Annotated in this window: 53 protein-coding genes and 1 pseudogene (1 of these 54 only partly in view); 30 read left to right on the top strand and 24 right to left on the bottom strand. The window is 46.0% G+C overall.

Annotated features, from left to right (window positions below):
* Together ACQ4MX_RS01990 and ACQ4MX_RS01985 are read left to right on the top strand one after the other, a co-directional pair.
* Positions 1 to 1,027, top strand: partial view of a serine hydrolase domain-containing protein gene (locus ACQ4MX_RS01990; protein WP_431089041.1) — the 3' portion only. The gene continues 875 nt to the left of window position 1, outside the view; the window shows 1,027 of its 1,902 coding nt (coding positions 876-1,902); its start codon lies off the left edge, out of view; it ends in the stop codon at positions 1,025 to 1,027.
* A 100-nt stretch (positions 1,028 to 1,127) separates the two neighbouring features.
* Positions 1,128 to 4,163, top strand: coding sequence for a chitinase N-terminal domain-containing protein (locus ACQ4MX_RS01985; protein ID WP_431089040.1), 3,036 nt, complete (start codon positions 1,128 to 1,130; stop codon positions 4,161 to 4,163).
* Positions 4,164 to 4,310: 147 nt separating this feature from the next.
* On the opposite strand, the gene ACQ4MX_RS01980 is transcribed toward ACQ4MX_RS01985, so the two are convergent.
* Both ACQ4MX_RS01980 and ACQ4MX_RS01975 read right to left on the bottom strand, forming a co-directional pair.
* The gene (locus tag ACQ4MX_RS01980; protein WP_431089038.1) at positions 4,311 to 4,445 is read right to left on the bottom strand and encodes a hypothetical protein; all 135 of its coding nucleotides are present in this window, start codon (positions 4,443 to 4,445) and stop codon (positions 4,311 to 4,313) included.
* A 29-nt stretch (positions 4,446 to 4,474) separates the two neighbouring features.
* Positions 4,475 to 4,828 carry a hypothetical protein gene (locus tag ACQ4MX_RS01975; RefSeq protein ID WP_431089036.1) on the bottom strand — a complete coding sequence of 118 codons (354 nt, stop codon included), beginning with the start codon at positions 4,826 to 4,828 and terminating at the stop codon, positions 4,475 to 4,477.
* Between the two features lie 254 nt (positions 4,829 to 5,082).
* Between ACQ4MX_RS01975 and greA the strand changes: the two genes are divergently transcribed.
* Positions 5,083 to 5,562: a transcription elongation factor GreA gene (gene greA, locus ACQ4MX_RS01970; protein ID WP_044649529.1), complete on the top strand. Its 480-nt coding sequence runs from the start codon at positions 5,083 to 5,085 to the stop codon at positions 5,560 to 5,562.
* 157 nt (positions 5,563 to 5,719) lie between these two features.
* Here greA and ACQ4MX_RS01965 read toward each other — a convergent pair whose 3' ends face one another.
* Positions 5,720 to 6,259 (bottom strand): transcription repressor NadR, encoded by a 540-nt coding sequence (locus ACQ4MX_RS01965; protein WP_431089035.1) that lies wholly within the window; start codon positions 6,257 to 6,259, stop codon positions 5,720 to 5,722.
* Positions 6,256 to 7,410 (bottom strand): IscS subfamily cysteine desulfurase, encoded by a 1,155-nt coding sequence (locus tag ACQ4MX_RS01960; RefSeq protein ID WP_431089033.1) that lies wholly within the window; start codon positions 7,408 to 7,410, stop codon positions 6,256 to 6,258. The genes ACQ4MX_RS01965 and ACQ4MX_RS01960 overlap by 4 nt, the downstream gene beginning before the upstream one ends.
* Before the next feature lie 168 nt (positions 7,411 to 7,578).
* Between ACQ4MX_RS01960 and nadA the strand changes: the two genes are divergently transcribed.
* Positions 7,579 to 8,685, top strand: a complete 1,107-nt coding sequence (nadA, locus tag ACQ4MX_RS01955) for a quinolinate synthase NadA (protein WP_431089031.1) — start codon at positions 7,579 to 7,581, stop codon at positions 8,683 to 8,685.
* 9 nt (positions 8,686 to 8,694) lie between these two features.
* Here the strand turns inward: nadA and ACQ4MX_RS01950 are convergent, their stop codons facing one another.
* On the bottom strand, positions 8,695 to 10,053 hold the full coding sequence (locus tag ACQ4MX_RS01950) for a PQQ-binding-like beta-propeller repeat protein (protein WP_431089029.1): 1,359 nt from the start codon (positions 10,051 to 10,053) through the stop codon (positions 8,695 to 8,697).
* A 235-nt stretch (positions 10,054 to 10,288) separates the two neighbouring features.
* On the opposite strand from ACQ4MX_RS01950, the gene ACQ4MX_RS01945 reads away from it, so the two are divergent.
* From ACQ4MX_RS01945 to ACQ4MX_RS01930, 4 genes are all read left to right on the top strand, one after another.
* Complete coding sequence (locus ACQ4MX_RS01945; protein WP_431089028.1) at positions 10,289 to 10,609, top strand: hypothetical protein; 321 nt, start codon at positions 10,289 to 10,291, stop codon at positions 10,607 to 10,609.
* Complete coding sequence (gene yidC, locus ACQ4MX_RS01940) at positions 10,575 to 11,411, top strand: membrane protein insertase YidC (RefSeq protein ID WP_431089026.1); 837 nt, start codon at positions 10,575 to 10,577, stop codon at positions 11,409 to 11,411. The genes ACQ4MX_RS01945 and yidC overlap by 35 nt, the downstream gene beginning before the upstream one ends.
* Positions 11,412 to 11,667: 256 nt before the next feature.
* Positions 11,668 to 12,438 carry a GNAT family N-acetyltransferase gene (locus tag ACQ4MX_RS01935; RefSeq protein WP_431089024.1) on the top strand — a complete coding sequence of 257 codons (771 nt, stop codon included), beginning with the start codon at positions 11,668 to 11,670 and terminating at the stop codon, positions 12,436 to 12,438.
* A 172-nt stretch (positions 12,439 to 12,610) separates the two neighbouring features.
* The gene (locus tag ACQ4MX_RS01930) at positions 12,611 to 13,282 is read left to right on the top strand and encodes a phosphatase PAP2 family protein (protein ID WP_431089022.1); all 672 of its coding nucleotides are present in this window, start codon (positions 12,611 to 12,613) and stop codon (positions 13,280 to 13,282) included.
* Positions 13,283 to 13,435: 153 nt separating this feature from the next.
* Here ACQ4MX_RS01930 and ACQ4MX_RS01925 read toward each other — a convergent pair whose 3' ends face one another.
* On the bottom strand, positions 13,436 to 14,041 hold the full coding sequence (locus ACQ4MX_RS01925; protein WP_431089020.1) for an undecaprenyl-diphosphatase: 606 nt from the start codon (positions 14,039 to 14,041) through the stop codon (positions 13,436 to 13,438).
* Between the two features lie 146 nt (positions 14,042 to 14,187).
* Here ACQ4MX_RS01925 and ACQ4MX_RS01920 point away from each other — a divergent pair, with 146 nt between their 5' ends.
* Together ACQ4MX_RS01920 and ACQ4MX_RS01915 are read left to right on the top strand one after the other, a co-directional pair.
* Complete coding sequence (locus ACQ4MX_RS01920) at positions 14,188 to 14,901, top strand: response regulator transcription factor (protein ID WP_431089019.1); 714 nt, start codon at positions 14,188 to 14,190, stop codon at positions 14,899 to 14,901.
* Positions 14,898 to 16,274, top strand: a complete 1,377-nt coding sequence (locus tag ACQ4MX_RS01915; protein WP_431089018.1) for a sensor histidine kinase — start codon at positions 14,898 to 14,900, stop codon at positions 16,272 to 16,274. Before ACQ4MX_RS01920 ends, ACQ4MX_RS01915 begins: the two co-directional genes overlap by 4 nt.
* Before the next feature lie 82 nt (positions 16,275 to 16,356).
* On the opposite strand, the gene ACQ4MX_RS01910 is transcribed toward ACQ4MX_RS01915, so the two are convergent.
* Positions 16,357 to 16,833 carry a C40 family peptidase gene (locus ACQ4MX_RS01910; RefSeq protein WP_431089017.1) on the bottom strand — a complete coding sequence of 159 codons (477 nt, stop codon included), beginning with the start codon at positions 16,831 to 16,833 and terminating at the stop codon, positions 16,357 to 16,359.
* Between the two features lie 349 nt (positions 16,834 to 17,182).
* On the opposite strand from ACQ4MX_RS01910, the gene ACQ4MX_RS01905 reads away from it, so the two are divergent.
* Both ACQ4MX_RS01905 and ACQ4MX_RS01900 read left to right on the top strand, forming a co-directional pair.
* On the top strand, positions 17,183 to 18,208 hold the full coding sequence (locus ACQ4MX_RS01905) for a glycosyltransferase (RefSeq protein WP_431089016.1): 1,026 nt from the start codon (positions 17,183 to 17,185) through the stop codon (positions 18,206 to 18,208).
* A 15-nt stretch (positions 18,209 to 18,223) separates the two neighbouring features.
* Positions 18,224 to 18,940 carry a succinylglutamate desuccinylase/aspartoacylase family protein gene (locus tag ACQ4MX_RS01900; protein WP_431089014.1) on the top strand — a complete coding sequence of 239 codons (717 nt, stop codon included), beginning with the start codon at positions 18,224 to 18,226 and terminating at the stop codon, positions 18,938 to 18,940.
* A gap of 142 nt (positions 18,941 to 19,082) precedes the next feature.
* On the opposite strand, the gene ACQ4MX_RS01895 is transcribed toward ACQ4MX_RS01900, so the two are convergent.
* On the bottom strand, positions 19,083 to 20,426 hold the full coding sequence (locus ACQ4MX_RS01895; protein ID WP_431089012.1) for a sugar phosphate nucleotidyltransferase: 1,344 nt from the start codon (positions 20,424 to 20,426) through the stop codon (positions 19,083 to 19,085).
* 20 nt (positions 20,427 to 20,446) lie between these two features.
* Entirely contained in the window at positions 20,447 to 21,328 is an 882-nt protein-coding gene (locus ACQ4MX_RS01890; RefSeq protein WP_431089011.1) for a DUF6492 family protein, read from the bottom strand.
* 211 nt (positions 21,329 to 21,539) lie between these two features.
* Here ACQ4MX_RS01890 and ACQ4MX_RS01885 point away from each other — a divergent pair, with 211 nt between their 5' ends.
* The 5 genes from ACQ4MX_RS01885 (at position 21,540) to ytfJ (ending at position 25,884) form a co-directional block, all read left to right on the top strand.
* A complete protein-coding gene (locus ACQ4MX_RS01885) occupies positions 21,540 to 22,385 on the top strand; it encodes a YheC/YheD family protein (protein ID WP_431089009.1) in 846 nt (281 codons plus the stop codon).
* A gap of 171 nt (positions 22,386 to 22,556) precedes the next feature.
* Positions 22,557 to 23,264 carry a DUF421 domain-containing protein gene (locus ACQ4MX_RS01880; protein ID WP_431089008.1) on the top strand — a complete coding sequence of 236 codons (708 nt, stop codon included), beginning with the start codon at positions 22,557 to 22,559 and terminating at the stop codon, positions 23,262 to 23,264.
* 94 nt (positions 23,265 to 23,358) lie between these two features.
* Positions 23,359 to 24,384 carry a cupin domain-containing protein gene (locus ACQ4MX_RS01875; RefSeq protein WP_431089007.1) on the top strand — a complete coding sequence of 342 codons (1,026 nt, stop codon included), beginning with the start codon at positions 23,359 to 23,361 and terminating at the stop codon, positions 24,382 to 24,384.
* Between the two features lie 217 nt (positions 24,385 to 24,601).
* Complete coding sequence (locus ACQ4MX_RS01870) at positions 24,602 to 25,381, top strand: ABC transporter ATP-binding protein (protein WP_431089005.1); 780 nt, start codon at positions 24,602 to 24,604, stop codon at positions 25,379 to 25,381.
* 98 nt (positions 25,382 to 25,479) lie between these two features.
* Positions 25,480 to 25,884, top strand: a complete 405-nt coding sequence (ytfJ, locus tag ACQ4MX_RS01865; protein ID WP_431089003.1) for a GerW family sporulation protein — start codon at positions 25,480 to 25,482, stop codon at positions 25,882 to 25,884.
* Here the strand turns inward: ytfJ and ppk1 are convergent.
* The 3 genes from ppk1 to ACQ4MX_RS01850 all read right to left on the bottom strand — a co-directional run bounded on the left by ppk1 (position 25,878) and on the right by ACQ4MX_RS01850 (position 28,904).
* Complete coding sequence (gene ppk1 / locus ACQ4MX_RS01860; RefSeq protein ID WP_431089002.1) at positions 25,878 to 28,016, bottom strand: polyphosphate kinase 1; 2,139 nt, start codon at positions 28,014 to 28,016, stop codon at positions 25,878 to 25,880. The genes ytfJ and ppk1 overlap by 7 nt on opposite strands.
* A gap of 194 nt (positions 28,017 to 28,210) precedes the next feature.
* A complete protein-coding gene (locus ACQ4MX_RS01855; protein ID WP_431089000.1) occupies positions 28,211 to 28,603 on the bottom strand; it encodes a hypothetical protein in 393 nt (130 codons plus the stop codon).
* An 85-nt stretch (positions 28,604 to 28,688) separates the two neighbouring features.
* Positions 28,689 to 28,904 (bottom strand): hypothetical protein, encoded by a 216-nt coding sequence (locus ACQ4MX_RS01850; protein WP_431088998.1) that lies wholly within the window; start codon positions 28,902 to 28,904, stop codon positions 28,689 to 28,691.
* Between the two features lie 153 nt (positions 28,905 to 29,057).
* Between ACQ4MX_RS01850 and ACQ4MX_RS01845 the strand changes: the two genes are divergently transcribed.
* Genes ACQ4MX_RS01845 through ACQ4MX_RS01835 form a run of 3 tightly spaced genes read left to right on the top strand, consistent with a single transcriptional unit; the run spans position 29,058 to position 34,273 of the window.
* A complete protein-coding gene (locus ACQ4MX_RS01845; RefSeq protein ID WP_431088996.1) occupies positions 29,058 to 33,734 on the top strand; it encodes an HAD-IC family P-type ATPase in 4,677 nt (1,558 codons plus the stop codon).
* Between the two features lie 37 nt (positions 33,735 to 33,771).
* Positions 33,772 to 34,035 carry a DUF5132 domain-containing protein gene (locus ACQ4MX_RS01840; RefSeq protein WP_431088994.1) on the top strand — a complete coding sequence of 88 codons (264 nt, stop codon included), beginning with the start codon at positions 33,772 to 33,774 and terminating at the stop codon, positions 34,033 to 34,035.
* 13 nt (positions 34,036 to 34,048) lie between these two features.
* Positions 34,049 to 34,273, top strand: a complete 225-nt coding sequence (locus ACQ4MX_RS01835; protein WP_025686429.1) for a hypothetical protein — start codon at positions 34,049 to 34,051, stop codon at positions 34,271 to 34,273.
* Positions 34,274 to 34,351: 78 nt separating this feature from the next.
* On the opposite strand, the gene ACQ4MX_RS01830 is transcribed toward ACQ4MX_RS01835, so the two are convergent.
* Both ACQ4MX_RS01830 and ACQ4MX_RS01825 read right to left on the bottom strand, forming a co-directional pair.
* On the bottom strand, positions 34,352 to 35,278 hold the full coding sequence (locus ACQ4MX_RS01830; RefSeq protein ID WP_431088992.1) for an AEC family transporter: 927 nt from the start codon (positions 35,276 to 35,278) through the stop codon (positions 34,352 to 34,354).
* Positions 35,279 to 35,496: 218 nt separating this feature from the next.
* Positions 35,497 to 36,391: pseudogene (locus tag ACQ4MX_RS01825) on the bottom strand (rhodanese-related sulfurtransferase).
* A 222-nt stretch (positions 36,392 to 36,613) separates the two neighbouring features.
* Between ACQ4MX_RS01825 and ACQ4MX_RS01820 the strand changes: the two are divergent.
* The 3 genes from ACQ4MX_RS01820 (at position 36,614) to ACQ4MX_RS01810 (ending at position 41,558) form a co-directional block, all read left to right on the top strand.
* Complete coding sequence (locus ACQ4MX_RS01820; RefSeq protein ID WP_431088991.1) at positions 36,614 to 37,903, top strand: glycoside hydrolase family 27 protein; 1,290 nt, start codon at positions 36,614 to 36,616, stop codon at positions 37,901 to 37,903.
* 409 nt (positions 37,904 to 38,312) lie between these two features.
* On the top strand, positions 38,313 to 39,356 hold the full coding sequence (locus ACQ4MX_RS01815; protein ID WP_431088989.1) for a carbohydrate kinase family protein: 1,044 nt from the start codon (positions 38,313 to 38,315) through the stop codon (positions 39,354 to 39,356).
* 495 nt (positions 39,357 to 39,851) lie between these two features.
* Positions 39,852 to 41,558 carry a proline--tRNA ligase gene (locus tag ACQ4MX_RS01810; protein ID WP_431088987.1) on the top strand — a complete coding sequence of 569 codons (1,707 nt, stop codon included), beginning with the start codon at positions 39,852 to 39,854 and terminating at the stop codon, positions 41,556 to 41,558.
* Between the two features lie 109 nt (positions 41,559 to 41,667).
* Here ACQ4MX_RS01810 and ACQ4MX_RS01805 read toward each other — a convergent pair whose 3' ends face one another.
* Entirely contained in the window at positions 41,668 to 42,432 is a 765-nt protein-coding gene (locus tag ACQ4MX_RS01805; RefSeq protein WP_431091239.1) for a spermidine synthase, read from the bottom strand.
* Between the two features lie 27 nt (positions 42,433 to 42,459).
* Positions 42,460 to 43,383: an alkaline phosphatase family protein gene (locus ACQ4MX_RS01800; protein ID WP_431091238.1), complete on the bottom strand. Its 924-nt coding sequence runs from the start codon at positions 43,381 to 43,383 to the stop codon at positions 42,460 to 42,462.
* A 202-nt stretch (positions 43,384 to 43,585) separates the two neighbouring features.
* Between ACQ4MX_RS01800 and ACQ4MX_RS01795 the strand changes: the two genes are divergently transcribed.
* Positions 43,586 to 44,257, top strand: coding sequence for a response regulator transcription factor (locus tag ACQ4MX_RS01795; protein ID WP_431088985.1), 672 nt, complete (start codon positions 43,586 to 43,588; stop codon positions 44,255 to 44,257).
* Positions 44,254 to 45,660 carry a HAMP domain-containing sensor histidine kinase gene (locus tag ACQ4MX_RS01790; RefSeq protein WP_431088984.1) on the top strand — a complete coding sequence of 469 codons (1,407 nt, stop codon included), beginning with the start codon at positions 44,254 to 44,256 and terminating at the stop codon, positions 45,658 to 45,660. Before ACQ4MX_RS01795 ends, ACQ4MX_RS01790 begins: the two co-directional genes overlap by 4 nt.
* A gap of 64 nt (positions 45,661 to 45,724) precedes the next feature.
* Here the strand turns inward: ACQ4MX_RS01790 and ACQ4MX_RS01785 are convergent, their stop codons facing one another.
* Positions 45,725 to 46,336 (bottom strand): undecaprenyl-diphosphatase, encoded by a 612-nt coding sequence (locus ACQ4MX_RS01785; protein WP_431088982.1) that lies wholly within the window; start codon positions 46,334 to 46,336, stop codon positions 45,725 to 45,727.
* Between the two features lie 226 nt (positions 46,337 to 46,562).
* Here ACQ4MX_RS01785 and ACQ4MX_RS01780 point away from each other — a divergent pair, with 226 nt between their 5' ends.
* The 3 genes from ACQ4MX_RS01780 to ACQ4MX_RS01770 all read left to right on the top strand — a co-directional run bounded on the left by ACQ4MX_RS01780 (position 46,563) and on the right by ACQ4MX_RS01770 (position 49,039).
* Entirely contained in the window at positions 46,563 to 47,282 is a 720-nt protein-coding gene (locus ACQ4MX_RS01780) for a YebC/PmpR family DNA-binding transcriptional regulator (RefSeq protein WP_025686422.1), read from the top strand.
* 194 nt (positions 47,283 to 47,476) lie between these two features.
* Positions 47,477 to 48,061, top strand: coding sequence for a TetR/AcrR family transcriptional regulator (locus tag ACQ4MX_RS01775; RefSeq protein WP_431088980.1), 585 nt, complete (start codon positions 47,477 to 47,479; stop codon positions 48,059 to 48,061).
* Positions 48,062 to 48,184: 123 nt separating this feature from the next.
* Complete coding sequence (locus tag ACQ4MX_RS01770; protein ID WP_431088978.1) at positions 48,185 to 49,039, top strand: ergot alkaloid biosynthesis protein; 855 nt, start codon at positions 48,185 to 48,187, stop codon at positions 49,037 to 49,039.
* A 68-nt stretch (positions 49,040 to 49,107) separates the two neighbouring features.
* Here ACQ4MX_RS01770 and ACQ4MX_RS01765 read toward each other — a convergent pair whose 3' ends face one another.
* Both ACQ4MX_RS01765 and ACQ4MX_RS01760 read right to left on the bottom strand, forming a co-directional pair.
* The gene (locus ACQ4MX_RS01765; RefSeq protein WP_431088977.1) at positions 49,108 to 50,829 is read right to left on the bottom strand and encodes a hypothetical protein; all 1,722 of its coding nucleotides are present in this window, start codon (positions 50,827 to 50,829) and stop codon (positions 49,108 to 49,110) included.
* Between the two features lie 279 nt (positions 50,830 to 51,108).
* A complete protein-coding gene (locus tag ACQ4MX_RS01760; protein WP_431088975.1) occupies positions 51,109 to 51,945 on the bottom strand; it encodes a COG4705 family protein in 837 nt (278 codons plus the stop codon).
* Positions 51,946 to 52,180: 235 nt separating this feature from the next.
* Here ACQ4MX_RS01760 and ACQ4MX_RS01755 point away from each other — a divergent pair, with 235 nt between their 5' ends.
* Together ACQ4MX_RS01755 and ACQ4MX_RS01750 are read left to right on the top strand one after the other, a co-directional pair.
* Entirely contained in the window at positions 52,181 to 52,477 is a 297-nt protein-coding gene (locus ACQ4MX_RS01755; protein WP_431091237.1) for a sensor histidine kinase, read from the top strand.
* Positions 52,474 to 53,073, top strand: a complete 600-nt coding sequence (locus ACQ4MX_RS01750) for a response regulator transcription factor (protein WP_431088973.1) — start codon at positions 52,474 to 52,476, stop codon at positions 53,071 to 53,073. The genes ACQ4MX_RS01755 and ACQ4MX_RS01750 overlap by 4 nt, the downstream gene beginning before the upstream one ends.
* Positions 53,074 to 53,210: 137 nt before the next feature.
* On the opposite strand, the gene ACQ4MX_RS01745 is transcribed toward ACQ4MX_RS01750, so the two are convergent.
* The 5 genes from ACQ4MX_RS01745 to ACQ4MX_RS01725 form a co-directional block, all read right to left on the bottom strand.
* Positions 53,211 to 54,179, bottom strand: coding sequence for an NlpC/P60 family protein (locus tag ACQ4MX_RS01745; RefSeq protein ID WP_431088971.1), 969 nt, complete (start codon positions 54,177 to 54,179; stop codon positions 53,211 to 53,213).
* Between the two features lie 206 nt (positions 54,180 to 54,385).
* Positions 54,386 to 55,141 carry a COG4705 family protein gene (locus ACQ4MX_RS01740; RefSeq protein ID WP_431088969.1) on the bottom strand — a complete coding sequence of 252 codons (756 nt, stop codon included), beginning with the start codon at positions 55,139 to 55,141 and terminating at the stop codon, positions 54,386 to 54,388.
* A 166-nt stretch (positions 55,142 to 55,307) separates the two neighbouring features.
* Positions 55,308 to 56,501, bottom strand: coding sequence for an oxalate decarboxylase family bicupin (locus ACQ4MX_RS01735; RefSeq protein ID WP_431091236.1), 1,194 nt, complete (start codon positions 56,499 to 56,501; stop codon positions 55,308 to 55,310).
* 88 nt (positions 56,502 to 56,589) lie between these two features.
* The gene (gene ybaK / locus ACQ4MX_RS01730) at positions 56,590 to 57,069 is read right to left on the bottom strand and encodes a Cys-tRNA(Pro) deacylase (protein WP_431088967.1); all 480 of its coding nucleotides are present in this window, start codon (positions 57,067 to 57,069) and stop codon (positions 56,590 to 56,592) included.
* Positions 57,070 to 57,150: 81 nt separating this feature from the next.
* On the bottom strand, positions 57,151 to 57,477 hold the full coding sequence (locus ACQ4MX_RS01725; protein ID WP_431091235.1) for a ribosomal protein L7/L12: 327 nt from the start codon (positions 57,475 to 57,477) through the stop codon (positions 57,151 to 57,153).
* Positions 57,478 to 57,671 lie beyond the last annotated feature (194 nt).

The following is a 57,671-nucleotide window of genomic DNA, read 5'->3' as shown; positions in this document are numbered from 1 at the left end:
GCCCCAAACGGTAAAAGCCATGCATACACAGCAATTTGCAGCAGATCCACGTCTGGATGGCGTGGGCTACGGATTTTTCCGTGGCCAACTGGAGACGGGCGTACCCATGCTGTGGGCTACTGGGGAAATTGATGATTTTATTTCCGAAATGATACTGATTCCGTCTCAAAAGATTGGAATTTTTATGACCATTAATACGGCTGACACGGACACCCTGCTTCATGGAGAAGTCATAAATGCGATAGCCCAAATGCTGCCCGCAGAGCCGCAGGCCGATTCTCAGTCACTGTCTCCTTCTGCTACCCAAGTGAAGCTTCGCCCAGAGATCGAGGGCGTATATCAGGTGAATGTGAACCCCGTTCATGGGTGGGGGAAATGGATTCGGATGCTGGGAAGCATTAAATACACCGTTCAGATTCAAGATGATCATACGTTAATTGTTAACGGTGTGTACCCGAATGAAAATGAAGCAACGAACAAAGTTTTTCAAGCAGCAGGCGATGGGCTGTTTGTGGAAAAGGGGGGACAGCTTAAAATTTTGCTGTATCCGCAAAACGGTACATGGATGATGGTCGCCCCGGATAGTAAGACCATGAAGCAGACGACACTTTGGCACCGTACCTGGACGCTGCTTGTCAACTACGCTGCTGCCTCCTTGTTTTTCATCACAACCCTGCTGATTTGGGTCGTAAGGTATGCAATAAGATCTATCCGCAAAAATAAAGTTCACATTTCTTCCAATCTTGCATTCATCGCGTTGCTAAATACGATTTTTCTCGGCGTGCAGTTTATTTATGGTAACAGTCAGATTGTATATGGCTATCCGACTTGGTATATCTGGGGGATTTGCACGCTCCCGCTGATTTCAGCCCTAATTGCCGTATGGGTATTGATCGTGAATGGCGCGAAGCTGATTACAGGGGAAAGTAAAACTAGGGCTATAGGGAAAATCGTGTTTGCGGTACTCACGTTATTGCACACGGTATATCTGTTTTATTGGAACTTCCTTCCTGTTCATTACTCCTGAATATTTACAAAACATCGCATGTCCGAACATAAATGAGTGCTAGAATTTGTATTTGTTCCCCCTCATCGGGGGCCTTAAACCAACAAACAGGAGGAATAGAATGGGAATCTTTCGCAGTTTTACATCCCGTGGCTTCAAATATGCAACCGCTATGGTGTTCACTTTGTCATTGTACGCTGGTGTTGCGAGCAGCATACAACCGGTATGGGCAGAAGGCCCGGCAGATCCAGCGCCTTTTATTGCAGCCAAAGTGGTCAATGAGAATGCGGGTAAAAAAATATTATTCGATAATACACACGGACAGACGGCTGGTGCGGCAGACTGGGTGATTAACGGCGGATTTTCAGACTTTGGCCAAGCCCTCGCAAGCAACGGCTATGATGTGCATGAGCTTCGCAAATCTACGCCGATTACTTACAATGATTTGAAAGATTATGATGTTTTTGTAACGGCAGAGCCGAATATTCCTTTCAAACAAAGCGAACAGGCTGCGATGGAGCAGTATGTAAAAGCAGGCAACAGCATTTTCTTCATTGGAGATCATTATAATGCGGACCGCAACAAGAACCGTTGGGACGGATCAGAGAGTATTAACGGCTACCGTCGCGGAGCATGGGAGGATCCTGCCAAGGGAATGAGCGCGGAAGAAAGAAGCTCGGCAGCGATGCAGGGCGTAGTCAGCTCGGATTGGCTGGGGAGCCAGTTTGGCGTGCGTTTTCGCTACAATGCATTAGGCGATATTACCGCCAATCAGATTGTCCAGCCTGCGCAGGCGTTCGGCATTACAGCGGGCGTAAGCAATGTAGCCATGCATGCGGGATCAACGCTGGCGATTATCGACCCGTCAAAAGCCAAGGGCATCGTATACCTGCCCGAAACAAACCAGGCTTGGGGTAACGCTGTAGATCAGGGCGTCTATAACGGAGGCGGCATACCGGAAGGACCCTATGCAGCCGTATCCAAAGTAGGACTCGGCAAAGCAGCCTTCTTGGGAGATTCATCGCCTGTTGAAGATGCGACGCCGAAATATCTGCGCGAAGAGACAGGAACCAAGAAGACGACGTATGACGGCTTTAAGGAGCAGGATGATGCCGTGTTGCTGGTTAATATCGTTGATTGGTTATCCAAGAAGGAGAACTACACCAGTCTGACGGATGTGAAAAGCTTGCAGCTTGATCAGCCGACAGCACTGCTGCCTTTTGAGGAGCCGCAGGCTTCAACGGAGCCACAAGCCGAGCCTTGGTCCGCTCCCGCAGCCGGTTACAAGTGGTGGGATCAGCAAACTTTCAAAGCTGGCTCCTATGGCGGACCTACTGCCAGTGCGCAGCCTGTGTACAGCATCGTTCGTCAGGATCAGTTGCCGAATGCAGAGCCTTTTCAAATTCGAATTACTGCCGATCAACTTGCGCCAAATGCCACGGTTAGCGGATTCAGTACAGGTATTTATGTAGCGGGCGGCAATCAGGTAGCCCAGATTCAAAGCCAGGATGGCACCTGGCCGACCTCGTACGGCTATAGTGGAGCATTCAGTCTGGAGTCCGACAGCAAGGGACATGCCTACAAAGACCTCACCGTACGGATTAAGCCGGGAACCAGCGGTTCGGCCAGTCTCAGGCTGAGACAAAACGGCAGCAACCTGTTGACGCAATCGGTTGTACTGGCGGATGTTCCGGCCCAGCCGTTGCCCGAGGAAGGAAATACCGTCCCGGCTCGTATCAGTGTTGCAGAAGCGCGGAGTCTCCCGGCTGGCAAAGTGGTTACACTGGAAGGTACGGTGACGACCGAACCGGGTGCATTTGGCGGACAAGCCTTTTATGTGCAGGATGAAAGCGGCGGTATCTATGTATACCAAAACCAAAGCGGTTTTCACCCAGGCGATCAGGTGAAGGTTACGGCAACCCTGGCGCTGTATAACAGCGAATTGGAGCTGACCGATCCGGTAGCCATTGAAAAAACAGGAGAAGGACAGCTTCCGAAAGCTCTACAGATTACCGAACTTAGCGATACGAACCAAGGACAGTTGGTCGAACTTCCACATGCCATCATTCGTAATGTAGTAGACGCGACTCCCGTTGGTTCGTTCGAATTTGATGCGGTGTCCGGCGAGGTAAGCCAACATGTACGCGTGGATGCACGTACAGGCGTAACACGGACCTCTTTTCCGTATCAAGAAGGACAGCAAGTGAAGATCAAGGGAATTTCAGCGATTTTCAAAGGGAATTACCAGTTAAAACCGCGTAGTCTTGATGATTTTACAGCTCAGGCAGGGGCGGTATTGCAAGAAGTGAAGCTTTCGCTGGATCAAACAACCCTCAACGTTGGGGATACAGCAGTAACACATCTCAGCGGTACGCTCACGGATGGCAGCGAAGCGGATTTAAGTCATGCTTCCGTTCAGTATGCCAGCAGTCATGAGTCTGTTACCCTTGATACGTATGGACAAATTAAGGCAGAAAAAGAGGGGAGCGCCGAAATTACGGCCAGCGTAACCTTGGACGGTAAAACGGTCGTATCCAATCCTGTAACCGTTACAGTACAGAAAGCTGTTGCAGGCGAAGTGCCGGGCAAGCCTGTATTGTCTCATGACAATGGGCATGATAACGGTTTGAAGGACGGCGATTATAAGATCACCATGAATCTGTGGTGGGGTACGAACGGTGATGAACTCAAGCTGTATGAAAACGGCGAGCTGATCGGAACTCAACCGTTGAAATCCGCCTCCCCCGGGGCACAGAACGCAGTCATCCCGGTAACGGGCAAGGCAAATGGCACTTATACGTACACCGCCGAGCTGATCAACGCTTCCGGTAAAACGGTTAGTGATCCGTTAACCGTCGAAGTGACCGATGCTTCGCCCGGCATTCCAGTGCTGTCGCACAACAACTGGGATGGTGACGGCAATTACACCGTTGCTATGAACATGTGGTGGGGCACGAATGCGACCACATACCATTTATATGAAAATGGAGAACTGGTCGATACGCAAGAGCTGCGGAACCAAACGCCGCAGGCCCAAACCGCCTTCACAGATATCCAAGGCCGCAAACCGGGCACATATGAATATCGGGCTGAACTCGTCAATGCTTCAGGAGAAACATCTAGCAAAACGATGATCGTCGAAGTGAAAGAACGCTAAATGTAAGAGCATCTACTGACTTTTTGAGAGTCGCTAGATGCTCTTTTTACTTATTCGGGCTGTCGTTTCATATGTCTGTCTATCGGTTCTCATCCCGAATATCGGTATTATTACAAAAAAAGCCCCCGGGAACGGGGGCCTGCCCATTTAAGGTTGAGTTGGTTGAGTCGAGAGATTATCTATATTGGTGGAGCCAAAGAAGAATAAAACAATCAGAATCGTGATAATGATAAACTCTGCAAAATGCTCTCCGTCAAACTCACTTGGCGCAAGCTCACTCACCGCAAATAACCCCTTTCGTAATCGGCATATTACTTTCCCATTTTCTTTTGAAAGGCTTGTATCACTTGATCCAGCGTCATATTCCCGTTATCATTTAAAAATTTCACCATGTTATCAACGTTGGAAGGGTCTGCTGCTAATGTTTTGTATTTTCCCGTTAATCCCACAAGCAGCGTTGCTTGTCTGTATAAAGTAACGGAATCGACATGCAGCTTTCCTGTTAATAACAGGGCTGCTACGATGACCTCCACATTTTTTCCATGCAGGGCGGAGAAGATAGACGAGTTACTATTTAACCCATTTTTCTTTTGTCCGTTGGGGTTAGGGGATGATTTAGATTTCTGATTACGATTACGGTTTCCATTCTTTCCTAAGGAAGTCATTGAATCTTCCTCCCGCCATATGCTGTCCATGCCCGTTTTTATGCCATAGCGGGACAAGGACAACGGAACTGCGCGTGCTCATTCAAAATGCCGTTATATTCATATGATATGCGAACCAGAAAGCGTTGGTTACTGTAAGAATAACCCTATCTGGGTGAACCCGACTCCTATCACCCTGTAATTTCTTTTCGCATGTTGCTCCAATATAGGTTAAACTACAATAAAGCAAGCCAAATAGGAGTTGTAGATAAAATATGTCGAATGAAGAAGTATTGTTGACTAAAGAGGGATTGACCAAGCTGGAGGATGAGCTTAAGGAACTAAAGACTGTCAAACGCAAGGAACTCGCCGAACGGCTTAAGCTGGCTATCAGCTACGGCGATTTGAAAGAAAATAGTGAGTATCACTCAGCGAAGGACGACCAAGCGTTTATGGAAACCCGGATTATCATATTGGAGAAAATGCTGACCAAAGCTCGGGTCGTGGATGAGAGCAGTTTGGATCTTAGAACCGTTAGTATCGGATCGACAGTTATTCTGAATGATATTGAATTTTCCGAAAAGATGGAATACAAGATTGTAAGTCCTGCGGAGGCGGACGTGCTGGATAACAAAATTTCCTATGAAAGCCCTCTAGGCAAGGAGCTCTTGGGTAAAGAAGTGGGCAGTATCGTTCATGTGAATGCACCTATGGCTGTCATCAAATACGAATTGCTCGAAATTAAGTTAACGTAATCCGTTCCCGATTCCCTTGTATGAGGGGGCCGGGATTTTTACCTTTTAAGGAGACTGTTTTTCATCCTGTAAGCCCCTTTATCGGAGCGCAGAGTGCGCTCCACATGCGAGACAGGGACTACATAGTATTTACTATCTACTGCTATAACACTGCAAGCTAGTCCGCTATTAGAAAGCCTGCTTTCTCCAATGCAGCACAGGCTTCATCAATTTTGGTTTCATCCGGGGCGTGCAAGGTATGAAGGTGAATACCTCCGGTCAGTTGTGACAGATAAATCGCTTGGGTGGAGCTGATTTTACGGATAAAATCGTCTACTTCCTTGCGGGTTCCAACCCGAATCGGAGCAGTCAGATCACCATATACGGGATGCTCCACAATAACGTCCTGTACACTTACGCCATAGTCGACGATCAGCTTTAGTTCCTCTTCTGTCTGTTCAGGTCGGTGCTTGCACACGATAATACGTGAGGCTGGAGGGGCCGCCTGACCCGAGGGCTCCATATAAATGTATCCTTGACTTGTTGCAAGAATAGGCTCTTGGCTTGCTTTTAACAGCGAAATATCCTGTACGATTACTTGTCTGGAGACGGAAGCCCTGCGTGCGAGTTCGCTCCCGGTCAGCGGGGATTCGCTCTTAAGCCACAGTAATAGCTGTTCGCGGCGTTCCGTGCCCATCCGTTTTAAAGATTCAGTCAACGGGATAAGCTCCTTTCTTGTCTGCTTGTCAGGTCTGTTAAAATATCCACCAACACATCCAGATCTCCGGTGGTTGTTGTTCTTCCGAAGGAAATACGGATAAATTGCAATGCCTCCCGACCGGATGCTCCAAGCGCCTGTAAAGCAGGTGAAGGCTCGTGATGTCCGGCGGCGCAGGCGCTTCCGGTGGATATACAGACACCGCTACGGTTACATTCCAGCATAACATATTGTCCCTCATAACCGTGAAAAAAACATCCCAGAATATGACTGAGCCTGGCAATCCTATTGTTCTCCTGTATGGCCAAACGCAATGGGATTGATCTTTCCCGAATTTTGGTAAAAAAATACTGTCTCAGCGCGGCATATTGTTCCTGATGCAGTTCCATTTGTTCTGTCATCATTTCCGCTGCCGCAACAAACGCCGCAATCCCGGGAACGTTGACCGTTCCGGGGCGAAATCCGTTTTCATGCAGCGTATCAGGATACACAGGGCGCCACGGCGTTCCCGGTCTGAGATATACCGCCCCCACACCCTTGGGACCATACACTTTATGGCTCGATATGGAGAGAGCGTCCACCCCTAGCAGATCTACATGAACTGGAATGTTGCCAAAGGTTTGTACCGCGTCGCTGTGCAGCAAAATCCCCCGTTCGCGTAGCAGGGGAGACAAGGCAGCAATATCCTGAATAAGTCCGGTCTCTGAATTGGCGTGTTGTATGGATACAAGCCCAGTGTCTTCTCTGAGATGAGGTAAGAGGACATCCCGGGTGATTCGTCCTTCCTTGTCCGGCTGCACAATGGTCAGCTCATAGCCCTGCCGCTCCAGTAAAGCAGCAAGATTGTACATCGAATGGTGTTCCAGGGCGCTCATGATCCAGTGTTTTTTATGCTGTGGCAATCCTTTTAGGATGGACTGTACAGCCAGCATATTAGACTCTGTTCCTCCTGTTGTAAAATAAACTCCTTCCTTTTGACCTCCAATCATGTCTGCGATCCGTTGTCTGCTATAATCCAGTGCATAAGCTGCCTGACCTCCTGCATCATGGAGGCTGCTGGCATTTCCGAACATTTCCTTATTTAATGTGTTATACATATTCAAAGCTTCGTCACACATCGGTGTAGAAGCGGCATAGTCCAGATAAATCATGGCCAATCTCCCCCTGCTAAAAATAATTCCATCCAAAAAGCCTTGAGATTATTGTAGGCATGTGTAAATATAAGTGTCAAGACACTTGTAAACATACTGGTACACACAGCGCTTGTCTGTTCGTGGGAAGACGGGTCAGACAGTCGCAGAGATAATGGAGGGATTCAAATGTCTATGCTTGACGTTTTACAAGGAAATCGTGGACTCATGCCAGAGCATTATAAGACACTGACGGTTGCTGATATGGAGCAGCGTGTCGCCCAATTGAAGCAAAAATGGGGACAAAAGCTGCTTATTCCGGGCCATCACTATCAGAAGGATGAGGTTATTCAGTTTGCAGATATAACAGGGGATTCCCTTCAGCTTGCCCAAATGGCGGCACAAAATCAGGAAGCAGAATTTATTGTGTTTTGTGGAGTACATTTTATGGCAGAAACAGCGGATATGCTGACTACGGATCGGCAAACGGTCGTGTTGCCGGATATGCGTGCAGGCTGCTCGATGGCAGATATGGCGAATATGGAGCAGACAGAGCGGGCCTGGAAGCATTTGCAGGAGATGGTGGGCGACACGATCATCCCACTGACCTATGTGAATTCCACGGCAGAAATTAAAGCTTTTGTGGGGAGACATGGCGGGGCTACGGTGACCTCTTCGAATGCCAAGCAAGTGCTGGATTGGGCGCTGAAGCAGAAGAAACGCATTTTGTTTTTGCCGGATCAGCACTTGGGCCGCAACACAGCTTACGATCTTGGCATTCCGCTGAATGAAATGGCGGTGTGGAATCCAATGACCGATCAACTGGAGACGGACCGTGACCCGGCAGCCGTAAAAATTATTTTATGGAAAGGGCACTGCTCTGTTCATGAAAAATTTACGGTCGAGAATATCCATCGTATCCGTGAGCGCGACGAGAGCATCCGGGTCATCGTTCATCCCGAATGCTCTTATGAGGTTGTTCAGCTTGCAGATTGCGCGGGCTCCACGAAATTCATCATCGACACGATCCATGCGGCAGAGCCGGGGACAAAATGGGCTGTTGGCACCGAAATGAATCTCGTGCAGCGTATCCGGCAGCAGTACCCCGAACAGCAGATTGAATCGCTCAATCCCGATATGTGTCCCTGCCTGACGATGAACCGGATTGATCTTCCTCATCTGCTATGGGCGATGGAGCAGATTGACCGTGGAGAGCCTGTTGGTGTGATTCGTGTGAGCAATCAGGTTAGACAGGATGCTGTGCTGGCACTGAACCGTATGCTTGCTATTCGTTAAGGTTTGAAATTATTTTAAAGAAGCAGGGAGCTTGACAGCATGCAGATGGTTGCCGCTTTGAATAAATATCATTCCGCCGGATTTGAGCGTTGGACCGAAGGAGCGTGATCCAATGTTGACGGTAAACACGGGTTTCAAGGTCATCAGGTCATAACCATGAAACACGCCATCTGATTGTCCAACATAGACCCCTTTGCCGAATACATCAGCCTGAATGGTTGGATTATCACCGTAATCATAATGAATGAATTGCCCGGAAGCCAGCTTCATGGCAATCAGTCCGCCCATACTAAAATCTTGGTAGAACATGCGACCTTCATGAATGGACCATAAAGGAACAAGCTGCTCATAGCCATTTTGCGACCACTTGCGAGCAGGTTTGCTGTCTGGCTTGTAGTTCCAGAAGTCATAGGAAGCCAGTGTCTTTCCCTGAAAAACATAAAGGTCTTTGCCGTCCAGAAAAGCAGAGCCATGAATGCCTCCGGATCGGAAGATACCGTCTTTATTCTCAGGGTCAGTCCAGCGGTATTGACGCTCTCCTTTGGATTCTCCTGTCTTGAGATTATACTGTGCTATCGTAATCTTTCTGTTTACCGGATCGTCATCAATCATAAACGTGTTGACAACAGAGTAGACGACCCCGTCTTTAACGGTTAGTGGAAAGGAAGTTCTGAAGCTTTCCCAAAGCTTTTTGCCAGATTTAGCATCATATGCATTGATCTGTTCAAAGGTTAGGCTGCCCTGTACGTTATAATTGCGGATGAGGACACCGTTGGTTTCCATTAACTTGTTCAGACCGTGGTACGAGTCCTTATCCTCACTGATTTTCCATTTGAGCTTGCCGCTGGCAGCATCAACGGCAGCCATTTGCTCCGACTGTGTAATGTATATTGTAGAGTCTATTCTATAAATATGATCTGCCTTAGTAAAACCTAATGAAGTGGTCCATGCTTTCTTGCCTGATTCTGTAACGGCATAGACGGAACCGCTCTGTGTCATTCCGTAAATGGTGTCGTTGCTATGAATCAAAACAGGGGTAAGCTGATTTCCATATTGCCACAATTTCCGTCCCGAAGTACCTTCAAGGGCAACCAGTCTGTGGTTAGAATCCACTGCGAACACCTTACCGTTTTCCGCAACCGCAACCGCCTGATCTGGAACCTGATTTCTATCGATTGGGATAACGGGAAAAGACCAGGAGGGCTTGATCACAGGCGCTTGGATTGGAGAACTATAAGCCCCGTTGCTCATAGAGACCGTCGCTTGCTCTGCACTTGCTGTTAAGGCAAAACCACCGCCAGTCAAAGGCAGCCCGATGCTGACTATCGCCAATCCTGTTAGCAATGAGCTATGTATCGTTTTCTTCATTCATGCTTGCTCCTTTAATAGTTAAATTGGGTGTAAGGCTTTGGTAAGCCATCCTTTGATTAGACTGTAAAAAGAACCAAAAGTTTCATAATCCATTTCATTTTCAGTCTTTTTTGAGTAAGAGGGATGCTTAAATTCAGTAGTACGACAACCTGTTGTATCTCTTTCTAATGTAATAGTCGCTTGCCTGGTTTCGTGCTATAATCGTAGCAACGAACCGAAGGAGGTGAATCCCTTGTTTGAGCTTCAGGACCTGCTCCCTTACTTATTTACGATCGGCTTGCTGTGTACGGTAACCTACGCATATCTCGCTCATTTGCACGGCAATGTGCCCGAGTGCTGGATAGAAGGCGGGTCCGTGCGGTCGCATGCTTCTCCGCTGATGCCGTTAACTGCCCGCGGGCAGGACATGCCTGTCCGGCTGGCACGTCATATCCGGCGGAAGGAAGCGCCGGATGAAGACGCGTCAGATTGTTCCCCCTCGTTGAACGATGGCACAGCCAATCAACGAGGAGGAACATATGAAACGATTCAAGGGATTCACCTATTGGGGTAAAAAAGAACGGATATTCGGAATTATGGTTGCGCTGGCGGTGGTTATGCTGCTTTCCGGCTGCGGCGCGAATGCTGCGGAGATTAATGCACAGACACCCGGATTTTTTAATCATTATGTAGTGTTCCCGCTATCCTGGCTTATTCAGCAACTAGCGCAATGGTTTGGCGGAAGCTTTGGACTGGCGATCATGTCATTGACGTTAATCGTCCGTTTGGCGTTACTACCGCTTATGATGCGCCAAACTCGTGCTCAACAGGGGATGAAGCGCAAAATGAGCGCTATGCAGCCTGACTTAGACCGAATTAAGAAGAAGTACGAAAATAAGAAGGATGCTGCCAGCCAGCAGAGTATGCAGCAGGAAATGATGTCACTTTACAAAGAGCATCAATTTAATCCGCTGAATATCGGCTGTTTGCCTATTCTCATTCAGCTACCCATATTGAGCGGTATGTACACAGCCATCCGGCTTACCCCGGAATTGGCGTCTCATTCGTTCCTATGGTTCCGACTCGGGCAGCCGGACTGGATTTTGGCAATCTTCGTCGCAGTCGTTTACTTGGCACAGGCCAAGCTATCCCAGCTTCAAATGACGGCTGAGCAACGCAAGCAGTTTGCGATCATGGGATATCTTTCGCCCATCATGATGGCTGTTTTTTCTTTTAACGCGCCTGCTGCCATGCCGTTATACTGGACGGTAAGTGGTACCTTTTTGCTGCTCCAGTCGCTATGGTTCCGTAGACGCTATCCAACGGAGGAAGCAGAGGATAAGGTCAAGCTCGGCGAAGTAACCCCAACAACTTAGAACGAATATAGTGGCTTTAGCGTACACGTATTTAGTCACATCATGAATAGATGCCTCTTGAACCGTTAAGGTTGGAGGCATTTATTCATTTTCGGTCCTCTTCTTTTTGAACTAATCAGTTCCATCTCCCTTGAGTCAGGCCACCTGGAAAATTAGGGGGTTAAATGTTATATAAGCTGAAAAGTAACTTCTAAGTTCAGCTTATATAACAATCATCCGTTTCATAGTATAGATTTTTAAAGTCGGGAGAGGTTATATGAACATTTCAACCCTTGAATGGCAGGAGAACCAAATTAGAGAGAGCGGCTGCTACTGCATGAGAAGTATGCAAAAAGCACCAGGATATATTCAAAAGGTGAATTGGACAGAACAGGAACTCAGTCGTGGTCTGACTTACATACAACTAAGAAAAAATAACAAGTCGGTAGGGTTTGTCGAATATACGCGGGGAGAACAGGCGTGGAGAGCTGTACATGCGGACGGCTACCTTGTGATTCATTGCTTATGGGTTGGCGTGACGGGAGCGGGTATAGGCTCTCAGCTCATTCAGCGTTGTATAGAGGACGCAGTGAAACTGGGTCAAAAAGGAGTAGCTGTTGTAACTAACACGGATACATCGTGGGCACCAAGTCCTGATGTTTTTCTTAAAAATGGATTTCAGCTTGCAGACAAAGCACCTCATTCTTTTCAGTTATATGCGTACAAGCTTGATCCAACATTCGTTGATCCGTATTTTCCTGATAACTGGGCCCAACGCTTGGAGCGTTTTGGTCAAGGATTGACCATCTTGCGAACCCGTCAATGCCCGTATCTCGAGATTGCCACACAGAATGTGATCGAAGCGGCCGAACTTTTGGGAATACAGCCCCAAATCATTCTTATGGATAACCGTCCACAACTGATGGAACTGTCTCCGACACCTTACGGTGTATTCCATGTAATTTTTAACGGAGAACTGATTTCGTATCACAGGCTGACTCCACGCTCTTTTGCTAAAAAGCTGAAATTACTTTACTCTAAAACATAATCCCCTTCAGGATAGGGATAAACGAAATATGGGTACAGTAGATAAATACACTATATAAGCTGAAAATGCACATTTAAAATGGTGTAGGCGGAATGGTACTGTACAAGCGAAGCAGCACGAAATACACCCGTTTTACCACGAAACGAATATTACGGAGAGGACAAATAACATCATGAAGCAAACGCAAACGAAGTTGCCTGTTTCCTTGGCATTACTTACCTGCGCAGTATGTGCGCTCGTTTTCGGTTTAATCGCCTTGTGGGTCAGCGACCAGCAAGTGCGGTATTTTGACCTTAGAATTATTACGGCCGTGCATCAACTGGAATCGCCTGCTATGACTCGCATCATGGAATTTTTCACCACCATAGGGAGCGAGGTTCCGGTTATTATCATTCTGGTGATCGCCATGATTGTACTATACAGAGTGTTGGGACATCGTAGAGAGCTGCTATTTTTAGCCATTGCCGTGGTGGGCTCAGTGCTGCTGAATACCGTACTAAAAATGCTATTTCGGCGCGAACGCCCCGAGATTAATCGTATTATTGAAGCCAATGGCTACAGCTTTCCCAGTGGACACTCCATGACTGCCTTTACGATGTACGTAGCGCTCACTTTTCTCATATGGAAGCATGTTCCATCCAGGCTGGGCCGTATCCTGCTTGTTGCGGTCAGCGCGCTACTGATTGTAACCATTGGGACAAGCCGTATTTATCTGGGAGTGCACTACCCGAGCGACGTACTGGGGGGTTATTTTATGAGCGGAAGCTGGATGGCGGCTTGTATCTGGTTTTATCAGCGTTATGAAGAACGTATGCCACCTCTCCGCTCCAAATCGACAGCATAGCTGGAAAGTGCAAGCGTACGAACAGGAATAAAAAACAAACGGGTCGAACAAGAATGAAGTTACTTCAAAAAAATGCTTGAATCAAACTCTAAAAAGAGAAAAACAGACGCAAACAGCGTCTGTTTTGTAGTCGAGAAATATGTTTGAGAACGATCAGCCTTTGGCCTGCTTGGCAGGTTTGAGCCCCAGTTTCTGCTCCCAATTCTCATAAAAAATAATAGCCGCCTGTATGAAGATAGCAGGAAGCTTACGGCTTCGAATGAATGTATGAATGCCGACAGCGCAGCCTGCTCCAATGAGTGCGCCTGCCAAAATATCCGAAGGATAATGTACACCCGTCCACACTCGAGACACCGAAATGAGTACAGCCAGTATAACCCAGAGGACACGATATTTTTGATGGTGAAGCCACAATATAGAAGCCAATGCAAAGGCTCCAAGTGCATGATTGCTCGGGAATGAAGCATTGGCATCATGATGGATCAGCTGGATCACAGAATGTCCGACAAAAGGCCGATCTCTATAAAACAAATGTCCAAGCCCCCAACTGATCACAAATCCGATACATACCGTCAGAATCGCTTCCAGCACCATCATCCGGTTGGGCATTTTAAAGGTGAACCAGTATACAAGTAATGCCACCCCATACAAATACGGTGCATATTGCGCCATAAAACGCATCAATCCATTCAAAAAGGCAAGGTGTTCAGCCAACCCATTGATCCAGTGAAACAAGGCATAGTCTACATTAATTAGCATGAATAAAATACTCCTTAATATCAAAAAATTGAATTACAAAGTTATATTATATAGGGATCGGACAACTAAAAGCTTAAAATCAAATAAAAAATGAATGTCATTTCCATTTATCATTTATTTTTTCTATGAAAACAGGTGATTTTGTGGTGAAGAAGTCGGTGCTGGTGATCGATGATGAAGAGAAAATTTCCAGACTGCTTCAATTGGAGCTGTCCCATGAAGGCTATATGGTCGAAATCGCCCAAAACGGCAGAGAAGGACTGGATAAGGCTTTGACGCGCACTTGGGACATTATTATTCTGGATGTAATGCTGCCTGAGATGAACGGGGTTGAGGTGTTAAGGGAGATACGGAAAATCGACACACTTACACCTGTCATTATGGTGACCGCGCGTAACAAAACAACTGATAAGGTTTCCGGTTTGGACGAGGGAGCGAATGATTATATTACGAAGCCCTTTGAAATTGAGGAGCTGTTGGCACGGATGCGGGCGAGCATGAGACATCAACCGGAGTCTGCGACGATCCCTCCACATGAAGAGAGCAAGCCCTCGTCCCGGCTTCAGGTCGATGGTTTGGTGTTAGACCGCAAGACACGGTCTGTGGTGCGTGAAGGGAAGCATATGGAGTTAACACCCAAAGAATTTGACCTGCTTCTCTACCTCATGGAGCATCAAAATCAGGTTTTGCAGCGGGATCAGATTATTCAGGACGTGTGGGGATTTGATTTTGTAGGCGATACGAATGTCGTTGATGTGTATATCCGGTATGTCCGCAAAAAAATCGACCATGGCTACAAAAAGAAGCTGATCAAAACTGTACGCGGTGTAGGATATTGCATCAGGGAGGAAGACCATTGAAGCTGCGTACGAAAATTACTTTGCTTGCTTCTATTTTAGTCCTCTCCATTCTCCTGTTTGTAGACGTAACGGTGCATTTACTGTTTGTCAAAATTGCGACCCGGAATGAAAGAGAAGTGCTGCAAAATAAATGGACTGAAATCATTGCTGAGGCCGGTCCGACCATGATCCTGAAAAATGCGTGGAGCCCCAAACTAAAGGACGAGCTTTCAGGGGATACGATCCTGAGAGTTTTTGATCAGAAATCCCGCTTATTGTATGAAGTCAGCCGCCAGTCCCGCTTCAAGCTGGGTAATATGCGTTTTAACCCTTCTCAAAGCTCGGAGCTGACGGATGTACAAGGTCATAAAATTTTGGTCATCCATCTCCCGGTTCTCTCCCCTGAGGGCAAGCAGGAGGGAACGCTGGAAATCGTGGAAAAATGGGATGCGCTCGAAACCAATCTCGATATTCTGAATACAATCCTAATCACATCAACCGTAGGGGCCATGTTACTTAGTCTGGTAGGCAGCACGATTTTGGCGAACGCCATATTGCTGCCTATTTCGAGCAGCATCCAGACGATGCAGGAGATTGAAAGAAGTCTGAAGTTTAAAAAGATCCCCGTTGGCAGTCATAATCATGACGAATTGTCCCAAATGACGGCTACTTTCAACCGAATGATGGGCAGGCTGGAGGAAAGCTTTCAAAGCCAGCAGCAATTTGTCTCTGATGCCTCGCATGAGCTGAATACGACGCTTATGATTATTGAGGGCTACGCCAACATGCTACGACGGTGGGGCACGCGTGACGAGGATATCTACAAGGAATCCATTCAATCCATTTATGAAGAAACACAGCGGATGCGCACCATGACACAGCAATTGCTGGCACTGGCTTCCTCACAGCAGGGAAATCCCGAACCGCATGAACGAATGGAGCTAGTTGGCTGCTGTCAGCAGGTAGTGGCTCATCTCAAGACAGTACATGATCGGCAAATTAACATTTTTATGGATGAACCGGAAATCTGGTTGGATGCCAATCTTGCAAAAATCAAGCAGTTACTGGTTATCTTGCTGGACAATGCTCTAAAATACAGCTCGGATGAGATTGAAATTATTTTGTCCACAGAGGCAAAGCATGTCCGAATTCGAGTCAAGGATGCTGGAATCGGGATACCTGAGGGAGAGGTCAAACGAGTGTTCGAACGATTTTACCGGGTAGACAGCTCCCGACACCGTAAAACGGGAGGAACCGGGCTGGGATTGCCCATTGCCAAGGCAATTACAGATGTTCATCAGGGAACGATCCGGATGGAGAGTGTGGAGGGAAAAGGGAGCGAGGTCATCGTAACACTGCCGCAGAATCAACAGGAAAGGCTGTCCCTCCAGTAGACATATCTACTCGCGGAACAGCCCTTTTGTTGATTCCAGTATAGTGTGAGTGAATGGTTGAATAGCCCCTCGGGTGCTTGTCCTAAAGGACACGGCGTGCTGTAGTGTAATGGGAATTCCACCATCCTGAGTTCAGATCGGTAATCGTTACGCCGCCTTTACCAAACGTGTGCAGTAGCTTGCCATTTCCCATATAAATCGCTACATGGTGAATTGGTGAATAGAAAAAGACCAGATCACCTTTTTGAAGCTGGCTGCGTGGCACAAAGGTACCAACGGTCGATTGCTGTCTGGACGAGCGTGGAAGCTTGATGCCATTTTGTCCAAAAGCATATTGAGTGAAAGAAGAGCAATCAAAAGAGCTTGTATTGCCAGCCGGCGCTCCATGCTGATAACGTACGCCCATGAACTGGGAGCCCGTAGCGATGACCTGATCTGCTGTGTCTGCGGAAGCCGCATGAATGGTATCTGGTCCTACAACGAAGCTGCCTGCACTGAAAGCCAATGTCATCGTAACGCAAATGCCCATCCATAATTTTTTAGTAGTATGTTTTTTCATGATGTTCCTCCGTTATTTCGTATTTTGTTGATGTCCTGAAATGACAATAACATAAATAAAATATCCGGAATTTACCACTCAAGGTTACAATCCTGTTACCCCAACGCTTTGCCCTGATTTATTAGAAAACGATGAGAATTTTCTCCTTAATTCTGGATTGACAAAATGTACAGCTTCCCCTTATCACTGGGCCTGTATGACAAAAACCGACTTGAAGACGATTTGCACAAGCAATGATGCAAAATATACATACCTATATACTACATATATAACTTGTACGGAAGTAGGTTCAGGCTTCCGTCTCATTGTAATAGTCACACTGTATTTCCGATCAGAAAGGGGAATTCATATGGCTCCAAAGCAGAATAAAACGACCAAAGGCGAACGTCTGACAATTGTTCAGGTCATTTCCAACTCTCCGAATGCACAGCCGGTGCCCTCCATCAAGGGCGGAACTGAAAAGGTTGTGTATGAATTAACAGAAGAACTGGTAAAACGGGGGCATCATGTATCTCTGTTTGCCGCCCGTGGGAGCAGGAGCAGCGCCCGGTTGATTACCTTTCCCAAGGGCTTGAAGCACAGTCAAATCCCCCAATTCGTATTAAAGCACATGCCACCCGGAACGCAAATGATTCATGATCATACCTTTCGTTCGGCTATGGGAAACAGGAAGCTCCCTTGTCCGGCGGTATCCACGGTTCATCTTCCTGTGAAGGAGCATGGCAACAATCCGGTATATGTTAGCAAGCGGGCACGGCAGTTGATGGGCGAGGGAAAAGGCTATTATGTATATAACGGCATCAACACACATGATTACGAGTTTAGCGACAAAAAGCACGGCTATTTACTGTTCATGGGCAGAATCATACGAAATAAAGGCGTTTTGCAGGCCATTCAGGTTGCAGAACAAACAGGAAAAAGGCTATTGATTGCCGGGCCGATCAAAGCTCCAGTTTTTTTTCGCCAGGAGATTCAAAAACGGATTCAGCACAATCCCAATATTCGCTATGTGGGAGCAGTGGGGGGCCAACAAAAGCAAAAGCTACTCAAGCACGCGGAGTGTCTGTTGTTTCCGACATTGTGGGAAGAGCCGTTTGGACTCGTGATGGTGGAGGCGATGGCTTGCGGGACACCTGTGCTGGCTTTGAAAAACGGTTCGGTCCCCGAGGTGCTGGCAGGCTTTCCACAGCTGATTTGCAAGTCGGTCGGCCAGATGGTACGAAAGGTGCGGCAAAAAAACTATCCGTCTCCAGCCGAGCTTCGCTTGTATGTCACGCAAAGATTTACCAACAAGCAGATGACCGATAAATATTTGAAGCTGTACCGTGAAATCATTCGCCGGGAAGGAAAGAGGAACGGGGCATCAAGAGCCTAAACGGAGGTGGAGGAAATGAAGGTCACAAAGCATATGCTTGGGAAGGGTTCCTCCTGGGCTACTCCTTATTATATAGCCACAGAGGGACAGGGCCGGCCGCATGTGATGGTGGTTGCGGGCATACACGGCAAGGAAATCGCAAGCATTCGGGCCGCTGAGAAGCTGGTGGAGCTGTTGAATCAACAGAAGCTGCGGATCAGCCAAGGCAAGCTCATTATCATACCCATTGTGAATCGGGAGGCTTACCAGGAGCGAATCAGAGGAGTGCCTGATCTGAACAGGACCTTTCCGCGTACGAAAAAGAAAGCGGCCACGCAACCGCTGGCAGCCGCTGTGTTCGAATTAGCACAAGAGCATCGACCCGAGTGGTATCTGGATCTGCATGAAGCCAACGGATTATCTCAAAAGGATGCGAAGGTACTTGGTCAGACGTTGATTACCAATAGCGGCAATTCGGCGGTCCCTACGGTGCACCGGATTATAAAGCGAATGAATTGTTCCATCAAGGTGAAGGACCAACATTTCAACATTCGGCTGCGCGAGCTTCCAGGTTCCTCTCGAACGGCGGCAGCCCGTATTTTAGGAGCACGCTCGGTTACCGTGGAAACAGGCTGGAGTCTGCCCAGGAAAGTGCGCATAAATTATCAAATGCAGATCGCACAGCATTTTTTGAGAGAAGCAGGGATGATGAAGACTAACGAAGTATATTATCCGCTCAGGTCAGAGGTGTAGGTGTAACCTAGCCAGGCAAAACATTACAACGCAAAATCGCTCCTGAAGCAAGGGAAGTTTATTCCCCTGACTACAGAAGCGATTATTTGTTTGGCGGTTTCATGAAGGAGTAGTTACGTTAGTAAGTCCTACTGTAGTGTCGTCAGGAATTAGCCTTATAAAAGGCGCTCACCAGACTGTTGCCCAAACGTACCTCAACCAGTTCCAGTGACGTATCCAGACTGGCCCTGACGGTGTGATACGTATCCGCCGGGATGCTGAACACGGAGCCGCTTGCCGCCGAAAACCGTTCCCCATTCAGCATGACCTCTCCCCGGCCGGAAACAATCGTCCACACTTTAAGCCCGCTGCCGTGGATACGGCCATTCAGGCGTTGATCTGGCAGTACCGTCAAGCGTATAGCCAGGATATCGTTCAGGCTGCGGTGATCGAACTCGTCCAGCACACGATAGCTGCCCCAAGCGGTTTCACCATGCATAGGATATAGCGGAAGCGCCCCTAGCTGCTCCTTGATCGCGTGGGCATAGCTCTTGGCGGCAATGAGGATGCCGTCAGGACTGGCAGCAGCGATAATATTCTCGACGCCAATGACATGAAGCGGATAGGGCAGCTCATTGACGATATGCGTTCCTTGAGCGGGACCGCTGATCTGTCCGCGCCCGATCACCCGGTTGCCGAGCTGTTCCGTTAACGCCTGCCAACTTCCGATATCACACCATTCACCATCATAAGGCAGGACAACGGCATGTTTGGCACGCTCCGCGACCTCCTCGTCGAAGCTGCGAACAGGGAGGTCGTCATACATTGCGCACAGCTCCTTATCATTCAGCGGCAAATCGCAGCGCTTCATACAGAACAGCATATATCTCAGCGTAAAAGCGTAGATGCCGCAGTTCCACAATGCACCTTGGCTAATGAGTTGCTGCGCCCCGATGCGATCCGGCTTCTCTGTGAAGCGGGCAACCAACGCATAAGAAGCCTTATGCGCCCGTGTTATCTCCTGATCCGGCACGATATAGCCGTATTGGTCAGAGGGATGGCTGGGCCTTGTCCCAAGCATGGCCAGATCAGCGCCACTATCGAGCAGCAGGTCGGGGAGCGCTGCCACACTGTGAAAGAAATCCTCTCCTGCAAACATATCGGCCGGAGCGATACAGAGGATTTCGTTCAATCCTGTACCTCTGGTGTGCAAATAGGCAGCCGCGAGTGCAGCAGCGGTGAAGGTGCCCCGCTTGGCAGGCTCGCCCAGAACAGGCAGACGACCTTCCGTATGGCGAAAGGCCAGATTTACCTGATTCCGATGGGTCAGCAGCAGGGCAGAGGTATCCAGTCCTGCCACAGCAAGCTGACGATACACCCGCCCAAGCATGGATTCTTTCTGCCCATCCGGGGCAGGCAGGAGCCGAAGAAACAGCTTCGAGCGGATACCGTTGGACAACGGCCACAGCCGTTGTCCAGCACCGCCGCATAACAGTATGATGCGCACAGGCGCTTCCTCCTTCGATTTCAGATCCATTTTGGATCATGAGTTGAAACCATGTTGAGCGCTTTCGTTTTCACAGATGCTTCTGTTTTTGTTTTAGCAGCCTGTTGGTATACCTTGCGTTGATGAAAAGATAAGGAACGATGGCTTTTAGCGAATGTATCCAGTTGTTTTTGTGACAGGGAGTCCGCTCGACTATGAAGCCCTTTATTGAGTGACTTGCGTAAAATCATTCGGGAGGGATCACTGCTGTAGAGGTGGTTGGCATATGTTTCATATTCTGAAAATCCAAACTGCTTCGTCCGGTCTATATTGCGGATAATCGCTTTGTACCAGGGAATCCCGTGGCGGGCTTCAATGACTTGTTTGAGCCGGGTGAGCCGCGTTTTTTCAAACAGCATATAGTGGGTAACAAAGGACTTTGGTGAAGGGGCCTTAACGCCCATCAGCTTGTGGTAGGTGCGGAAATACTCTGGCTGGCTCCAGGTGCGATAGTAAAATATTGTCTTGCCGTCTTTGCGGAACACATGTGGACGAATCAGGACGGTATCTGCGTCAATGACCAGAAAAAAAGAGGCTTTGCTGATTTTGTCACCGTTCATTTTAAGCAATTGCTGATACAGCCAGCCTGAGCGATCCCAACGCGTTGTTCCGTAGCGAATATCCTTTTTCGTGATGGGCAGAATGGTCTTTTCGTCTACAAACGTGCACTTCTTGCGTACGCAAAGACGGCGGAGTCCGGTACTTTGCGGTGAAATAATGTAAATGGTTCCAATCCGGTGCTGTACGTGACGGCGCAGGCTGTCTATCACCAGTGGAAGCGTGGCGATATCCTTATCAATTGCAGGAATCAGAACATCAATCGTTAGGGAACCTTTCCGTTGCTCATCCGATGGCGCTGACATGTTATTCACTCCCTATTTATGCAAAATGTACGCGTTCGGCGTCTTATATTATTGTATGTACGGACAGGCGCTTTCGACCGGGCAAGGCCAGTCGTCCATTTATATGCGGAATAGGGCTGATGGCGCTTTCGGATGGGGATTTGGTGCATACGATGGATTGTTCTTTTCATACAGGAGCGTTCTACCCTGACAGCAGAGAGGAGAGGGGCAAGTGAAATTTTCACAAGCGCAGGCCTTGCGCAGCAAGTGGCACAAAACCAGATTGCTGCTCCAGCATCGCGGCATCAAGCCTTTTATACCGAATACTCAAAAATACAACAAAGCAAATCTGAAGTCGATGCTGGAGCAATACGGCATGGTCTATGTAAAACCCGAGCGAGGCACGTTTGGCAAAGGTGTGATGAGAGTAGAGCAGGAAGAAGGGCAGCGTTTTGCCTATCAATACGAGGAAAAGCGTCTGGTGTTCAAAAGTTTGGATGGACTGTATACCAGTCTGTCGAAGAAAACGGGCAAGCAAAGCTATCTCATTCAAAAGGGAATCCATTTACTGCGCCATCAGAAGCGTTATTTTGATATCCGGGTCATGGTGCAGCGCAATGCAAAAGGGCCATGGGAATCTACCGGAATTATTGGTCGGCTCGGTCATCCCCGCAAAATCGTGACGAATTATCATAGCGGCGGCACGCCGATGGCACTGGAGCAGCTACTGGAATCCCATTTAACCAAAAGCAAGCAGGCTGAACTGGTAAAAAAATTGAATGAACTGGGCATCACCATTGCGACACAGCTACAAAAAACATATCCAAATTTCCGGCAAATTGGAGTGGACATCGGACTGGATCACCGTTTCACCCCGTGGATTATTGAGGTGAATACGAAGCCAGACCCGTATATTTTTAACCAATTAAAAGATAAGTCTATGTATCGGAAAGTGTTAAGGTATTGGCAACTTGCCAATGAAAAGAAGAAAATCATCGTCCCGGTCAAAGAAAAAGTTAAGGGTACAGTAAAAGATAAAGCCAAAGAGAAAGACCTTAAGAAAGCAAAAACTTCATGATAAAGAAAACAGCAAGTCAAAGGATGAATGTTCTATGAATTCATCCTTTTTTTATACCTGATTTTTGGGTACATCCCATGAACGCAAAAATACAGACACCGAATTCGGTGTAATGAAAAAAGTGGAATTGGAAAAGCTATATGAAAACAATGAGAACTGAGGTCTTGATATATGGAACTATGGGAAACCATGTTAAGGTCAATTTCTGCATTTACTCTAATGATGCTTATAGCACGTATATTGGGTAAATCGACTATTGCACAAATGACCTACCATGATTTTGTAGCTGTCATTACATTGGGGGCCATTACTGCGAATCTTGCCTTTAATAACACAATAAGTATAAAGATTTTACTAACATCTTTGCTTACATTTACTGGGATTTCTTATTTGCTGATGTTTTTTTCCATGAAGAACCGCAAGCTGCGAAACTGGTTTTCGGGAAAACCAACCGTGTTGATCCAAGAAGGAAAAATTTTGGAGAGTAATATGAGAAAGCTTAAGATTACGCTGGATACTCTTAATCAGGAGCTACGGGGGAAAAATATTTTTAATATTCAAGATGTTCAGTATGCCGTACTTGAGCTGAATGGAAGCATTTCCGTATTACCCAAGCCGGATCGTATGCCTGTAACCAGAAAAGATTTGCATTTGGACGTTCGTTCCAAACAGACTTTTCCCATTGAATTAGTCATGGACGGGAACATCGTGGAAGCAAATTTAAAGCAGAATGACATTACAACAGAGTGGCTACATTCGCAGATAAAAAAGAAAGGGCTTTCTATTGAAAATATCAATTATGCCGTAATTAGTTCTGATGGAAATGTATATTTTGATGAATATGAGGATCAAATTGAACATCCTATTGATAAAGAATGAATGGATTTGATTTTATTCACATTAAAGGTATATAATAGATATGTAGTAATAAGTAAATATAGACATATAAAATGATTTAGAGGAGGAATCGGCTATGAAATCATTTAAGTATGCTTTGGAGAAAAAGGAACCCAGAACCGGACCGGGAGGTATCACACGTGGGGCTTCGGTCCATGATTTTCCCGCATCTACAGGCATAGCCGGGGTTTCCATGCGTTTGGAACCGGGTGGGATGCGTGAGCTCCACTGGCATGCTAATGCGGCTGAATGGGCCTATGTGGTAAGCGGTTCCTGTCGGACAACCATTATCCATCCGGACGGATCTTCCGATGTCGATATCTTCAATCCTGGTGATGTATGGTATTTTCCGCGCGGTTATGGTCACTCTATTCAAGGTCTTGGCCCTGGGGAATGTCATTTTATCCTGATCTTTGATAATGGAGATTTTTCAGAGGATCACACGTTCAGCGTAACGGATTTCATCGCTCAGACTCCTGCGGAGGTTGTCATGCAGAATCTGGGACTTGCAGCCGACGAACTGGCTCTTTTGCCAGATAAGGAAGCCTATTTTGTAAAAGGACCTGTACCTTCTAACGATTCTCATAATGCATATCCTCGCGTTTCTTCTGATCTGCTCACCAAACACCGTTATCCTTTAATGGCCAAACAGCCTAGATTGGCACCAGGTGGCGGGACGCAGCGGACGGTTACTGTAGAAGATTTTCCGATTTCTTCGACCATGGCAGGATCTGTGATTGAGCTGGAGCCAGGCGGATTGCGAGAAATGCACTGGCATCCCAATGCAGACGAATGGCAATATTATTTGGATGGTAACGCAGAAATGACTGTATTTCTTGCTGAAGGGAACGCAGTGACAGAGCAGTTTGAAGCTGGTGACGTAGGCTATGTACCGATGGGATCGGGCCATTATATCAAAAATACGGGCTCGGGGGTATGCCGAATTTTAATTGGTTTTAACAGCGGGCATTACGAAGCCATAGATCTGAGTGAATGGCTGGCAGGGAATCCTGTGGAAGTACTAGCGACCAACCTGAGTCTCCCTCGGGAAATCGCAAACAAGCTGCCGCATAAATCAGTGTTCATCTCTCCAAAATCCTGATAGTATAACAACTAGACAGCCCGCTTCTGCTCCCAAAAAGGGGCAGAGAGCGGGCTGTTAGTCATGGTTTCGCTTCTACTGTATTTATGAATTTGAAATTGAACAACCTGTAACCCTGTGCTATCCTTATATTAAAGAGAAGATAAACGTAGCAAAGATGATTTTCTCTGCATTCATAAACATCTGATGATATGATGAATATAAGGAGTGTACAGCCATGACCTCTGTCATTGAACTGAACAATGTAAGCTGGAAAAGAGATAACCGTACGATACTGGATCAAATCAACTGGCAAGTAGCCGAAGGAGAGCATTGGGCTGTACTCGGATTGAATGGGTCGGGCAAAACAACGATGCTTAACATGATTAATGGTTACATATGGCCAACTACAGGCAGTGTCAGCGTGCTGGGTCACACCTTCGGGGAAGTGGATCTGAGGGAACTGCGTAAATCCATCGGCTGGGTCAGTTCTTCTTTACAGGAAAGAATCAATGGTAGCCAGCGCACGCAAGATGTTGTCATTAGCGGCAAATTTGCTTCTATCGGGCTTTACGATCAGACGACGGATACCGATGAAGAACAGGCAGTTCGGCTCATGACCCAATTGGGCTGCGCTCACCTCGTAGATCGCTTGTATCAGGGCTGCTCACAGGGAGAGAAGCAAAAGGTACTTATCGCCCGCGCATTAATGGCCTCGCCCAAGCTGCTGATTTTGGACGAGGCGTGTAATGGACTGGACTTCTTTTCCCGGGAAGCTTTACTAACTAGTATCCGTCAGTTGTCCGAGTCGCCGGGTGCGCCGAATTTGCTGTATGTCACGCATCACATAGAAGAAATTCTACCTATGTACACGCATACCATTCTGATACGACGGGGTACTGTTTTTGCCAAAGGCAAAACGACTGATATTTTGAGCAGCGAAACGCTTAGCGATTTTTTTGAAACACCAGTGCAGGTGGAGTGGAGACAGGATCGGGCTTGGCTCTCTATGGTTTAGAGAGTTCCAAATTTCTGCTGACCGTACCGAACGCGGTTTATTCTTGTTTAATCCTGACTACAATGACATAAGAGAACTATTGTAGCGAGGTGAATTGAATGACAGAGTCCCCATTACAATCTTTTGTCAAAACGGCGATGGATCATTTAAAGGGCATGGTAGACGTTAATACGATTATTGGAGAACCGATTGCCGCGTCTGACGGCACCACTATCATACCTGTTTGCAAAGTAAGCTATGGTTTTGCGGCAGGTGGAAGCGATTTGGACAGGCACAATCAGAAATCCGCAAGGGTGATGACGTCATTCGGCGGAGGTATGGGCGGAGGTGTGTCCGTAACACCTCTCGCAATTTTAATTATCGGCAAAATGGGCATTCAAACGATCTATCTGGATAACTCTCCTACTGTATACGACAAGATTCTGGATATGGCGCCACATCTTTTGGATAAATTTCACAATATTATTAATAAATACCAAAAAGGAGACGATAACAGTCAGTGAATCAGGTCTGACCCGTTTGTGTTTGCAGAGGGTACCAACGGGATTATAAAGTCGTTTTGAACAGGAAAGGAGTTGTTTTTCATTACTACAAGATTTTTGGCCTCTATCTGGCTACAGCAGGGGGGCTGTTCATTGTGCGCCATGACATATCGTCCATCGGGAAGCAGCTGTCGGGCTTTAATATTATCACTTAGCAGCAGCAATAAATATTGGATGACAACAGATTGATGTTCTTCATTCAATAGCGGACACATCATTTCAATCCGCTTGTCCATATTTCTGGTCATCCAGTCCGCACTGGATAGCCACAATTGAGGCGTGCCGGCATTCTCAAAATAAAAAATGCGGGAATGTTCCAGAAATCGGCCGACAATGCTGCGAACGGTAATATTGTCGCTCAGTCCGGGAATTCCTGGACGCAAGCAGCAGATGCCACGAACGATCAGATCAATTCGGACGCCTGCCTGGGATGCAGCGTATAGCTCGTCGACCAACTGTTTATTCGATAGCGAATTCATCTTGGCTATAATCCTTGCGGGTTTACCGCTCAAGGCATTTTCTACTTCGCGTTGAATACAGCCCAATAAGCGTTGTTTCAGATGCGCCGGAGCTACGCTGAGGTAATGCCACTGGCTCGGGGCGGAAAATCCAGTAATCTTGTTGAATAAATTGGAGACATCTTCGCCGATCTCCGTATAGGAAGAGAACAGTCCGATATCTGTAAATATTTGCGCCGACACTTCATTGTAATTTCCGGTGGCGACATGAATATAACGTCTAAGAGAATCCGCTTCCTTACGTACAACCAAAATCATTTTGGCATGAATTTTCAACCCGGACAGGCCATAGACGACATGGCACCCTGATTTTTCCAATTCTTTTGCCCATTCGATATTTCGGGCTTCATCGAACCGTGCTTTCAATTCGACGACTACAGTGACCTGCTTTCCTGCTTCGGCAGCTTGATTCAAAGATCGGATAATCCGTGAATTACCGTTTACGCGATACAAGGTCATTTTGATAGCCATGACGGATGGATCGGCAGCAGCATGTTCGACAAAATCGTTAACAACGTCAAATGATTCATACGGATGAAATAAGAGAACATCTCTTTTTCGCAGCACTGAAAAAAAATCTTCCGTCTTCGTGAACTCCCACGGATATAGAGGATCAAATCTCGAATGCTTGAGATGCTCATAACCCTCGACCGAATTGGCGAATGACATGAAGTAGCTCAAGTCAATAGGTCCATCATTCGTAATTAAAAACCGGCTTTCTATTTCCAGTTCTTTTTCTAGCAATTCCAGTGCAAATGGATCAAATCCCTTTTCTATTTCCAAACGAACCGGAGTACCCCATTTTCTAGCGCGCAATACTTTTTCCACTTCATCAAGGATATCCTCGGCTTCTTCCTCGTTTAAATCAAGGTCTGCATTTCGAGTTAAACGGAATGTATGGAAAGTTGCAGGCGTATACGTAGTAAACAAAGTGTGTATATGCTGCTTAATCAAATCCTCGAGCAAAATAAACTGCCAATGATCTCGATCCGATAGAGACGGAACTTTAATATAGCGAGGCAGATTGGACGGAATTTCAACCAAGGCAATATATACTTCCTTGCCCGATGCATCGGAAGGCGGGTTTAAACCGACAGCCAAATATATACTTTTCGAACGAATTAGAGGAAAAGGGCGGCTTTTATCGATCGCTAGAGGAGTTAGCACGGGAAATACTTTTTCAAGATAATAGGTTTCCATTTCTTTCTTCTGCGCAGGATTAAGCTCGCCAAAATCAGTAAAAACAAGGCCTTCTTCCTTTAACAGTCGAAGAATCCGCGCATGGGTTGCATACTGATCGGCTACTAATTTCTCAATCATGACGATTACTTTATCTTGTAACTGTTGCGGAGTAAAGCCCGTGAAATCGACCTCTTGATTGCCCGCTCTAATTTTATCCATAAGTCCTGCGACCCTGACGCTGACAAACTCGTCCAGATTGGTGGAAACAATCGATAAGAACTTTGTTCGCTCCAACAGAGGAGTGCTTTCGTCTTGCGCTTCCTCAAGAACACGTCTGTTAAATTGAAGCCAGCTTATTTCACGATTAATATAGTTCACGGAGCACGCCTCCATCTGTCTATTCTTTTTTTCTAAATAATAAATACCGTATTTTTTGGAACAATTGCCATGTGGCACTGAGGCGAATCGTAATCGTGTCGGGAATATTCTCATGTTCGTTTTTAGTCATGATTGTCAGGTTCCTCTCGTTATTAAAATGGGGAAAACTCGCTAAACGAAGTTAGCGAGTTATATGGATATTTTGTTATTTATTCGTGAGATGCTGTCGTCTGCATTGCATCCACGACCGGGCTCGTTATGGACTCGGTTACTTTCGATGCGTACTGTGTCATGTTGCTGACCAAACGATTGTTAAGAAGCACATTGCCTGCTTGCATTCCAACTGTTTGGCCCACACTGTTCCCTAACAACCCACCAACAACGGAACCAAGGACTGTCCCTACTCCTGGCAGCAACGAAGTTCCAAGGATAGCCCCATACTCAATACCGGCCATGACGCCGAGTGCTCCTGTCAGATTCCCCGACGTATGAACCATATAATCTTTGTTATCCATTTGTCCTTTCGTCAAGCTAATGGTATTCTGCAGTTGGGTTATACCTCCGGAGATAAGACCTCCCCATAATGAACCGCCTTGAAGCATGCTGATCTCTCCTTTGTTTTTTTGTTACTTCGGGATAGTAGTTCCCCATTATGCATTTTCTAAATCATCGAACATTTGCCCATTGTTACGGAAGCAAAGACTGTTCTGTATTCTTTTCTTCATTTTTCACTGTTTCTACGGATTGTAGCTCTCTAGTGCCGTCTTTGACTTGATCCGCGAGATCAAGCACCATTCCTGCCCCTTTAACGGCAAGTTTACGTGCGGCTTTTCGGGCCTCGGGGGACACGGCAAGTGCTATGGCCGCAGCAGCGAAAATAATACCAAGCGGTGATTTGACCACAATACCCTCTCCTTAAAAAGTTGTTAATAAAATAATTCCATTAAATGAAATTTTTATACTGGTTTACATACAGAAAACAAAATGCATATTTTGCTAACTATTGTTAATCATAAGTGAAGTTGATTTTTTGATTATGGAAAAGGGAGGTTAGATATGGTATCGCTGCGAAACAAAAACAGGTTTCTTCATGTTCTACCAGGAAGGATACGGATGGAAGTTCACGGCTTGAAGGGAAGCAAAGCTGCCGCAGAGCTTTTAGCCAAAAGCCTGTCCGCTTGTAGTGGAATTTACAGAGCGGAACCCTGTACAGTGACGGGCAGAGTGCTGCTCCTTTACGATGTAAAGCTTGTTTCTGAGCAGGACATTTTCCATATACTCCGCGAAACAGAAGATCGGATCAGTTCGGCCAATCTAACAGCCCGCCCGGATATCCACAACGAGGTTACCGGGTCAAAGGAAGCGAGGCGAGAAGCTGCCGCTGCTCAGGCTGAATTGGATATTCCTTGTGATCTGCCGATTATCCCAACGACGCCTAAAACCAATACGGGCGAGCCAAGAGAAAAAGTCCCGATTTCGTTGGCTATTTCCATGGGCGGCTTGGCCGTGCTGGGAATCAAGCAGGTCTTTTTCGGACGTTCGGCACTGGCAAGAAGTCCAGCGCCTTTCTTTTTATCGGCGCTCGTATCTGTCGTAACCGGCTACCCTTTTCTCAAACGAGGAATTCAGACCTATTCTGATAAGAAAAAAATAAACTCGGATCTCATTTTAGGTACAAGCGCTCTCGCCCTCGTGCTTATGCGTGAAAATCTTGTAGTGCTTGCTGGACTCAGCATTTTGCAATATGTGAACTGGAAGAGAAGCCGCTCTGTTTTAAATGGACAGCAAGAGGCTTCTTTTTCACCGGAAATTCAAGCATATAGCGAAAAAGCAGGCAGATTAGGGTTTATTGGAGCCGGAATGACTTGGGCCGTTACCCGGAATCCGTTTCGAGCAATCGCCGTGCTTCTGGCTGCAAATCCGCGGGTGATAACTGTACCTGCCCAGTATGCCTGGAAACAGGCCGAGCTCGTTTCAGAAGAAAGAAAATACGTAGTTCCGGAAAAAGGATCATTATCTCAACTCGCTCGAACGAAAACGATTTTATTTGAAGATTCGTCACTCCTGTTTAACCGTCCAGAGGTTGAAGAAATTCAATGTATGGCGGAGAAGGAGCAAGAGGCGGATAAAGTGATATGTTTGGCGGCTTCATTAATGGAGAAAACAGAACATCCATGGAAAGAAGAGGTGTTCAGCAAGGCGAAAAGAACTTGCCGAACGATCCGCACTGCTTTTCATGTGGAAGAAGAGCCAGAGGGAATAAAAGGAAAAGTCAATGATAGACAGATTATCATTGGCAGCTACAAATATATGGAGGAGCACGGTATTGATTGCAGTTCCTATGAGCTTAGATCAAAGAGGCTTGCAAGGAATGAATACGATGTCCTTTTGGTTGGAAGTCGGGGGAATGGCAAAGGCGAATGTCTTGGGTTTATTTCCAGACATCGGCAATTAACGGTCAATGAAAACGGCGTTTCCGCGTCTTTATTCAGCGAAAAAGGATGGCAGCTCGGTCTGCTGGATAACAGCTTGCATATCAGTACTGACGAACTTGCCCAATACCGCATGGATATTAGCTGGTCTTCTTTTGAGCAGGGCGAAGTGGTTGAACGGATTGCAGTGCTCAAGCAGCAAGGCGAAGAGGTTTTATTTGTCACCGGTCTGCAGCAAAATCCGCTCAATGAGTTTTATAAAGAAGCCGGAATCCAGACGATTTCCATTCATGAGCTGCAACACATTCAGGAAAGCGCTCTGTATGCCGAGAAAACAGAGCAAATCGTAAACGAGCATGCTTCAATTGCCAAAAAATGGAATATTATAGGACCCGCTTTTGCTATGTTAGGTATGATCAGTGCCCCAGTGGCCAATTTGATCGGTGATGCTTTATCGCTTGTGTTTATATCCAGAATGAAAAACAAGAGTGAAGCCTTGGCAGCTCCACCGGAAATGGCGTATAAGGACGAGGCTGCGGTCGCTTCCGAAGCCTTTGCCTGGCATCAACTACCTAACGAACAGATTATCGCAAAGTTTCAAACAAACCTGCAAAACGGGTTGACGTCTGATCAGGTTCTTTCTATAAGAAACCAATATGGCTCAAATAAGCTTGAAAGTAAAAAACCTACTCCTTGGCTCATTGCATATTTGGGCCAATTCAAGGAATTCACAACTCTGATCCTCCTTGGCACAAGTGCACTTGCCTTTCTTACGGGGGGATTATTTGATGGACTTGCAATGGGGGCAATCCTGCTCGCGAACGCCGCAATTGGTACGATTCAGGAACGTAAAGCGGAAAAAGTTGTGGACAAGCTGAATCAATTTCAACCCCCGGTATGTAAAGTCATCAGACAAGGCCAGCACGTAGAGCTAAACGCTGTGGAATTGGTGCCCGGCGATATCGTTTCCCTGGAAGCAGGGGATCGCGTTCCAGCCGATATCCGGTTGATCAGCTCATGGAACATACGAGTCAACGAGTCGACCCTGACGGGGGAATCTCTTCCCGTCGAAAAGAATGAGTCCCCTTTGCCAGAGGATTGTGCTTTATCTGAGAGAACCAACATGCTCTTCATGGGAACCGACGTATGCGGAGGCAAGGGAACTGGTATTGTTGTACAAACTGGGATGAATACCGAGATGGGGCATTTAATGTCGCTTCTGAAGCAACAGGAAAAAGAAGTGACCCCTTTACAGGAAAAAGTAACGTCAATTAGCAAAAAATTTGTGAAAGGCGCTCTTATTGTGGGTGGACTTGTATTCGCAATTGGTATGCTCCGTGGCATCCCTTTTCCACAAATGATTTCGACTTCGATCACACTGGCGGCTTCTGCCATCCCTGAAGGACTTCCGGTTACCATCACTATTGCCCTCAGCGCAGGCATCTTCCGTATGGCGAAGAAAAACGCGCTGATCCGAAAGCTCTCCTCATTGGAAACATTAGGAAGGACCACGGTTATTTGCACAGACAAGACTGGTACGTTAACCAAAAATGAAATGACGGTAAAAGCGCTCTCTACCGCCGATCGCGCGTGGATTGTAACAGGCGAAGGCTACGAACCGACGGGAGCATTAGAGGAGCTTGCTCCAGAGGCTGCCGCTGCAGCGGCAGAGCTCAATAATGTAGAAAATTATGAAGACCCCTCAACCCATCCTGATTTGACTCGCTTGCTGCAAATCTGCTTGCTATGCAATAACAGCAAGCTTGAGCAGCAGGAAGGACAGTGGATGACCAAAGGGGATCCGACTGAGGGCGCGCTTTTGACCCTTGCAGCCAAAAACGGACTGTGGCTTAACGATATGACCCATTGGCATCGCGGGCATGAAATTCCATTTGATTCTAAAACTGCGAAAATGAGCGTGGTTTGCAAGGATGTTCAGGCGGAGCAGGAATGCTATCTCTTTTCCAAAGGGGCTGTTGAGACGATTCTCCACCATTGTAATCGATATCAAAAAAACGGGGAAATATTACCTCTATCCGAAGAACAGAAGCAGCACATTATGCAGCAAAATGAAAGGTTTTCAGCCGCAGCGTTGCGTGTGCTTGCTTTCGCGTATCGACCCTTGGATGGGAGCGTCGACAACGAGTCCATTGATGACGAGCGTGAATTAATTTATGTCGGCATGACCGGAATGATGGACCCTCCCAAACCTGAAGTAGAACGAAATATTCAGGAAGCTTTTGCACTCGGGTTAAAACCTGTGATGATCACAGGCGATCACCCGATTACCGCCATTGCCATCGCGAAGCAACTTGGAATTAACAGTGATGCGCAGAGTGTTGTAACCGGACATGAGCTTGACCGTTTATCAGACGAAGAACTGAGCCAAATTGTGGAGCAAGTATCCATTTTTGCCCGAGTCACGCCTGAGCATAAGCTTCGCATTGTAACAGCGCTGCAAAAACGAGGGCAAATCGTTGCCATGACTGGTGATGGCGTCAACGATACGCCTGCTATCAAACAAGCCAACGTTGGTATCGCAATGGGAAGAACAGGAACGGAAGTAACGAAAGAAACGGCAGATATGGTGCTGACGGAAGATCAATTCGGCACGATTCTGGAGGGGGTTAAGGAAGGTCGAACCATTATCGGCAATATTCGTAAAGCACTCGGCTGTTTATTAACCGGAAATCTGGCCGAGATTATCGTAACCAGCGTCGCCGTGATGGTGGGATTGCCGATTCCTTTGGTTCCTATTCAAATTCTGCTAATGAATTTGTTGACTGATGCTTTGCCAGCAATGGTTCTTGCTGTAAATCCGGGCCAGAAAACGAAGCAGCAGAAACGAACGGATTTCATCGATAAAGACCTGTACCAAAAAGTGATTACCAGAGGGGTTCTGCTGGGATTGGGATCGCTCGGCTTATTTGCCGCAAGCCTTGCAGTCGGTGCGCCCGTGCCTGTGGCTCAAAGCGTTGCTTTTGCAACATTGGTCGCGGGACAATTAATACAAACCTTTTCGTGGCGGCAGGAAGGCTCTGAAGAAACGGTGCGCGATTGGACGAAAGATCGCTTCTTGATCGGGGCACTTTGCGTTTCCTGGCTTGCTCTACTAGGAGCCCTATATATCCCACCATTGGCCGGATTTTTCCATACCGCCCGTCTACCGCTGCAATATTGGGTTCCGATCCTTGGCGTAGCCGGCTCGGTATCTCTTTTGTCCAAACCGATTTTGTCTCTGATTTCAAAAAAGCAAGCAATCAGGGCTATTCCTGCAAACGACACCTACGCTGCGGCTTAAACGGCCGCAGTAATACTCAATTACTAGGAGGATCACGATGCTGCAAAATAACGTTGATAAAATTGTAATTGGCACTGCGCTCGCCTTTGCCGCTTCTGCTTTGTTTCCTATTGCTAAAACTACTTTCCGCCCTCTTGCCGAAGCGGGTATACAAGGCGGAGCCAACTGGGTCAATCGGGGCAAATCTTACATTGAATTAGCGCGGCAGGAAGTGGAAGATATCATTGCCGAAGCTCAATTTGAAAGAATGAAAAAGCAGCTTGACCAAGAAATCGCATTGCTTGACGATATCGAAAAGTGAGGAGAACGGATAGATGAGCGAACAAAATATAGATAATCATTTACGCGAAGCTTTAACGCACCTGGAATCGGCCTTAAACCAAAGCGTAAGATGTGTGCTTGAAAACGATAGCGCGAAAAAAGAAATAGGCTTAAAGTGGGAACGATTTCTTGGGGAATTTATGGGACAAATCCGGGAAAAGGGAAAAAAATCAAGATTAAATTTGCTGGGCTGGATCAGTTTTCCCCGAATACGCTAACCAATTGTATGCAGCCTGAGGTTGACAGCAGGCTGCATATTGGATTCTCTACACCATAAGAGAGTCTTTTTTTTATAGCTATCCTGCGACAATCATAATCAACACGGGCAAAATCAGGAATGAGGCAAGCGTACTCCACAAAATACAAGTGGATACGAGCTTGGGTGATGCATTGAATTTTTCTGCTAAGATGACGGCATTTACGGCCACCGGCATTGACGCCAGAATGAAAAGGACGGAGAACAAAAGGCCTGATATCCCCAGTATCAGCATGGTAAGACAGGCAGCAAGCGGAGAGAGCAGTAGCCGGATTGTTAGTCCTGCGTAGCTGGCTTTTTTAATGGACGGCTCCAGCCTGAATATTTTTACGTAAGCCATTTGGGTGCCCAGAATCGCCAGTACGACTGGAGAATAGGCGGCAGCAATCATCGAAACGCCCGCTTGGATGCCGGAGGGCAGATGCAAGTCCAGCAGTCGAAGTCCCATCGCCAGCAGAGCTGCATAGATCGCGGGAAGTGAAAATACCGACTTGACGGCGCTTTGGACGGAAAACTCAGAGCGGGCCGCAAAATAAACTCCAATCGTATTGACCAGGATCATCTGGATGACGACATACACGGAGGCTTTATCCAGACCGAGCTGCCCAAAGGCAAGTAAAATTAGGGGCAGGCCATAATTCGCGCTATTGGTCAGTGTGGAGATTAGGGTGAGTCCGGCTGTTTCCGGGGCGCTCAGCTTAAACATTTTTCCTGCAATCTGTGCAATTCCCCATAACAGCAGCAGATTAAGGATCGAAAAAGCGGCTGTCTGCGCCACATCATGCCAGGATAACTGTGCCTTCAGCAGCGTGTCCAGAATCATCGCGGGACTTAAAAAATATAAGTATAAAGTCGAGAGTGGCTTCGTTTCAAGCTTCATGAATTTGCCGAGTAAAAACCCGGCGATTACCGGAATGGACAGCGGAATGATAACGGATAGAAGGGTTGAAAGAACAATTTGAATCATGAAAATCCACCAATCCTTTCTGTAATGACTTTTTCCATTATAAGAGGCAGCTTTCGAGCCCGTCCAAGATGAAAAAACGATCAAGGCCATAGGAATACACTATGAAGCTTCCAGCAAATATTTTGTGTACAACAAAAAGGGATGTCCACAGCCATGTTGAAAGGCTAGTAGGAACATCCCTTTTTTACTATGAAACTAATGATCTTACTGAATTATACTTATGCAGAAGCTGCAGTTTCTGCTTTGGTTCGGCAATCTTCAGAGCAATAGTGTTGATGCTGCTCTTCGCAGTCCGGACATACGATATGCTGGAGATTGCACACTGGACAGTTGATATAGTGATCGTTCGACGTTTCACAATGAAAGCAATGACCGACAACAACGTCTTCATCTGTATGGTTGATCGGGATTGAGATGCGTTCATCAAACACATAGCACTTACCGTCAAACAAACGTCCTTGGACTTCCGGGTCCTTGCTGTAGGTTACAATACCGCCATCCAGTTGGCCCACATCATCAAAGCCTTCTTTTATCAGAAGACCGGACAGCTTCTCACAGCGGATACCACCCGTGCAATATGTCAGTATTTTCTTGTCCTTAAACCGACTCATATTGTCGCGAATCCACTGTGGAAATTCACGGAAAGATTCGACTTCCGGACGAATGGCACCACGGAAATGACCGATATCATATTCATAGTCGTTACGTCCGTCCAGCACAACCACATCTTCACCTTGAAGCTGTTCGTAAAACTCCTTCGGTGACAAACGCTTGCCACTGATTACGTTAGGGGTCCAGCTCATCCTCATGGCGCAACGTAACCAGCTCCTGACGATGGCGTACAAATATTTTCTTGAACGCATGACCGTCAGACTCATCTATTTTAATAACGATATCGTGGAATTTCGGATTGGCGCGCAAATCACGGATATATTGCTCGGTTTGCTCTACCGTACCAGACAGTGTTCCGTTAATTCCTTCCTGAGCGATCAAAATTCTTCCCTTGACGCCCAATTCCTTGCAGTAAGCCAGATGCTCTGCCGTAAAGGTGGCAGGATCTTCAATATTGACATATTTGTAAAACAACAAAATTCTGTAAGCATGCTCGCACACGTAAAATCACCCTCTGATTCAAGTCAAAGTTTTTTAACAATCAATTTTAAATGTACCACATTCTTTAAGTTAGTCAACTAATTTGTATGAAAAGTAGGACTGGAAAATAAAGAGGCAGGTGACGAGCGACAAAAGTAAGGGTTTACATTATAATAAGACCGTAGTGACGAGGTGGATTTTGGCAGCAGGATGAGTATTCTTATGATGAAAGGATGAATCGGAATGAAGCATCATTTGACAGCGCATACACCGCCTATGGGGTGGAATAGCTGGGATTGCTACGGCGCAGCAGTGCGTGAGGAAGAAGTGCGGGGAAATGCGCAGTATATGGCGGAACACTTGAAGGACTACGGTTGGGAATATATCGTGGTAGATATTCAGTGGTATGAGCCGGGAGCTGTATCTTCACAGTATCGTTCTTTCGTTCCACTGGAAATGGATTCATTTTCGCGCCTTATTCCAGCGGCGAATCGATTTCCTTCCGCAGCGGATGGACACGGCTTCCAGGCTCTTGCGGATTATGTACACAGTCTGGGCTTGAAATTCGGTATACATATGATGAGAGGAATTCCGAGACAGGCGGTGCATCAGGATACGCCGATTTTGGGGACCCAGGCAACAGCGAGACAGATTGCGCATCCCAACTCCATTTGTCCCTGGAATACAGATATGTATGGGGTAGATGCTACCAAGGAAGGCGCACAGGAATATTATAATTCGCTGTTTGACCTGTACGCGGAATGGGGTGTCGATTTTGTCAAAGTGGATGACATTGCCGCTTCCCGACTCTATGATACTCACTTGGCGGAAATTGAATTGATTAGGCAGGCCATCGCCCAATGCGGACGTCCGATGGTTTTGAGTCTGTCGCCCGGTCCGGCACCGCTGGAGCATGCATCCGAATTAATCGCCAACGCCAATATGTGGCGCATGACCGACGATTTCTGGGATGTATGGCCTTTGCTGCACGGCATGTTTGAGCGCTGTGAGAAGTGGGCAGAGCACGTGGGCCCTGGCCACTGGCCGGATTGCGACATGCTGCCACTGGGTCATCTGGGTATTCGATCGGTAGATTCTGTAGATTCCGGTAGCCATGACCGCTGGACACGCTTTACGAAGGATGAACAACTGACGATGATGACCTTGTGGAGTATTTTCCGGTCCCCTCTGATGTTTGGGGGAGAACTGCGGGATAACGATGCATGGACACTTTCTCTGCTGACCAATGAAGAGGTGCTGGATGCTCACCGCAACGGCTTGGATGCGCAGCAGGTGTACAGAAAGGATGAGCATATCGTCTGGACTTCGCATAACGAGGAAGGTCACATATATGCGGCTTTGTTTAATGCTGGAGATGAAGCTTCGCGGGTCCGTGTATCGCTGCAAGACCTTGGCATTGAAGGACAGACAAGTGGCAGAGACTTATGGAACCGTGTGGATCTGGGCACTTTAGAGCTAGAATTGTCCGCAGATTTACCCCCTCATGGAGCCGCTTTATTTAGGTTAAAATAGTTATCATGCAATGATTGAATTGATCTTAGATGTTCTAAATGAAATCGCTCTTTTAAAGTGGACAGTAGAACTTCCATTTTACTACGGGCGATTTTTTTGTTTGGCTATGTGAACATTTTGTTATATTATGATACAAATAAGTGGAGAGATATGTATTGCAAAAAACATAGATATTGAAAAATATTATATATCTCATAACAAGGTTTAAACAAACTTTTTTGAATTGTGTTTAGCCTTGTATGTATCTTAAGGACTAATTTGATGAACTCGACATTATTCTCAGGAATTTGACATTGGAAACGTGCTAATTTTATAAAGCGACAATTTATAAAGCCAACAATTTTAATGAAAGTAAATTGATTACAAATATATCATCCAATGCGAACGGACTCGCGAAAGGAGTCAAGTAATGAGTTTTAAACAGCTCAATAAAAATGGCCAGAACGAGCCTTGGCCTGTTCGAAAACATATATTATGTATCGGGGGGGCCAATATTGACCGTAAAATTATAATTAAAGGTACATTTCAGCTTCACACCTCCAATCCAAGCAGCACCAGACAGCAATCTTGCGGAGGGGTAGCTCGGAATGTGGCTGAAAATTTGGGACGTCTGAGGCAGTGGGTCAGTCTGCTGACCGCAGTTGGAGATGATGCGGAAGGTGAATTTGTAGTTGAACAGTCCAACCGTTACATCCACGTGGCCCCTCTTCAAGTCAAAGGCGAACCATCTACCGGGGTCTACACCGCTCTGCTGGACGAGCAGGGTGAAATGATTGTAGCAACTGCAGAAATGGAGATTTACGACCAGATCAGTGCCTCAGCTATCCTTGATAATGCCCCTTTGATCACCTCATCCGGATTGGTGCTGCTGGATACCAATTTTTCCGCGAACGTACTTGCTTCCACAATCCGATTATGCCACGAACATCAAGTTCCGTTGGTTGTTTCTTCTGTATCGGCCTCCAAAATGAGAAAGCTGCCCCGTAATCTGAATGGAGTAGAATGGCTGGTATGTAATGTTGTGGAGGCAGAAGCTTATTTGGAATTGAAGATAACTGATGATCAGCAGATGTTGAAGGCGGCGCAAGTTTTTCATAAGCTCGGAGTTAAACATGTCGTTCTTACTGGTGGTGCAGACAGCGTCTTATTTGCATCTCAAGGTGAAACTCACGGACAAATTCCCGTGCAGCCTGTTCAAGGAATCGTTGATGTCACGGGCGCAGGCGATGCTTTTATTGCCGGGATGATGTATGGAATTATTCAAGGCTATCCGATGGAACAAATTTGCCAATTTGGAATCAGTTGTGCCGTATTAACGCTTCAAACCGACCGGACAGTTTCAGACACGCTCTCTTCGAATATACTCCGTTCCAAGTTCAACGAGCTGTATGGCAGGTATGCGCAAAACTTTGTGGTTTATAAGGGTGTGTATTTTAAAAAGAAAGATACATAAACCAGTATTTGTTCAAGGTATGTTCGAGGTCCATTCAGAATGGTATAAGGAGCAGGTTGCCTGATGAATAACGTGAGATACGTCGTCGTTTTTTGAGAAGCAATGACGGGGTGTTGACACGTTCGCTGAACCGTTTCATGTCCTGGATGAATTCCAAAAAAGCTCCTTGACCACGGCTTTCGTTTCGTGTAAGATAACAAAAAATTGTAATATACAGGAATAGTGTAGACCAAGGATCAAAGGTTCAACAATCGCCGTACAGAGAAGAAACCCATGGGCTGAAAGGTTTCTCCGCCGCGAATGGACGTTTTCCTGCCTTGTGAGCTGTAGCGGAATGTATTTTAAACCGTTACCGGTTAGACGCCGTTATCTGATGAAGGGCCGTTCCATACTATGGATATGGTCAAATTAAGGGTGGTACCACGACGCATTCGTCCCTGACGGATGTGTCTTTTTTGCGTACATTTTATCGTCCATACAAGGAGGCAGCCACACATGCGCCAAAGTCGATTATTACTGACAACGTTACGTGAATCGCCCGCAGAAGCCGAAGTGATCAGTCATCAGCTTATGCTGCGTGCAGGGTTGATCCGGCAACTCGCAGCCGGAGTGTATAGCTACATGCCACTTGGAAGACGCGTTCTCCGGAAAGTGGAGCAAATCGTACGGGATGAAATGGATCGTGCAGGGGCTGGGGAGCTGTTAATGCCTGCATTGCAGCCTGCCGAGCTGTGGCAAGAATCAGGGAGATACGATGTGTACGGTCCAGAGCTGATACGTCTTCAAGACCGGCATGGTCGGGAATTCGCTTTGGGTCCTACTCATGAAGAGGTCATTACGTCATTAGTACGGAATGAAGTGAACTCCTATCGAAAATTACCTGTAACGCTATATCAAATTCAAACCAAATTCCGAGATGAACGACGTCCACGATTTGGCTTGCTTCGTAGCAGAGAGTTTTTGATGAAGGATGCCTATTCGTTTGATGCTAGCTGGGAAGGGCTGGATCAAGCTTATTGGACCATGTTTAAGGCCTATCATCGTATTTTTACCCGTTGTGGCCTGAACTTTCGCGCAGTTGAAGCAGATGCGGGTGCTATTGGCGGCGAAGGCGGAACACATGAATTTATGGCGCTGGCTGACATTGGAGAGGATACGATAGCCGCTTGTACCTGCTGTGACTATGCTGCTAATCTTGAAAAAGCCGAGCCACGGAGAATGGAAAAATCAGAAGCATTAACTGCCGCAGATAAAATGGAAAAGTTTCATACTCCAGGGTTGCGCACGATAGATCAACTGGTTGAATCGCTGCAAATACAGCCAAAAGATATGATCAAAACACTGATTTATATGAGTGACGATCAACCCATTGCTGTAGTCGTCAGGGGAGATCATGAGGTCAACGAAGTGAAATTAAAACATATTTTAGGTAGTGAAAAATTCGAAATAGCAAATTCAGATGCCGTATCAAAGGCGACTGGAACCCCCTCGGGCTTCGTAGGCCCATGCGGCTTGACGATCCCTGTGTGGGTGGATTACTCCGTCGTTCAAATGTCCAGTGGCATCGCAGGCGCGAACGAGCTGGAAACCCATTATCGGCATGTGAATCCAAAACGCGATATGGATCTTCGCCATGTGGCGGATTTACGCAACGTCATGGAAGGGGAACCATGTCCTCGCTGTGACAAAGGGAAGTTGAAGTTTCATCGTGGGATTGAGATTGGACAAGTGTTTAAACTGGGCACTAAATACAGCGAGAAGCTGGGCGCGACTTTTCTGGATGCGTCCGGAACAGATCAGGCGATGATTATGGGCTGCTACGGCATTGGCATTTCCCGAATCCTTTCTGCCATTGTGGAGCAAAATCACGATCAGAACGGAATCATATGGCCCCATGCGCTGGCACCGTTTCAAGTTCATATTATTCCGATCTCTGTTAAAGACAGCTTGCAAATGCAGATGGCCGAGGATTTGTATAACCAGCTACAGGATCTCGGCGTGGAAGTGTTGATGGATGATCGGGAGGAACGCCCCGGGGTTAAATTCAAAGATTCGGATTTAGTGGGTATTCCCGTACGCATCGTCGTTGGTAAAGATGCTGAGCACGGGAAAATAGAGTTAGTGGAGCGAAGAACCAGCAACAAAGAAACCATTCATATCCAAGATATAGAGCGACGGATATTGGAACTTATTCAGCAATAGTCACTCGGCTTAATAAATTACAAGCCTGCACTCTATACGGTTCTACAATCCAATACGCCCGGACTACAATCGTTTGGGCGTATCTTTACCAACAATTATTGTACAAGCATTACGTGTCTGTGTCCTGTAGAATGTGACCTTCTCCAAGTGCAATCTCATTAAATCCTGCCATATGACGTGCCTGAAACCGGATTGGCTTGTCCCGACCTATCATAATGATATTTTGAATGTCGGCAGCGCCTTCCGAGGGGAGGGAGAAAGCTGTGACATAAGCGAATTCCTCACGCAACGTTGTATGAATGGCATTCATCAAATGATCATGCTCACTTTTGCCCATTACATTCATGATCACGGAGCCTTCGAAATCCAGCTTTTCTTTGGCCATCCTGAAAAATTCCCGGGATATTAAATGTGACGGCGTTCCCTGATCTGTGAAGGCGTCCAAAATAATATAATCATATGCATCCGGCGCTTCCTTCTCCAACATGCAACGTCCATCACCAACGGTCACGTTGTCCTTATCATATCCAAAGAATGTTCGACTGAACTCCACGACTTGTGCATCCAGCTCGGCAATCTTGAAGCGTTTATCTGTAAAATGACCCGCAATCGTACCTATACCATGCCCAATCACAAACACGTCTTCAAATGACGGATCGTTCAGCTCCATCAGATGGATGATGGCTCTTGGATATTCGAACAGAATGCGCTGCGGATGATTCAAATCCACCGCGCCTTGTACGGCTGCATTTGAAAACTGCATCACCCGGAATAATCCCTTTTCACCATACAGCTCTGTGGTGTCGTATATCGTTATTTCATGATTATTGCTAAGCTTTTTGTATAGTACCTCCAAATGATCTATCTCCTTCAAGTCATACTCCACCATCATATTAGACATTTATGAGCCTGTTGTCCATATATTAAGCAGCGGTGCCGTTCTGCTCTTGCCCAGCAGCTCCAATCCGTATAATTGTTCGATCATGCGCAGCACGGAGAAATGATTGCTTTTCCAGTTGTAAGGGCCGTTTTTCAAATGAGGACCTATAATCATAGTCGGGATTTTGTTTTTACTGCTCATGTCATCTTCGTCCCATGTTACGATTAAAAGACTGTTATGCTGCGGCGCCCAGCGGGCATAAGAGGACAAGTGAGCTTGCAGCCATTGATCCGCTTCCCGAATCGTGCCGTCGTGCATATCGTGGTTCAGGTTGGGAATGACAAAAGAAACAGTCGGCAACTGATTAAAATTTTGCGGAAAGCTGGTTAAAGGCATATTGATCGAGGCAGGCAGGTTGGTGAAATTCACCCACGGATTATGTTTTCTTGCATACAGGGTTTTCAGATCATAAGGGCCTGTAAATCCGGTTTTGGGCAATCCCTCTGAGTAGCCCCCAAACGTATATCCATGTTTCATAAGCTCCAATGCCAGATTGTTGGCGTTCATCTTCTTGGGAGTCAGATCATTGTTCACCCCGTGATTGGAACCGGAAAACAGATCCAGATAGTTCGGTTGACTCGGGTGTTCGATCGCATAATGATTCATCAGAGAGACACCGTTTTTCATCAGGTCATTCATAAAGGGCGCGGAGGAATTGCCTGATATTTTTTTTGACGAATGATTTTCTTCCACAACAATGACGATATGATCCATACGGTGCGGAGATTTGGCGGCATTGGACTGCGTCGTTTCAGACTTGACGGGTGTGACCGCCAAAGCCGAGGGTTGAACGCCCTTAGCGTCAGAACGGTTCGTAAACCAGCCGGAATGAGACATTATACAAAAGGCTGCCGTTAGAGCGATGGCGGTCAACAGTATTTTCATTTTCAACAGAGGAACCTCATTTCATGATAAATTGATCACAGAACTGTGTTCATAGATTCATGATTAAGCTTACTCAGGACACATTAAAATATCATGAGAAAAATAAAATGAAAAGATCATTATTTTTTAATGTACATAGAGTAAACTGGTTTCTATATCAAGCATACTAGGAAAAGACGCCCCAAGCATAGAAAGGATAGCTATGAAGAAGATACTGCTGATCGAAGATGAGAAAAATTTGGCCCGTTTCATTGAGCTGGAACTAAAGCATGAATCTTACGAGGTAACCGTCAACTATGAAGGGCGGAAGGGGCTGGAGTCTGCGTTAAACGAGGAGTGGGATATCATCCTGTTGGATTTAATGCTCCCAGGCCTCAACGGAATCGAAGTATGCCGACGGATTCGCAAAACGAAACAAACTCCGATCATTATGCTAACTGCCAGAGACGGTGTGATGGACAAAGTAATGGGGCTGGACAGCGGCGCAGATGACTACATCCCCAAGCCTTTTGCCATTGAGGAGTTGCTGGCACGGATGCGTTCTTTGCTGCGACGCAGTGGTTCTGTGGAGGATACCACCCAGATTATCTACAATGGACTGGTGCTGGACAGCGAGGCCCGCGTTCTGACAAAAGACCAGAAAATTGTAGAATTGACGAAGCGTGAATTTGATCTGCTGTCCATATTAATGCAGAATATTGGGCGCGTTATGACCCGGGAGAGATTACTGGAGCTCATATGGGGCTATGATTCAGAGGTGGAGACGAATGTCGTCGATGTGTATATTCGATACCTGCGAAGCAAAATCGACGAGCCTGGAGAACCGAGCTTTATTCAGACACTACGCGGATTGGGGTATGTGATCCGAAAATGACAACGTTAAAATCCATATTCTCCCGGTTGCCTATTCGTTGGAAATTGGCGGTGTGGTCTTCGTTGCTGCTATGCATTTTGTTTGTTTTGTACAACGGTGTCCAATATTTTACGATTAACCAATGGATGATCAGCGAGGGAGAAGTGAGTATCCGCAAGAGTATGAATGAAATCCAAAGTTTTTTTCAGGAAAAACACATGTCCGCACAGGAAATCGTGAACAATCGACGATTTATTGAGGATATGAATGATCCGCATCAAATGATCCGAATTTTGAATGAGCAAGGAGCCCCGCTATTGAGTGTCAGTGACGAAATGCCTGAGGATTGGTTTCCGCCGCAAACAGCGCAAAGCACCAGGATTATGACTGCATGGCATCTGGAGGATCAGGTCTTGATCATGCGAAGTCCGCTGAATTCAGGTCGCTTTAAGGGAACGGTTGAAATCATCAATAACATGGAAAATTTAGAGAAGGTGAGTGACAAAATAAAGGGTGTCATGATTATGGGCGGTATAGGTGCTATTGTTTTAAGCGCCCTAGGAGGAATTTTTCTTTCACGCCAGTTAATTCGGCCGATTCAGTCCATGACGGATACGATGACAAGAATACGGAAAAAAGGGCTGCATGAGGAACGTGTCCAAGTATCCGATAACAATGACGAGCTGTCAAATCTGGGAAGAGTGTTTAATGGGCTGATTGATCAGTTGGAGCGTTCTTTCCTACAGCAGAAGCAGTTTGTTGAGGATGCCTCCCATGAATTACGTACACCCATTTCGATTATTGAAGGCCATATCTCTTTATTGAACCGCTGGGGCAAACACGATCCGGCCATATTGGACGAGTCGCTTAGTGTGTCTGTCCAGGAGCTTGAGCGTTTGAAAGGCATTGTAAACGATCTCCTGGAGTTGACACGGGCCGAATCGGGAACTTCTGAACAGAATGTGCCTACAATAGATATCCGTCACACCGTTCAGTATACGCTCACCAATTTTGCAATGCTGCATCCTGATATGATATTCCGGGAGGAACTGACTCCCCTCGAAAAGGTGCAGATTCACATCACACCTCAGCATCTGGAACAACTGTTACTGATCGTGCTGGATAACGCCGTTAAATATTCTGGCTCTTCGAAAGAAATCCTTGTAACGGGGACGCTGGAACGAGACGAGGTTTATATTCATATTACCGATTATGGAATCGGAATTCCGGCGGAGGACTTGCCTTATTTATTCGACCGATTTTATCGGGTGGATAAGGCCAGAAGCCGCGAGCAGGGTGGGACAGGTTTGGGCCTTGCGATAGCCAAGCAGCTGGTCAAGCGATATAACGGTGACATCAGAGTAAGCAGTATTGAACATATAGGGACAACTGTAGCGCTTTGTTTTCCGGCGTACAGGGTCTGAACATATTGGATAAATTAAAGAAGCCCTATAAACCATATCCATGGTTTATGGGGCTTAATCACACTTAAGCATCCTCAGATTGGGGTTTTGTCGATTTGCTCCAAATTTTATGTTCTACTTTTTCGTACAGTTTCAGGCACGAGTCTGCCAGTTGCTGAGGACGTTTGAAACGCAGAAGCAGATATCGGGTACTAACTGCACACAAGGTGCCAATCAGCGCACCGGCCGCAATATCTGACGGGTAATGAACGCCAGCCCAGATACGGGAAAAACCGATAAGTAAAGCTGCGATGAGCCAGGACAATCTAAACCTCTTACCGTACAGCCAAAACGTGACCGCCAGCGCAAAAGCTCCAATGGCGTGGTCGCTCGGGAAGGAGGCATTGGCCGGGTGCTTGATTAGCTGAATGACGGCGTGGGTGACGAAGGGACGATCCCGGTACACAAGATGACCGATAATAAAGCTGATCCCCATGCCCAGACATACGGATACCACCGCTGATATGATCATTTTCCGGTTGAGTTTATTTCTTGAAAACCAGTACAGGAGCAAGGCCAAGGCGAATACATATTGGGCATCTTCGGCGAAAAAACGCATCAGCCCATTCAAAACAGAAAAGCTATTCGCTTGTTCATTAATGAAGTGGAAAATCTGATAGTCCAGGTTAGATAACATATTAGAGATTACTCCTTTTCTTATATGATTCAAAAGTTGAAAGTAATATGATCTTAACTCTTGAACATGGGAGCACCTTTAGATGAAAATTAGAATTCCATGAGAAAAGGAGATAATTTTATCACTAAATCCTTTGAACTTGTTCAAGTGTCCTTTAGGAGATATAATATACAAGGATATAATGAATACCGTTGTGTATATTCATATAGAAAGAGAGCGGGATATTATGGGACGTAAGTGGAACAATATTAAAGAAAAAAAGGCATCCAAGGATGCCAATACGAGTCGTATATATGCTAAATTTGGCGTAGAAATTTATGTAGCAGCCAAACAGGGTGAGCCTGATCCTGAATCCAATCGGGTATTAAGAGTCGTACTAGAACGTGCAAAAACGTACAATGTACCGAAAGCCATCATTGACCGCGCTATTGAAAAAGCAAAAGGTGCCGGGGATGAAAACTATGTTGAGCTTCGCTATGAAGGCTTCGGACCGAACGGTTCCATGGTCATTGTAGATGCACTTACCAATAACGTAAACCGTACGGCATCTGATGTTCGTTCTGCTTTTACTAAAAATGGCGGCAGTCTGGGTGTAAGCGGATCTGTAGCCTACATGTTTGATTCAACGGCGGTTATTGGTCTGGTAGGTAAAACCGCAGATGAAGTGTTGGAGCTGTTGATGGAGGCAGATGTAGAGGTACGTGATATCATCGAAGAAGATGAGGCTGTTATCGTATATGCTGAGCCTGACCAGTTTCATGCTGTGCAGGAAGCTTTCAAGCAGGCGGGAGTTACAGAATTTACAGTGGCCGAACTTACCATGCTTGCCCAAAATGATATTACTCTTCCAGAAGATGCACAGCTTCAATTTGATAAATTGATTGATGCATTAGAAGATTTGGAAGACGTTCAGCAGGTTTACCATAATGTAGATTCTGATGAATAGCTTCAAGCTGAACCACCTGAATTCGTACGACAAAAAAACATCGTATTCCAATACGGTGTTTTTTTGCGTATTTGCAGCCATTTCTGTGTAATTAGGCAACGACCTCGGTTTGTTGAATGGGAGAATAGACTTTTTTTTCTTGACTGATTAGTCTGATAAAAGTATGATCTTAGGCAAGGTGGTGAACATGGGGATTGGGAAGAGCTAAAGAATTTGATACGGAGAGTGTACTGCGAAAAGCCATGGCTGTATTTGGAGAGCATGGTTATGAGGGAACTTCTCTGACGATTTTACTGGATCAGTTGGGTATAGCACGGCAGAGTCTTTATGATACCTACGGAACGAAATATGATTTATTCTTCTCGGCTATTCAGCTCTCTATAGGGGACAAAACCGAAGCCGTAGTTCATCTTCTAAGTCAACCAGGGAGCATTAAGGAGGCCATAGCGATGATTTTTAATGAATCTGTCAGGGTTTTGACGGACCCCAAGCTATCCAAAGAATGCTTTATTATGAACAGTGCTATTGAACAGATTCCGCATCATCATGAAATCAAAGTTTTTATATCTGCGAGTACAGAAAGGCTTGAACTTGCTTTCTACAACGCCCTGGTCCGTGCTCATAAAGAGGGAGAGATTCATTCCATGGAGTCTGAGCTACGGTCGATCGCCAGATTTCTAAATCATGCCCGGCTATCGTTGACATTTACCGCCAAGACAGGCGCAAGCCCTGAGGTGCTTAAAGATATCGTGCGTACGACGCTGTCGATTTTGGATTGATTTTTTATGAGCGCTCTATAGCGTTTATTTTTTTGATAATTCCGGACCGATTAGTCAAATTTTTTTAGAAATTCTAGACTGTTTAGTCTGAAAAATTTCGTTTTCGATAAGGAGAAAAGTCCAATGACAAACAAAAATATAACATTGATTACAGGGGCAAGCGGTAAAACCGGTAGTCGCATTGCTGCCAGACTTACGCAGCTTCAGCATCCTGTCCGGTTAGCGGGACGCAGTAACTCGACAAATTTGCCCGGCTCAGATCATATACATTTCGATTGGTACGATGAATCAACACATATAAAAGCGCTGACGAATGTAGATAAAATTTATTTGGTTGTGCCTGTATTGGACGTAAATCCCGCCAAAGTCATGATTCCTTTTATTGAAAAAGCCATCCATGAAGGCGTGAAAAGGTTCGTGCTTCTGGGCAGCGCATCTGTCCCTGCGGATGGCCCGGTATTCGGACCGGTGCATCAAGTCCTCAGCAATTTAGCTCCTGAGTGGACAGTATTACAGCCATCCTATTTCATGCAGAACTTTACCGAAGGTCAGCATGTAAGCACCATCAAAAACACCAGCACGATTTATAGTGCGACAGGGGATGGGAGAGTGGGTTTCGTCAGCGCAGATGACATTGCAGAAGTGGGGGTAAGAGCCCTGATTGACGATAAGCCTCATAACACAGCTCATGTGATTACTGGACCTCATTCGTTGACATATGGTGAAGCTGCTCAGTTTATCGGCCATGTTTTAGGAAAAACGATTCAGCACATCTCGTTGTCTGACGAAGAACTGAAAGTCGGCATGATTCAGGCAGGTATGCCTGCGAGCTACGCTGCCATGCTAGCGGGATTGGATCAAAGGATACGTGAAAATGGAAGTGAAGACCAAGTTACCGATACCGTGGAGCATGTCACTGGGCGCAGCCCGATCTCATTTGATCAGTTTGTGCAAACCCATGTGGGCACCTGGAAGTAAATGTAGGGGCGTCTCAAACAGATCTGATAGCCTGGTTGAGACGCCCTTGTCAGTTGGCGACAGACACTTTACATAATGCTTGATGTTACCTTCCAGTTATTGAAATCATAGGTCCGTCTCTCTCTGTCATAAACCAAATCGAGTTTATTTCCATTATAATTCTGATGCATCCACGGATCATCCAGCAGAGGCCAATTAGCATAATTGACTTCTGCACCCTGAATTTTACGTGAGGTGGCATATACGATTTCCATCTCTTTACCTGTTAATCCTTTGTAATAGACCCGTGGATTGGTATCGTTAATACCGCTGAAATCCACTACGGTTTTCGTCAGCACAGCCTCAGCAAAGCAGTCAAGCTCTCTAATGCAAGAACCGCCTGTGTAGTCCATGAGAGGTGCTGTTTCAACGATGACCGCATTTTTTGCCCCGTCACTTCGCAACGCTCTCTGATAACCTCCGTATTTCCACGATTCCGTGTCATAAGGCCAATCGTAAGGTTGTGCCGTCCTGACAGCCATCAGCATTTTACCTGTATGGAAGAATATCCAGCCGTTCCTATTGAATGGGTCCTGTTCGATCGTTGCTTTGATTCCGTTATATGAAACAGGGCCGTCGATCCATGTATTTGAATTTGTGATATTGTATACCGCAATGAGTGCACCGTCGTCCTGAAGCACTTCCTCCATATTCGTTCCGCCAATCCAATATTCCGAGTTGGACGGATTCAAGTTAATCGGCTCACTGAAGTGTTGCTTCATGAAGAACGTATTTGGTTCGTCACTGTATGTATCTCCCACCCATTTGATGCCCCAACGATGAAGCTGGTTTTGTGCGAGCCGATTGTCCTTTTGACTGAATACGGCGTAATCCGGGGTGATGTAGCTTGTCTTATACGGTTTGTTACTGTTTCTAGGCATCCGTTCCTTATGTGTGTAAGTTGTAGAACGGGCTGTCGCTATACTCTTGAAAATGTCTGGTAACTCGTAGTTCGCAACCGTAAATGGAATCGTGGTAAATTTCAGATTGGTTTCATTGCCGAGATATATCGGCTTACGACTGTCTCCAAACAACATCCACAGTAGCACTGCACTCTCATCAAGTGTATATCCCGGCTCTTGCTGCGCATTATATGTCCTAGCCTGACTGGTCACCCAGTACCCATGCAGCCACTCCCCTACGATACTGGCAAAATACCACTCCAACGTCAGTTTGGCCATATTCCGCAATGTCGCATCTTTCAAGTGTTCAGTAATGAACAATAGCGGTCCTACATGATGGATAAAATATGTTGGGGAGTCGTATTCAAAGTACCCCTGTTTTGTAATTGTGGGAAGTTCGGACAGCAGATAACTTCTGGCGATGGTAGCATAATTCACCGGATAATCTGGCCATTCTTCCGCTCCGACAACCCCGACTGCCGCATACATAAGCCGTTGATTTTCTGTATTTCCCGACAGAGCCGTCCCATCGGCATTCAAAATGTTAAAACTGAGCATTTTTGCTTTTACTTTATCCTTTAATGCGGGTGTGTAATACTCTTTATACTTCATATAAGCTTCCATTACGTTAATTCCCCAGAACATGTCTTTATTCCGATCCAAATGAATGTTGACGTAGGCAAGTCCAGTGCTGATATCTCCTTTGGAAAATTGCGCCATAGCGGCATAACCACCGACCTTTCGGCCCTGATCATACTCACTGTAAGGGTAGCCCAATGCTGCTACATCGTCGATTACGATCAGTTTGCGCTCCTGTAGTGAGCCTGTTAAAATCTCTTTTTTAAACATAATTACAGCCACTCTCCTGATAATGGAATAATAACGGAAAAATAGTATAAATTTAGCGATGTGAGAGAAAGAAAAACCTTAACATAAATTTGGCTGAGGCTTGCGAATTTTAATTGTTAGAAGAGATTATTTGTTGTAATTATAAGGTATTTGGTTATTAATTTCAATATTTTTACTATATTTTTATTGTGAAAATATAGCATTAGAGTCAAGATGCAATCTACCCGGGATTATTCCGGCTATGTCCCGGGTACGTTTTCTTCTATGCTTTTTAGCTGATTATGATGATGGTTGGGTTTGATCTATTCCGGATTTCGCCAGGTAGATCACCAAGATTAAAATAGTTACGAGAAAAATCACACTGGTTCCAGCAGTGCCCAGGCCGAGCCCGCCATCGGCATGAGATTGTGACAGATAATCCCCAAGTGAGGCGCCGAGAGGCCGGGTCACAATGTACGCCATCCAGAAGGACCACACCGCATTGAATTTAAGCCGATAGTGGGCAAACGTTATGATACCAATCAGTGACGCAAACATAAACGCCGACCTCCAATAACCTAAGTCAAGGCCCTCTGATATAAGATCACCAGCCGCTGTACCCAAGGCAAAGGTAAAGAATATCGTTGCCCAGTAGAATATTTCACGCTTGATCGTGTAAATAGAATGAATGGATAATGTTTTTTCGCTTCCATACCAAAGCGTAAAAGTCGCCAGTAGAGCGAGGGCAAAGACGGTTGTCGTAACTTGCAGCGAGATCCCTATGTGATCCACAAGGTTATCTGAAACAAGCGTGCCTACAACACTGACGAGAGTCACTACGAGCCAGTAGATCCCGGGAATATATTTCCGTGACCTGAACTGGAATAGAAGTGTGATGAGTAAGAGAACAACCATGACCACAGTTGTACGAGTCAAACCCCAATGCAGATTGAAGTTCAAAAAGTCGGCAGCGGTTTCTCCCACGGTAGTCGTCATAATCTTAATAATCCAAAAGAAAATGGTGACCTCCGGCACCTTGTTTAGCATTTGCCAGCCTATAGATGGTTTAACCAAACCCTCTGTGGAAGTGGGCCGACTTTCGCTTTTCATGTTCTGATCCCGATCCTCTTGTTTCATTCATAATCCTCCTCATGTTCTGGAAACCTTCTTAAATGCTTCTTCCTCCTGAACAATGTACATAAAGATCATGAAATGATAGTGAGAATTACATGTGAAAAACCATAGAACATTTAAGCTTAGATTAGAAACTGATTAGAAATGAGGGATTTCAATGTATCCACTGCCCTTTCTAGGGGCGGAGGGGGAAATCAACCTGTAGATGGACTTCAAAGCGACTGTTAGTGGTTAATTACTGTATCGTATTCTTCAGGAGGCACTCACCAATGTTATTCGGCATGTGCAAGCGTCCCGGGTTGATATTACAGTCACAGAACATACAGGGAAATTGACCATGATCGTAACTGATAATGGAGGATGGACAGGGGCCAATCAGAATCATTCGGGTTTTGGGCTTTCAGGCATGAAGGCACGATGCGAACGGGCAGGAGGATCTTTAGAGATTCTAACGGCTGATCCGCATGGAATGAAGCTCGTGATTCAGGTGCCGACGGCCGTTGGGAAAACTGAAATGAAAGGTGAAGAGGAATGACAGGACCATTGATCCGGGTAATCCTTGTGGACGATCAGCATTTGGTCCGGCATGGCTTACGATTTATCATTAACGCTCAGGAAGACATGGAAGTAACGGGTGAAGCATCAGGCGGCCGCGAAGCCGTCGAACTGGCGGCACGCGTCCGGCCACATGTGGTGCTGATGGATGTTCAAATGTCAGAAGGGGGAGGAATTGAAGCAACCCATGACATCGTAGACGCTATACCGGATTGCAAGGTTGTCATTCTGACAACATTCGATCAGGAGGATTATGTGTATGATGGCATCCGTGCGGGAGCGATCTTCAGAACTGCGATTGCCGCCAGAGTCATTGGGAAAGCTATCCGTTCAGCGCATGACTTTCGGGCACCAGATCAGATACCGGTTACTATGCTGCCTGAACCATTTACAGATAGGGAACTGGAAGTTTTGCAACAGATGGCTTACGGATTACGTAACGAAGAGATCGCCGCCAGGCTTTATATCGGTGAGAGCACGGTTAAGACACATGTTCATCGAATTCTTCAAAAATGCGCGGTTGAAGATCGCACGCAAGCGGTTGTATTTGCCATTCGTAACGGAATTGTAAAGTAGATAAACACGGAGCGTTCACTGGATTCCACTCGTTGACATTACCGATATGGTGTTGCGCGTGACCAGACGTTCCCCGATATCGTTGGAGCAGTTTGTTAAAACCTATGCGGACACCTGGAACTAAAGCTTATTATCCTTTACAGGATTTCTCTTGCAGTGACATACCGGGTTAACCAATAAGGATCTTTCCAAAAGGTAATTGTTACACCGGGTGGGGATTTATACGTGTTGAGCATTTGACTATTTCCGATATCCAAACCAACATGACCGATACGATTATCTGAATAACGGTCTCTTCTAAAAAAGATTAGATCGCCGGGCTCGATCTGGTTTTGGTTAATGTTTCTGCCTGCGCTTGCCTGGGCACGGCTTGTTCTTGGCAGCACTACACCGTTCCTTCTGAAAATATACTGTATATATGAAGAGCAATCGAACTTTTTGGTTCTTGGATAGGGACCGGCACCGAATTTATACGGTGTACCCCTCAGTTGTCTGCCCAAGGTAATTATGGCAGGTGCCAGTTCCTGATTCTGTTTGGTCTTCACCTTTTTTTTACGTGATGCCTGGGAAGTGAGGGTATTGTTAAAACGGATGGTAGGTATGGTAACTTTGGTTCCGGGCGTAATGGGTTCTTTCAGGTTCTTATTGAAGGATATGAGGCTCTTGACTGTTGTGTTCAGCAATCTGGCGAGTAATTGGAGGGTATCTCCTTTGGCAGTAATTAAAAACCGCCCCGGCTGGCGAACAGTTACCTGTTTTGATTTCATGTTCAAAACAAGATCGACGTTAAATAGACGGTTAATTGAAGTGAAGCTTATAAAACGCTGCTTGTTTATGATCAGGAAAGGATCGATTTCAAACGAGACACCTTCCCGTCGGGCTGTAGCACCTTGTATGGGGATGGTAAGAAATTGGGAACCGTCCGTAACCGACAGGTCTTTCCGATTTGACCTTAAAACATCATACTCGAGAATCTCCAATACACTGCTAAAGGGAAGATAGTTTATCTTATTTTGGTTTATCAAGCGCACACGATTGAACACTCTTCTTCTTCGTACAAAATAATCTCTTTGGAACAAGACGAGTTTTATTTCAAGCTGCTTCACGTCGTCTGCCACCTTTACGAAATTTTATACAGTATATGATTAGGGGAGGGATTGAGTCCGCTCCAGTTATAATGCTACAAAGATATAGGCTGCCGGCTAAAGTCGGAGCCTATATCTTTGTAGCAAAGTAGCTATGGATAACTAATAACGGTACAAGGATGCAGTCGGCGGTTTGGGACAGCTCTTTATATCTGTTCATTAAATGATTAACTTGCGTTTAACTCCGGTGTTTGTTTCATTTTAGAAGCATTTAGAGTAGTGTAGATAATTAAGGCTATAAGAATTGTAACCAGTACCAGCGAAGATCCCATAGTCCCTAAATCCAATCCTCCCTTTGCGTGGGATTTGGTAAGAAGGTCTCCAAATGTCGCTCCAAAAGGACGTGTTAATACAAATGCTAGCCAGAACAGAAAAACTCGTGAAATATTTGTAAAATAAGTTAATAGCAGAATCACACCCAGCAAGCTCCCTATTAAAACCGCTCCTCCTACAAAACCAAGACCGGAGCTATCCGCCAAAAAATCACCTAAAGCAGTACCTAAAGTGTTTGAGAACAAGATGGCAATCCAATAAATCACTTCTACTTTCCGTGTAGTAATATTATTGACGTTCAATGATCGCTCACTAAAATACCAAAATGAAAAAATGGCTAACAATATACATACTAAAATTAATGATCCCGTTGCATAACCCAACCCTAGGCTACGATCCATGTAGTCTGACATGGTCGTGCCAGCAGTGCTCGTTGTAAGAATCACAGTCCAATAAAGAAATGGATGGTACTTCTTAGAAGAAAGCTGAAAAATAAGACTAATCAAAAAAATACTAAACAAAATCATGGAACTAATGGCATAGCCTACATTAAGGGTTTGTGACAATAAGTCACCTGCGGTTTCACCCAGCGTAGTAGCGCAAATCTTCATAATCCAAAAAAAGGCCGTGACTTGTGCAATTTTTTGCATCTTTCATTTCTCACTCCCCGAATTTTAACAGCCTTTTATTTTTATAAAGTGCTATTTGCTTTAATATATCCGGAGATAATTAAATTCACATTAGAAAGCAGTAAGAAATGCATGAGGATATGCTTTTTTCTGAGAGCACGGACAAGACGCACGTTCACCGGATTCTTCAGAGTTCATCCTTTGGATAAAAAGAATAACCGGGATACTTGACGACAGGCCATTTTACCTTCCGCAATTTAGAGGTCACATCGGCACCAACATGTAAATTGCTCTGAATGAGCTCTGTCGGTGTAAGTGCCATCCATTGATTCAAGGAAACATCTGCAAAACGGTCACTTTTAAATATTTCAAGAAACCATAGCGTGCTTGAGCCTGTATTTTGGATGTAATGACCGTAAGCAAAAGGTACATATCCAACATCCCCGGCTCTGAAATCAAATGTGCGCGCCGCGCCATTTCCGCCAAAAACAGTCATTCGGCCTTGCCCGGTAAGATAGTATTGCCATTCGTCATTATTGGGATGCCAGTGCATTTCTCTCATTGCACCAGGCTCAATCTCAACAAGAGCAGCCGCGATCGTTTGGGATATCGGAAAATTGGAAGAATCGACGATTCGTACGCTTCCACCCGGCGTTTTGATGGGAGACTGAGCGAGTAATTCATATTTAAAGGATTGAGGCAACGTACCATAGGGAGAAGAAACCGCTTGACTTTGGATTGAACCGGGAACGGCATCCTGATAGATATATACTTGTTCTTGAGGGATGGATGAAAAAGCAGCTTCAGGAACGCCAAAATTGGCAGACAGTACATCTTTTGGAGTATGTGCAAACCAATCGGAGATGGATAAAGTGTTCAAATCAGAGAAGCTGCCGTCATCAAAAACCAGCAAAAATTCGCAGCCTTCCTCAAGACCTTGTATTGAGTGTGGAATGCCGGGTGGAAAATACCAGAGATCACCAGGACCCACATCAGCAATAAAATTTCGTCCTTCTTGGTCGACGGCAGTAATACGGGCACTCCCCAACAGCATATAAGACCATTCCGCCTGCTGGTGCCAATGAAGTTCGCGCACGCCGCCCGGTGTCAAACTCATATTAACTCCGGCAAGAGTTGTGGCAATGGGTAGCTCCCTTACGGTTATTTCTCTTGACCATCCACCGTGATTCAACTGCATATGGGCATCTGAAAAAGAAAATCTCATGTTCGGAATGAGTCCATTATCTGTTACGGGTGGAACCAGCATGTCGGGATTTTGCAAATCCCTCATCACATCACGGGGACCCTTATCAATGCCTCCAGCACCATCACTTCTGATGGGCTGCGGCACACTGGCATTTTTCGGGGAATCATTATGCATCATTTGATCTTCCTCTCCAAGTTGAAGCTTCATCTATCTTAGAATTAGAGAAAATCCGCATAAAGATTTTATGAATTGTTGGAGGGTTTTATGCTTTCTGAGTCAGATCCGCAAACTGTGCATCAATGAGCCGGGCTAAATCCTGCGGACTTAACTCCAGTTGGGTTCCAATTTTTCCGGCGCTCACAACAATAGTTTTCAACTCTACTGCGGGTTGGTCAATAAAAGTAGGATAGAGCTTTTTCATTCCTATGGGAGAGCAGCCACCCCGGATATACCCGGTATGCTTTTGCAGTTCTTTGACTGGAAGCATTTCGATTTTCTTCTCGCCCGCTGATTTAGCTGCCTTTTTGAGATCAAGCTCTTTATGTACAGGAATCACAAAAACAAACAGATGTTGTTTGCTATGTGCAACCAACGTTTTGAAAACGGCTTCCGGGGATTTTCCAATTTTCTCAGCTACGTTCATACCATCTATTTTTCCATCCTGATGATCATAACTCAGCATGTTGTAGTTTACATTCTGTCCATCCAATATTCGCATCGCGTTTGTTTTGCTCATACTCATCTTATTTCGTCGTCCTTTCTAAAGCTCTTGCCGAGGCAATTGTTGCAATCCTATACCCCGGCAGAATCATTCTGCTCTTACTTAGAGGCGTTGCAGGTCATCTACATAGTCCTTTGCTTCCTTTAAAGAGAGGTCTTTAGCTACTCTTAGCTCTTTTATCGCCTGAATCTTTTTGCCTTCTCTAATCAGCATGAGCAGTCTTTCATTGATATCCTCCGAAACTACTGTGTCTAGCACATGTGGTGGTGCAGTAGCGGTTGGGCCAGATAGTGATATTCCCGACGTTCCAGAACGATTCTCAAGACGCTCTACATCGGATTTCAAATCATTAAGTCGAGCTTGCAAGCTGTAGACTTTGATCAAAAGTATGACGGAGATGATTAAAGCGATCAATGCTATAAATTCCATAGTTTCCACTAAAGTTCCCCCTTTTTTACTTGATTTTATCCCAGAGATGCCACACTGGAATCTGTTCAATATAAATAGTATAGCATGATGATTTACGTTATATTATCTGGAAACGCTGAATTTACATGAGTACGGAGTGGGGAATATTCTTGAACCCGTTGCTACTCCGAATCCATGGAAGGCTACGAATTGAC

This window comes from Paenibacillus sp. 8b26 (genome assembly GCF_050626875.1).
In the GTDB taxonomy this organism is placed as follows: domain Bacteria; phylum Bacillota; class Bacilli; order Paenibacillales; family Paenibacillaceae; genus Paenibacillus.
Note: the sequence above shows the minus strand (reverse complement) of the source record. Positions and strands in the feature narration are given on the sequence as shown.

Coding starts and splice junctions, on each gene's coding strand:
- ACQ4MX_RS01985 (WP_431089040.1), top strand. CDS start 1,128: ATGGGAATCTTTCGCAGTTTTACATCCCGTGGCTTCAAATATGCAACC.
- ACQ4MX_RS01975 (WP_431089036.1), bottom strand. CDS start 4,828: ATGACTTCCTTAGGAAAGAATGGAAACCGTAATCGTAATCAGAAATCT.
- greA (WP_044649529.1), top strand. CDS start 5,083: ATGTCGAATGAAGAAGTATTGTTGACTAAAGAGGGATTGACCAAGCTG.
- ACQ4MX_RS01960 (WP_431089033.1), bottom strand. CDS start 7,410: ATGATTTATCTGGACTATGCCGCTTCTACACCGATGTGTGACGAAGCT.
- nadA (WP_431089031.1), top strand. CDS start 7,579: ATGTCTATGCTTGACGTTTTACAAGGAAATCGTGGACTCATGCCAGAG.
- ACQ4MX_RS01950 (WP_431089029.1), bottom strand. CDS start 10,053: ATGAAGAAAACGATACATAGCTCATTGCTAACAGGATTGGCGATAGTC.
- yidC (WP_431089026.1), top strand. CDS start 10,575: ATGAAACGATTCAAGGGATTCACCTATTGGGGTAAAAAAGAACGGATA.
- ACQ4MX_RS01935 (WP_431089024.1), top strand. CDS start 11,668: ATGAACATTTCAACCCTTGAATGGCAGGAGAACCAAATTAGAGAGAGC.
- ACQ4MX_RS01930 (WP_431089022.1), top strand. CDS start 12,611: ATGAAGCAAACGCAAACGAAGTTGCCTGTTTCCTTGGCATTACTTACC.
- ACQ4MX_RS01925 (WP_431089020.1), bottom strand. CDS start 14,041: ATGCTAATTAATGTAGACTATGCCTTGTTTCACTGGATCAATGGGTTG.
- ACQ4MX_RS01910 (WP_431089017.1), bottom strand. CDS start 16,833: ATGAAAAAACATACTACTAAAAAATTATGGATGGGCATTTGCGTTACG.
- ACQ4MX_RS01905 (WP_431089016.1), top strand. CDS start 17,183: ATGGCTCCAAAGCAGAATAAAACGACCAAAGGCGAACGTCTGACAATT.
- ACQ4MX_RS01900 (WP_431089014.1), top strand. CDS start 18,224: ATGAAGGTCACAAAGCATATGCTTGGGAAGGGTTCCTCCTGGGCTACT.
- ACQ4MX_RS01890 (WP_431089011.1), bottom strand. CDS start 21,328: ATGTCAGCGCCATCGGATGAGCAACGGAAAGGTTCCCTAACGATTGAT.
- ACQ4MX_RS01880 (WP_431089008.1), top strand. CDS start 22,557: ATGGAACTATGGGAAACCATGTTAAGGTCAATTTCTGCATTTACTCTA.
- ACQ4MX_RS01875 (WP_431089007.1), top strand. CDS start 23,359: ATGAAATCATTTAAGTATGCTTTGGAGAAAAAGGAACCCAGAACCGGA.
- ACQ4MX_RS01870 (WP_431089005.1), top strand. CDS start 24,602: ATGACCTCTGTCATTGAACTGAACAATGTAAGCTGGAAAAGAGATAAC.
- ytfJ (WP_431089003.1), top strand. CDS start 25,480: ATGACAGAGTCCCCATTACAATCTTTTGTCAAAACGGCGATGGATCAT.
- ppk1 (WP_431089002.1), bottom strand. CDS start 28,016: ATGGAGGCGTGCTCCGTGAACTATATTAATCGTGAAATAAGCTGGCTT.
- ACQ4MX_RS01855 (WP_431089000.1), bottom strand. CDS start 28,603: ATGCTTCAAGGCGGTTCATTATGGGGAGGTCTTATCTCCGGAGGTATA.
- ACQ4MX_RS01845 (WP_431088996.1), top strand. CDS start 29,058: ATGGTATCGCTGCGAAACAAAAACAGGTTTCTTCATGTTCTACCAGGA.
- ACQ4MX_RS01840 (WP_431088994.1), top strand. CDS start 33,772: ATGCTGCAAAATAACGTTGATAAAATTGTAATTGGCACTGCGCTCGCC.
- ACQ4MX_RS01835 (WP_025686429.1), top strand. CDS start 34,049: ATGAGCGAACAAAATATAGATAATCATTTACGCGAAGCTTTAACGCAC.
- ACQ4MX_RS01830 (WP_431088992.1), bottom strand. CDS start 35,278: ATGATTCAAATTGTTCTTTCAACCCTTCTATCCGTTATCATTCCGCTG.
- ACQ4MX_RS01820 (WP_431088991.1), top strand. CDS start 36,614: ATGAAGCATCATTTGACAGCGCATACACCGCCTATGGGGTGGAATAGC.
- ACQ4MX_RS01815 (WP_431088989.1), top strand. CDS start 38,313: ATGAGTTTTAAACAGCTCAATAAAAATGGCCAGAACGAGCCTTGGCCT.
- ACQ4MX_RS01810 (WP_431088987.1), top strand. CDS start 39,852: ATGCGCCAAAGTCGATTATTACTGACAACGTTACGTGAATCGCCCGCA.
- ACQ4MX_RS01800 (WP_431091238.1), bottom strand. CDS start 43,383: ATGAAAATACTGTTGACCGCCATCGCTCTAACGGCAGCCTTTTGTATA.
- ACQ4MX_RS01795 (WP_431088985.1), top strand. CDS start 43,586: ATGAAGAAGATACTGCTGATCGAAGATGAGAAAAATTTGGCCCGTTTC.
- ACQ4MX_RS01790 (WP_431088984.1), top strand. CDS start 44,254: ATGACAACGTTAAAATCCATATTCTCCCGGTTGCCTATTCGTTGGAAA.
- ACQ4MX_RS01785 (WP_431088982.1), bottom strand. CDS start 46,336: ATGTTATCTAACCTGGACTATCAGATTTTCCACTTCATTAATGAACAA.
- ACQ4MX_RS01780 (WP_025686422.1), top strand. CDS start 46,563: ATGGGACGTAAGTGGAACAATATTAAAGAAAAAAAGGCATCCAAGGAT.
- ACQ4MX_RS01770 (WP_431088978.1), top strand. CDS start 48,185: ATGACAAACAAAAATATAACATTGATTACAGGGGCAAGCGGTAAAACC.
- ACQ4MX_RS01765 (WP_431088977.1), bottom strand. CDS start 50,829: ATGTTTAAAAAAGAGATTTTAACAGGCTCACTACAGGAGCGCAAACTG.
- ACQ4MX_RS01760 (WP_431088975.1), bottom strand. CDS start 51,945: ATGAAACAAGAGGATCGGGATCAGAACATGAAAAGCGAAAGTCGGCCC.
- ACQ4MX_RS01750 (WP_431088973.1), top strand. CDS start 52,474: ATGACAGGACCATTGATCCGGGTAATCCTTGTGGACGATCAGCATTTG.
- ACQ4MX_RS01740 (WP_431088969.1), bottom strand. CDS start 55,141: ATGCAAAAAATTGCACAAGTCACGGCCTTTTTTTGGATTATGAAGATT.
- ACQ4MX_RS01735 (WP_431091236.1), bottom strand. CDS start 56,501: ATGCATAATGATTCCCCGAAAAATGCCAGTGTGCCGCAGCCCATCAGA.
- ybaK (WP_431088967.1), bottom strand. CDS start 57,069: ATGAGTATGAGCAAAACAAACGCGATGCGAATATTGGATGGACAGAAT.
- ACQ4MX_RS01725 (WP_431091235.1), bottom strand. CDS start 57,477: ATGGAATTTATAGCATTGATCGCTTTAATCATCTCCGTCATACTTTTG.